We start from the raw sequence: 47837 nt of genomic DNA on the forward strand, positions 1-47837 counted from the left end.
AGAATTTGGCCTGCAATACCACACTGGAATGCGTGGAAGACGGTAACCGGGGGCGCTTCAAGGCTCTGGGCATTCGGACGATAATACGGCCGGTGCGAACCTACCCGGAAATTATGGTGCGCTCGGTGGTGGCGCCCGGGTCAGAAAAGGTTCTGGAGGATATGTTCAACTATGAGCACGACCACCCGCACCGTTACGACCTGAAGCTGGACGATCTGAATTGGGCCGACATCGTCAGTGCATTGATACGTCATGACATCGGAACCGCTCTGGCCTACATCGATAACGACAATGAAATTATCTGTCACCCCTCAACCCATGACGAAATTGAGGGGAGCGGCCTGATCGTACTGGTAAAATCGACAGACACACCGGGCGTAGAAGTGGTTCAGGAAGCCTTGGACCGGTACCGGGATTTCCTGGCTCGGTGGCATGAGAGTAATGGCAAACGAGATGACCGCCAGGCCGACATGCCATAGTTTTCTTCCTTACCCACTCGCGATGGCCAGCTGCAATCGTCCGAGCATTGGCTCGCTAACGAGATCAGGAATGCGCTCGCCCCGTTCGAGAGCGGTTTCAACCGCCTGCAGCGATTCGCTTACACCTGCCTTTGCGGCTTTCGCCCTGACTTCGGTGAGATTCCAATGACTTATTGGACATGGTTGACCGATTAACCACGACTGGCTCAGCCCATGCAGGAACTCGTTCACCGACAGGACTTCATTGCCGGGCTGCCCCGGAAAGTCTGGTTCGTGTAGTCCAGCCAGGTAATAGCCCTGTTCCGCTTTACTCACCAGATTCAGAAAGACTGGAACCTGCTCGGCCAGCTTTTTGGCCCAGGCGAGCAAGGCCGCCGAATCGCCAGCCTTGAGCTCCAGCTCCAGCTCATTCAGGGGCAACAGCCGGGTGCCACTCACGATCTGACCACGATCAATCGCAACTTCGATACTGGTGTTTCCATCCCGAACCATCACGACCTGGCGTTCGAAGTTGGTTTCGAATACCGGCTGAAGGTCGTCAAGATTAATGCTATCAGCCAAAGGCGTATCCGCCAGCATAACCAGATTCAGGTCTGTCGAATGCAAAGGCCACTCCCACTCCTGGCGCCGATGGGCTCCGCGGACAAAATCTCCCTGGGTTTTCAACGTCTGGATATAGCGGTCACCAGCCTGGCGCACGCGCAGGGCTGCTCGTTGCCGATTGAGGGCTGCATCCGGCGTGTCGTAATAAATATTCACCAGGGTCTTCACCGGCCCAAGACTCGCCTCCGGCTGACTAAGCAGCCAGGCCAAAGCCCGCTCTAAAGCCTCGTCTGTCAGCGTCAGTTTGATCTCCAACTCTTCTGCCATATCTGCGCCCCCAGTCTTCTCGATCATTTCAGAATACATAAAAAAACCGGCGACCCGAAGGTCACCGGTTTTCGACTAAATCTGAACTAGCTGGTTAGCTGATCAGAAGTAGTAAACAGCACCGAGAGCGGCTACTGAAGCTTCGCTCTCGTCAGCAACGCCGTATGCATTGTCGTCACCGCCACCGAAGTAGCCTTCCACGTATACATACATGTGGTCAGATACGTTGTGCAGCGCTTGAACGGTAATGGTGTCATTGTCGACGCCGTCGTTGTCCGCCGCAAAGGCTTCGTACGACAGTGCGAACTGGTTAGCACCCAGGGAGTAAACGCCCTGAACACCGTACACATCGCCTACGTCCTTGCGGGTCTGGAATTCACCAGTCAGGGTCAGAGCGTCCAGAGCAACAGAAGCTCGAACACCGTAGGTGTTTTCATTGTTTACGTCAGCGTCGTCGCTAGAGTATTCGGTAGTGCCGTCGTTGGAGTCCATCGCAACCGCCAGCTCCAGGTTATCAACTGCGTAGATCGCAGCCAGCTGGTACGGGTAGGACTTGCCACCGGTAGTGCTGTCGCCATTAACCTGGACGGCCGCGCCCAGAGTCAGGCCACCAAAGGACGGAGAGGCGTACTGGATCAAGTCGCCTTCACCAGTGTCATAGCTTCCGCCGATGCTCAGGTCAGCTGCTTCATAGAAGTTAGCGATGGTGTCGATGGCGCGCTCGTAAGTAGAGTCATCAGAGCCGATCCATACTTGGCCGAAGCTGTCACCCTTAACACCGATGTAAGCCTCGTCAATGTTTGCACCTGTCGAATCTTTCTCGTCAGCCCCAAAACCGTCAAGCTCCAGCTTGAAGAAACCAGTAACTCCCGGAGCAATCGCGTGGTCGTGGGCTACACCAAGAGTACTGCCGTTGTCGCGGTGATCAATTCCGTCTGCGCCGCCTTTCACGTCGCTGTAAACCAGCGCGTACTGGATATTACCGTATACAGACGGCATGGAATCCATCTTGGCTGCCAGCTCGGAGGCAGACATATCACCGTCTGCGGCGAAGGCTGCGCCAGAGAAGGTCGCGGCTGCAATAGCGGATGCGATGAGTGTTTTTTTCATTTTGCGTCTTCCTTTTTGAGTTAACTCAGGTTTTAGCGACGGGTTCTTGTCCCGATTTTGTAAGGCAATACCAGTCTTCGCTGGATAGGCCCGATTCTGTATTACCCCCATGTCAGTTTCATGACATCCAGGATAACTTTTCTTCTAGTTATTAAGATCCGCTTCCCAGCAGATCTTTTCAGCTCAGTTACTTACAGGTCTTTATTAAAGTCCTGCATGATGAACCTGTTTTAATACAAGCCACCTGTTTTTGCAAACTTTCAGCGTTGCATTTTTAGCTCGTTTTGCACCAGAAAGGCAAGTGTTTATGCGATCCAGCACTCAGCAGCCAACTAATATTCCTTTAACAATATCGGGGCCAAAACTTATTTACCCCTTAAAAATCATACCCTTAAACTTTACAAGTCTGTAACAAACCCTTTTATCCTCAGATGAGGCGAGACTAGGCGCACCATTCAAATACACCTTATTCCTATCCGCCTCATAATGGTGCAGCGAACCATTCTTACCAAAGCGTTACTCATCCCTTAACCTGCAGCATGAAAGTTACCGGGCCGTCATTGATAAGCTGAACTTTCATATCCGCACCGAACCTACCCTCAGCTACGCGCTCGCTGCCAAGCTCAGCCTGTGCAGTCATGATAAACGTGCGATAGAGCGTTTCTGCCACATCAGGAGCAGCCGCACTGGAGAAGCCGGGGCGCGTGCCCGAGGCCGTGTCGGCAGCAAGAGTAAATTGGGGGACGACAAGAAGCTCGCCACCGGTATCCAGCAGACTCCGGTTCATGCGGCCCTGGTCATCGGGAAACACTCGATAGGTCAGTATCTTTCGGCACAATTCCCTGGCCTGTGCATCCCCATCGCCGCGTTCAACGCCTAACAACAGAAGCAGGCCCTTACTGATGGCGCCAACCTGTTGATTGCTCACGGCGACACTGGCTTCCGATACTCGCTGGATGAGCCCTTTCATGCACTTCTCTGGGTATTGTTAAACGGAGGAACGTCGAATGGCTACTGAGTCTATCGGCGGGATTAACGATTCGCAACCATCAAAAAGTACGACTAGCTCGCACTTTCTCCAGATTTGGCGACCACCTCTTCAACCCCTCGGATCAGGGCATCAACGATGGCGGGTTCAGAGGCAGAATGCCCGGCGTCCCGGATAATCCGAAGCTCTGCTCCGGGCCAGGCCTTGCTGAGCGCGAGCGCGTTATCCAGCGGACAGACCATGTCATAGCGCCCATGGATGATAATGCCCGGAATGTCGGCCAATTTATGGGCATCCCGTACAATCTGATCCGGCTCCAGAAAGGCCTTGTTCATGAAATAATGGCACTCTATGCGTGCCAGGGCGATGGCAACGTGCGGATGCCCAAAATGCTCCACTACCCTCGGATTGGGATGCAAGGTAGCGCAGCGCCCTTCCCAGACAGACCAGGCCTTGGCTGCCTGAATTTGTTCCAATTCGTTAGCGCTGGTTAGTCTTTTGTAATAGGCCGCAACCATGTCGCCCCGTTCTTCGACGGGTATCTGGGTTTCAAAATCCTGCCAGTAGTCCGGAAACACCCGGCTGGCGCCATCCTGATAAAACCATTGAACGTCGCGAGGACGGCACAGGAAGATGCCCCGCAGCACCAGCCCGAAAACTCGCTCCGGATGGGTCTGCGCATACACCAGGCTAAGGGTAGAACCCCAACTACCGCCGAACAGCAGCCACTTATCGACACCCAAAAAGGAGCGCACCGTTTCCATATCGTCGATGAGCTTGTCCGTGCTATTACCCTCAAGCTCAGCCAAGGGTGAGGAGCGCCCTGCCCCGCGCTGATCCATCAGGATGATGCGGAACCGCTCGGCGTCGAAGAAGCGTCGGTGGTAGTCCTCACAGCCACCACCGGGCCCGCCGTGAACCACCAGCACCGGGATGCCCTCCGGGTTCCCGCTTTCTTCCACATACAGCTCATGGGGTGGATCCACCGCAATGCGGTGCTGGGCATTGGGCTTGATGTCGGGATAGAGGGTGAGCATGACGCGATCCGGCAAAGGGTTTAACCGGAGTTTAGCTGATATGAACAAAAAAGGGGCGGATCAAACCTGATCCGCCCCTTTGAAATTCCTATTGGAATTTACTTCTTCTTGGCGCGCTTGCGTTCGTTCTCCGTCAACAACTTCTTACGCAGGCGGATGGACTTGGGCGTCACCTCTACCAGCTCGTCGTCATCGATGAATTCAAGCGCCTGCTCAAGGGTGAACTTGATCGGCGGCACCAGGCCAATAACCTCGTCCTTGCCAGAAGCACGCATGTTGTCGAGCTTCTTGCCTTTGGTCGGGTTCATGACCATGTCGTTGTCACGGCTGTGAATGCCGCACAGCTGACCTTCGTAGATTTCCTGCCCTGGATCCAGGAACAGCTTACCGCGGCTCTGCAGGGTTTCCAGCGAGTAAGTCAGCGCCGTACCGGTTGCCATGGACACCAGAACACCGTTTTGGCGGCTGGTGACGTCACCGACCTTGATCGGGCCGTAATGGCTGAAGGTGGACGTCAGGATACCGGTGCCTGAAGTCATGGTCAGGAAGGTGTTACGGAAGCCAATCAGACCACGGGCCGGGATGGTGTAATCAAGACGCATGCGCCCTTTACCGTCCGGAACCATGTTGGTCAGGTCGCCCTTACGCAGACCCATCTGCTCCATGACAGGACCCTGGTGCTGCTCTTCAATGTCGACGATGACATTCTCATACGGCTCCTGCTTCACGCCGTCAACCTCGCGAATGACAACTTCCGGACGGCCAACCGCCAGCTCGAAGTTCTCACGACGCATGTTCTCGATCAGAACCGACAGGTGCAGCTCGCCACGACCGGACACTTTAAACTTGTCGGCAGACTCGCCTTCTTCCACTCGCAGAGCTACGTTGTGCAACAGCTCTTTTTCCAGACGCTCTTTAATGTTGCGGCTGGTCACGTACTTACCTTCTTTACCTGCGAAGGGCGAGTCGTTGACCTGGAAGGTCATGGAAACAGTCGGCTCGTCTACGGTCAGTGCCGGCAACGCTTCAACCTGAGACTGGTCACACAGGGTATCGGAGATAAACAGCTCATCCATACCGCTGACGCAAACAATGTCGCCCGCCTGGGCTTCATCGACTTCGACGCGCTGCAATCCGGAGTGCCCCATGATCTTGAGGATACGCCCGTTACGCTTCTTGCCGTCGGCGCCGATGGCGGTTACCGGGGAGTTGGTCTTGATCTTGCCCCGCGCGATGCGGCCGATACCGATAACACCCAGGAAGCTGTTGTAGTCCAGCTGGGAGATCTGCATCTGGAACGGGCCGTCCAGGTCAACGTTGGGCGCAGGCACATGATCGACGATGGCCTGGAATACGGCATCCATGTTGTCGTCCAGGTTCTCATGATCCATACCGGCGATGCCGTTGAGAGCGCTGGCGTAAACAATCGGGAAGTCCAACTGTTCGTCAGTGGCACCAAGGGCATCAAACAGGTCGAACACCTGATCCACTACCCAATCCGGACGCGCGCCCGGACGGTCGATCTTGTTCACGATAACAATAGGACGCAGGCCGGCTGCGAACGCTTTCTGAGTTACAAAGCGGGTTTGCGGCATCGGGCCATCGATAGAATCGACCACCAGCAACACGCAATCCACCATGCTCATTACCCGCTCTACTTCGCCGCCAAAATCGGCGTGCCCCGGGGTGTCGACGATGTTGATATCGTACTCATTCCATTTCAGGGCCGTGTTCTTGGCCAGAATGGTGATACCACGCTCTTTTTCCTGGTCGTTAGAATCCATAACGCGCTCGTTTTCGAGCTCTTTGCGATCCAACGTGCCGGATTGGCGCAGCAGTTTGTCAACGAGGGTCGTCTTGCCATGGTCGACGTGCGCGATGATGGCGATATTACGAAGCTTTTCAATCACAACTATAATCCTGCGGCATGCTTTCTTTGACCTGAGAGGGTCTTAAGGAGGTAAAACCTCTCACATGCCGTCTCAAATCCGTAAAGTGAACCCATTTTCCGATACCGGGCGGCATCGGCGCGTCCCAGCCAGCTAAAAAGGACCGGGAGCAAATGAGGCGGCGGGCAGTATATCGAAAAGTCCACACTGATTATATGCAGATAAACGACTATATCTGCGCCACGCACCTGCACCACAAATGATCATGGCCGCCCCATAACGCACTATCCTGGTGCAATTACCGGAAGAGCTTGCGCCAGAACAAAGCTCTGCCATACCCATAAAAGTGCTGCAGGCCGCACCACTGTGCGTTTCTGGCGCACGCCCCAAAAATTGGCAAGCGCCTTGCTTTGTCCAAGTCAGCCAAATTTTCAGGTAAGTGGCTGGGGCTTTTGCTAAGCTGCAATGCCTGAATAAAAGATCGGATATCAGTCACACTGAACGATCCGGCAAAACGAACACGTATTTGCCCGCCAACGCGGGATAACTAACGGAGCATGCACAATGTCCAAGACAATTGATCTGATCAAAGAACACGAAGTGAAGTGGGTAGACATGCGCTTCACCGACAGCCGCGGTAAAGAGCAGCACGTGACCCTGCCTGCCTCAGAGGTGGACGAGGACTTCTTCGCAGACGGCAAGATGTTCGACGGTTCTTCAATCTCCGGCTGGAAAGGCATCAACGAATCCGACATGATTCTGATGCCAGACGATTCCAGCTCCGTCCTGGACCCGTTCACCGAAGAAACCACTCTCAACATCACCTGTGACATCGTTGAGCCTTCAACCATGCAGGGTTATGAGCGTGATCCGCGTTCCGTTGCCCGTCGTGCTGAAGAGTACCTGAAGTCTACCGGCATCGCCGACGGCGCCCTGTTCGGCCCGGAGCCGGAGTTCTTCGTATTTGACTCGGTCAAGTGGGAAGTAGACATGAAAGGTGCTGGCTACTCCATCCACTCCGAAGAAGCTGCCTGGGTTTCTGGCGAAGATTTCGACCGCAACAACATCGGTCACCGCCCGGGTGTCAAAGGTGGTTACTTCCCGGTTCCGCCGGTCGACAGCCTGCACGACCTGCGTGGCGCTATGTGTGCCGCCATGGAGTCCATGGGTCTGGACATCGAAGTTCACCACCACGAAGTGGGTACAGCTGGCCAGTGCGAAATCGGTGTTGGCGCCAACACGCTGACCAAGAAAGCTGACGAAGTTCAAATCCTGAAGTACTGCGTACACAACGTGGCCCACGCTTACGGCAAAACCGCCACCTTCATGCCGAAGCCGGTAGTGGGTGATAACGGTTCTGGCATGCACGTTCACATGTCCCTGAGCAAAGACGGCAAAAACCTGTTTGCCGGCGACAGCTACGCGGGCCTGAGCGAAGCGGCTCTGTACTACATCGGTGGTGTTATCAAGCACGCCAAGGCCATCAACGCCTTCACCAACAGCTCCACCAACTCTTACAAGCGTCTGGTTCCGGGCTTCGAAGCTCCGGTTATGCTGGCCTACTCTGCCCGTAACCGCTCTGCTTCCATCCGTATCCCGTACGTGAACAGCCCGAAAGCACGTCGTATCGAAGTACGCTTCCCGGACGCCTCTGCCAACCCGTACCTGGCCTTCGCGGCCCTGATGATGGCTGGCCTGGACGGCATCCAGAACAAGATCCACCCGGGCGATGCCATGGACAAGGATCTGTACGACCTGCCGAAGGAAGAAGCACTGAACATTCCGGTTGTTGCCGAAACTCTGGCCGAAGCACTGGATTGCCTGGAAGCAGACCACGAGTTCCTGACCCGTGGCGGCGTCTTCACTGAAGACATGATCCAAGGCTACGTGGACCTGAAGCGTGGTGAAGTAGAGCGCCTGAACATGACCACACACCCGGTCGAGTTCGAGCTGTACTACTCTTGCTAAGCAGTCCGCTGCGCTAGAACAAACCGAACCCTCCGGTTTGTGACGAAGCCCCGCCCAGTGCGGGGCTTTTTTATGGCCTGATTAAAGGTGTCTGCCGTTCTTAACGATATGTAACTAACAACCTGCCTCAGGGGCGTTGAAATGACGTCGGGGGCCGCAGATAATCGAATAAAACATCAACACAGGTGTGCTTATGAAACCAAGGACCGGACTATTCGCCGCAGCCCTGATCCTGCTGACTGGCCCCGCGGTCGCAGAGGTTTACCGAAACGTGGATGCCGATGGCAACGTCACCTTCTCCGACGAGCCATCAAAGGGCTCCGAAGCCGTAGAGGTCAAGCCAGTCACCACCGTTACCCTACCCAAGCCCCAGAACGTGCGCGAAACCGACAAGCTGCGTGAGGAAGTCAAACGTGAAGGTTCGGTGTATGAAAGCGTCGGCTTCGCCTACCCCGAAAACAATCAGGCCTTCCACAGCGGCAGCGGCGACATCCAGTTTGAAGTCCGCAGCACTCCGGGCCTTCAGGCCGGCCACAAGTACGAGGTGACCCTGGACGGACAACCGGTAGGCCAGAGTACTTCAGGTTCGGTGAGCGTCCGTAATGTGTTCCGTGGCACTCACGATGCCCGCGCACACATCGTGGATGAAAACGGTGTTCAGGTGAAAACTGGGCCGGCCATCAGCTTTACCGTTCACCGCCCTTCCGTCGCCAACTAAACCCCTCGCACTATTTTGGTGCGCACGCACCACAAACACGCCATACTCTGACCAGCAACAGGGCGTCACTGCCCCGCTGGTCATCAGTTTTCTTCCACAAACGCACCAGCTTACGGCATGTTTTGGCGCTGATTGACGCCCATGCCCGCAGTTTGCCCACTCTTTTTAGCCTGACCTTCAAAGTGGTTCGCTTCTTGCAAACTTTAGAAGGTCACCACACTTACAATGTCGAACCAACGGGATTACACATGGCATTGCCCACGGCCACCACTCACGGCTACAAGAGCATTCTCGATAGCCTCACCACGGCAATCCTGGTGCTGGAAGGCAACCTGAGGATTCGTTACTTCAATCCGGCCGCCGAAAGCCTGTTCGAAACCAGCATGACCCGAAGCCAGGGCCAGTTATTCGACGACATCCTGATCGATTCTGAAGATGCCCTGAAAACCCTGCATGCCGCCGCTGAGAATGGCCAGTCCTACACCCGGCGCGAGGCCGAATTCGTTCTGGCCAGCGGATCGCGGTTAACGGTGGATTATTCAGTAACCCCCGTCAGCCTGGACCCCGTTGAGTTGTTGATTGAAATTCAGCCCCGGGACCGCCTGCTTCGGATCAGCCGGGAAGAAGACATCATTTCGCAGCAGGAAACCACCCGGATTCTGGTGCGCGGCATGGCCCACGAGATCAAAAACCCTCTGGGCGGCATCCGGGGCGCGGCGCAATTGCTCGACCGCGAACTCAATGACGAAGACCAGCGCGAATACACCCGTGTCATCATCGACGAGGCCGATCGCCTGCGCAGCCTGGTCGACCGCATGCTAGGCCCGAACAAGGCCCTGAAGCTGGCAGAAACCAACGTGCACGAGGTGCTGGAACGGGTTGGCACCTTGCTGGAAGCAGAAAGCAAAGGTCGCCTTTTGTTCCGCCGGGACTACGACCCCAGCATTCCGGAATTCTCAGGCGACAAGGAACAGCTTATTCAAGCATTCCTGAACATCGCTAGGAATGCCATGGAAGCGGCCTTCGAGAACCAGACCGGTCACCGGAATGAGGCGCCGCCCACCATCACATTCCGAACCCGTGCCCTGCGCCAGTTCACCATTGGCAATCGGCGCCATCGCCTAGTCTGCCGGGTCGACGTGATCGATAACGGGCCCGGCATTCCACCGGATCTATTGCAAAACATCTTCTACCCGATGATCAGTGGCCGAGCCAGTGGCACCGGCCTTGGGCTATCCATCACCCAAAGCATCATCGGGCAACATCGCGGTCTGGTCGAGTGCGAAAGCGAGCCCGGCCGAACCGACTTCATCATCTTCCTGCCTCTGGAGGAAACCCCATGAGCCAACCGGCAAACGTCTGGATCATAGACGACGATCGCAGTATTCGCTGGGTGCTGGAGCGCGCCCTTAACCAGGCCGGTTTACAGCCCCGGGTTTTCGAGAGTGGCGAGAGCATCATGATGCGTCTCGAACACGAACAACCAGACGCCATCATCAGTGATATCCGGATGCCCGGTGTGGATGGCATTACCCTGTTATCCCAGATCGTTGAGGCCCATCCTGATCTGCCGGTGATCATCATGACCGCGCATTCGGATCTTGAGAGTGCGGTGACCAGTTACCAGACCGGCGCTTTCGAGTACCTGCCCAAGCCGTTCGACGTGGATGACGCGGTTGCGCTGGCCAAACGGGCCGTAGCGCACAGCCATGAGAAAAAGGCCAGTGCCGAACCCCTCACCGAAAGTGCGCAGCGCAATACCGAGATCATCGGCGAAGCCCCGGCTATGCAGGAAGTCTTTCGCGCCATTGGTCGGCTGTCACACTCCAACATCACCGTGCTGATCAACGGTGAGAGCGGTACCGGTAAAGAGCTGGTGGCCCAGGCGCTGCACAATCACAGCCCGCGCGCCAAGCACCCTTTTATTGCCCTGAACATGGCGGCCATCCCGAAAGACCTGATTGAATCCGAGCTGTTCGGGCACGAAAAAGGCGCATTCACCGGAGCCGGCGCCGCGCGCCAGGGCCGGTTTGAGCAATCCAACGGCGGCACCCTGTTCCTGGACGAAATTGGCGACATGCCCGCCGACACCCAGACCCGCCTGTTGCGAGTACTCGCGGATGGCGAATTCTACCGGGTTGGCGGCACCACACCCATCAAAGTGGACGTGCGCATCATCGCCGCCACGCACCAGGATCTGGAGAAGCTGGTTCAGGCCGGTTCCTTCCGGGAGGACCTGTTTCACCGCTTGAACGTTATCCGGGTGCATCTGCCCAAGTTGGCGGAACGGCGTGAAGACATTCCCCGGTTGATGCAACATTTCTTGAAGCGGGCGGCCAAGGAACTGGCGGTAGAGTCCAAAATCCTCCGCCCAGACGCCGAGGAATACCTCACCACCCTGCCCTGGCCTGGCAACGTCCGCCAGCTGGAAAACACCTGTCGCTGGCTGACCGTGATGGCCAGCGGCCGCGAGATCCACATCGATGACCTGCCGCCAGAACTGCTTCATCAGGCGGAAACGCCCACCGTGGGCACCACCTGGCAGGAAGGCCTGCGCAACTGGGCCGAACAGGAACTGAAGCGCGGCAAGAAAGGTATTCTGGACAGTGCGATACCCGAATTCGAGAAGATCATGATCGAAACCGCCCTGAAGCACACCGGTGGCCGCCGCCGGGATGCCTCGGTGCTGCTAGGCTGGGGGCGCAATACCCTGACGCGGAAGATCAATGAACTGGGGCTGGACCACCCCGAGGGAGATGACGATTGAGCCACCGGGCTCGTTTGCCAGGGGCAGTCTGAGAAGGCTGCCCCTTTTTTATTCCTTATTTCGGAGGGTGGTGGCTTTCCAGCCTAGCGCTCCTGCCAGTAGATAACTCGGTCGTGCCCCCGGTAGACGCCGAACGTGGCAATGGCTGAGGGGGTTTCAAGGGCCCCATCGCCATCGAAATCGCCCCGGAGCCAGAGCGGCACGGCGAAGGTTGCGCCCACGTTTCCAGTGTTTCCCTGCCCCGGGGCCATCAGTATAAGCCCACTACCAGATCGAGGCTCCCCCGATGCTAAAGTGTCAGCCCGAGAGTCAACCGAGGAGCTGCCACCGGACAGGCCAGACTCGTCTAATACCACGCCCGCTCCGGTGTTATAGGCCCAGCAGCTGTCAGCTTCGTTAGGCACGAAAGCCGTTCCCGTGAAATATTCGGCATTGAAAGGGACAACCAGATTGGAAATTTCCGGACCGTAAGCGTTCTCAAGGTTGAGCCTGCCATAGCGAATCTCGAATCCGAAAGTGGGCGTGAGGTCGACCGGTGTTTGAGGTGCGGCAGAAACCATGTCTGAATCCACCAGGGCAGTCAGTGCAATGGAGTAGTCCGGGGAAAACGGGGCTACTTTCGAATCCACAGTTTTATCAAAAGCCAGGGTATCTGAGGCTGAAAAGACGTACCGTAACTGCCCATTCCCCAGATTTAAGAAAGTCATCGGCGACAGCGTCGCAGAAACCGGGAATGGACTCCCATCGGCATCAGTTGCAGAGCTGTCTGCGGCCGCGGGCACTCTGATGAGATCAAGGTCATTGAGCTTCATGAAGTCACCCAGGGTGTAGTTAGTCGCAACTCCACCGGAAGCCGTCCGCGCTTCGGCTGTAACGATCGGCGCAAAGCCGCTTGCCCAGCCCAGTTCCTGACCGGTATATGCAAAATCAACCAAGCCAGCGGTACAGAACGGCTTAACCATACCCCGCTCCGAGACCGTGATTTCGAATCGAGCCGGAACAAAGCGGCCGACATGATCGAGTCGGGTGCCCACCACGTCCTCGGTTCCCAAGTAACCCGATCCCGACGCCAGGCGCGGCGTCAACGCGATAATGCCAACCTCAGGCCAGTTGAAGTTCCCACAGGCCGAACCCGCTGCCGCTGGGCTGGCGTCACAGTCTTGGCCGAAGGCACCAAAAGCGCCGGCAACAGGAGGATTGTCACCGCCGGCTGGAGCCACCAGCGATGCGTCAAGGCGAACCGATTCAGGCGTGGATTCTTGGCCAAAGTTGGGGGTCAGGTCGCCAACAGCATTGAGTGCGGAGACCGTCATCTCAAAGGCCTCACCGGCGGCCGTCAACACGCCGCCACTGGCGTTGGTGGCCTCAGGGTTGCCTGGCACTTCAAGGCGGAAGCGATCCGGGCGGGTGATGAACTCGGTATTGCCCACCATCAGCAGGCCCGCGTCGCCATTGGCACCGCTTCCCTCGTAGCGGGCATTCAGGGCTAGCCGGCCAACATCGGGGTAGGCCAGGTCGAAAGTTGCAATGCCGTTTCTATCAAACTGTAGCGCCGTCGCAGTGCCCGAACTGGTTTGTGCAATCGGCACGGAATCCACGCTGACCGATGCGTTGCCCGTCGCGGGATCGGCGTAATTCGACCAGAGACCGACCTCGCGGGTCTCATCCGAGAAACCGGGCACACACCGCTGGCTGTTGTCATCCTTGCGAACGGCGGCAATTGTTCCCGGCGTCGTAACCGCCGCGGTGTGGTCCGGCACGTTAAGGACGAAGCCGGAGTCAAAGAAGGTCATATCACAGGTTTCGGCGCCACCGGTAAAGCAGCGCGTTGGGTTAGCTGCCGACGCCGCCTGCGCATCAAGCGTCACCGAACCGGGGGTGGTGTACTGCAAGCTGACGTCCGCAGTTTCAGTGAAGGTGACCGGATTGGGCGTCCAGTCAGCCACCGGTGACGTGAAGTCCACCGTTACCGGATCGCTGAATAAGCTGTTACAACTGGCATCGGCACAGGCCGTCACCGTCACTTCAGCCGGCGAACAGGTAATTCCATTGCCCGGATGACTCAAGCGGATGTGGTCCGGGCCAGCGCTGCAGGGGAAAGTTTGCAACCGTTTCTGATCGATTTTGTCCGCAGTCAGTACTACCCCGTAAATACGGAACTCGTCGATGCGCCCCCGCCAACGCTGGCTTTTTGCGCCCTCGCCGATGCTGAGCCTGTCAACAAAGTCGATCGTGCCGTTCGGGCGGGAGCCATCGTTGGGCCGAACGCCGGATACGCTCAGCTCCGTGCCGTCGAGAAATACCTTAATGTCACCTCCACTGCGCCAGGTCATGGCGACGTGCTGCCACTGGTTCTGCTTCAGCACTCCGCCGGTAGTTTCCACCTGCAGACATTCCCGACCCGGATCGCAATCCGAACTAGCAACGCTGGCTTTGAGGACCTGGTTCTGCCCGCCGTACGCCCCGTTTCGATCAAACCGCATCCCCAATCGGTTGTCCCGGCCGTTGGGATTAGCGGTGAAAAAGATGCCCCGGTCGTTGCCGGGCTGATCGGTGTTGTACACCCAGGCCATGATAGTGACTTCCCGAAGGCCATTGAGATAGTCGCCAGCATCAGCGTCCGTTAAACGATCGTTATTGCCATCAAACTCTCCGTACCGGCAGGTTCCTGGGTTGCCCGCGAGGGCTGGATCAGTCTGCCCTGTCGTCGCGCCTCCCTGAGCGGTGGCGTCACGACCATTGCCGCTACTGTCGACGACCTCTCCCGGACTCCCAGACCAGCCGGATTGTTCCATGCGGTAAGTCACCAGTGCCGCGGGCAGAACAATGCCTACGCCAATCTGGCTCTCAAACGTGCCATAGCGGTCGCCATTGTTATCCTGAGAGTCGGTCAGTTCCAGATAAAAACGCCGCGATTCCGTCGCCCCGGAAGTCAGCGTCGGCACAATCACTTCAGCGCTGAGGGCGCCTGCCGGAATGGTGACTGAGTCGTTGGTTGCAGAGAAGTCGGTTCCAGCAACAGCAGTGTCGTCCCGGGTCCGGTAGGTGACCGTTAGGTCGCGAGATGCCGACACGGCGAGCGTGACCGTGAACACGGCGTCGTCACCCTGGAAAGCGGTGGCGCTGTCAACACTGACCGCGGGGCCGTCAACATCGCTGTCATTCGTCGTATTTTCAGTATTTTTATCTGAGTTGCCAGGTGCTCCGCCCCACGGACCCGTTCCGTCCGGGCTGCGAGCCAAGGTTTTTGTATTGGAACCGGCCGCTTCCCAGTCGTAGGCCGGGGTACAGTTTGTATCTTGCTGATCGTTAAAGTTATCAACCGAAAGGTAATCGATAGTTTCATCATTGGCGTCTCTGAGAAGGACATCCATGCCATCTTTCAGGTTGATCAGGTCTTTACTGGCAATGAGTGATTTTGGTGTGGTAATCCATGGGGCGTTGCTGTCGTCCATGCTAGAGACCGGAATATCGCCGGTGCAGCCGCCTTTGTTGCCAGCCGAGCAGGCACTCAGTGTCCAGCCGTTGTAATCTGACGCTTCAATGCTGGATGACAGAATTTTGATTTCAATAAATCGGGTCTTATTGCCGTTTTTATGCACTTCGTTAATGGTTGCCAAGCCATGGAAGTCCTCGGAACAGACTGCCAGTACAGCCCCTGAAAACGGAAGTGCCAGACAAAAAACGAACAATCTCTGCCAGCGAACCAATCCTCTGAAAAGATCGCGAAAATTCCGCATTATCTAGCCCTCACTTCAATGGTCCTGGTGGCCGCATCAGGGCTACCGGTACCGCAACTGCCCTGACTGATGAGAACGTAAACCGTATCGTTGCTGCCGTTTCCCTGAATATCTGCGACCAATATTTCGCAACTGACTTGAGCCTCGCATCCGGCCAGGCCTGGAGAAGTAAATGCCAGCGGGCTTTGAACCGCACCACAGCTGTCGCTTTCTAGAGCATCCCGCAATCCTACCTGAGCACCACTTTCCGCTGCATAAAACGCCCTCTGGGACTGAATTTGAAGGCTCACGGATTGTCCCGTGCTGTCCTGAATTTGCGCTATGCCAACCACGATCAATGCCAATACCGTGATAACGAAGATTGCCACCGGCAAGCCAGCGCCTTGCTGCAAATGGAGCATATGGTTAGGGTACATTTCGGATCTGTACCTCTTGGTCGACTGTAGTGGTTTCTCCCGTAGTGGGATCGTTCAACTCAAAGGCAAAACGAACCACTGCGCCTCGCTGCAGTGAGGGTGGAACGAATGAGAATCGAACGGAATTTGACGTGATGTTAGCCGCAACCACCTCTCGGTTAGGGTAAGAGGACGGTAGGCCGGTCGCAATCGCGCTATTGATTCCGTAGTTGCGGTACCGGTACAAAAAACTACCGTCCTGACAGACGGTTACCGGCTCATCGACTATAAAGAACCGGCGCTGCGGCGAACCTCCGTTAAAACGGTGTGGGGAGTCGAGATCTACCGTTACCAAAGGCGACCCAGTCGGCATGGTCGCATTGCCAGAAATGGGACCCGGGTTGCTTGGGTTATAGAGATTGCCAGAGTAACCGTATACCACCACGCGGCCTTCCGCCGTAGTCCCCCCGGGCAAAGGCACGGCTTGGAAACTGTCCGGATTGGCTCCGTTCGGCAGGTCTCGGTAAACCGAGGCTGCCTGTATAGGAAACCACTCCAGACAACGGTTATCGCCCGACACCCGAATAGAAGTCGGCAGGGCCTCCCGAATCTCCCGACTTATCTGCTCGGAAATTACTACGCCTTTGAGAGCCCTCTGCTGTCGAGAACTGACATCAATAGCTCCCTGAGTGGACAGGCTCACAAACCTCACAGACACCGTCGCGACGATCCCCAACAGGACGATCACCATGATCAGTTCAATCAGCGTGAAGCCGCGCGCCCGCGTCATCAGAAATTCGCCCGATAGGCAGACATAATGAAGCTCTGATCACCCGGCGCCTGAATATTTAGTTCGATGCGCTTCGCTTGTGAGGTAGGTAACCCAACGTCCGCCCCAGCACAAGCAACCGTCACGAAAACCGAAAACCCGCTATAACCATTCAGCACTGATTCGGCGCTGCGGGGTGGCGAATCAGTTAATCCGTTGTAGTCATCAACGTCGTTAAAATTACCGCGATTTTCGCCCGCTTCTGCACCGATGTTGCAGCTGCCGCTGTACTTCGGCGTGCCACCCTGAGGCGTGTTGTTGTCGTATTTCTTGGTGAGAATTTCGTCCATGTACAGCTGTGCCAGTTCGACCACCCGAGTTTGATTAAGAGGGTCGGCACTGCGTCCGGCGACCAGTGAGAATGCCCCCACTACTCCCGCAATAGCCACGCTAATGATCACGATGGTGATGACCAGCTCCACCAGGGTTGCGCCACGCTGCTCGCTCACTAGGCTCACTGGCAAGCTCCGGCATAGACCGCACCGCGAGAACTCAGGCAGGTTTGAAAAGTAGACTCGCCAGAAAATGTAAGGCTGAGATTAGCGCCGGACGTAGGCACACCATTGGCATTAAAGGTCAATGTCAGGGGCAAACCACCAGCAACCGACAGAGAGGTCCCGGCTCGGGATAACTCGAAAACTCTGGGGTTAGTAGTAGCTGGACCGACTGTGAAGCGGAAAATATCGGGTGTCTGCTCAATGGCGAGAGCACTGGCTGGGTTCCCTGCCAACGCTGCCTGTTGAGCGAGCAGCGTTGCAGAGGCCAGTTGCTGGTTTGCCAAAAAAGGAGAAAAGGCAGAGCGACTAGCTAACAGTCCAACCCCAAGGGTTGAGAGCACTCCAATGAGCACCAAAACCATCACGAGTTCCACGAGAGTAAAACCGGGTGATCGCTGGCGCTCCATTTGATTCAGCTCCCCCTTTCTTGAGCTTAACCATTAACAGCTAACGTCGGAGACTACTGGCGCTCCACCAGATGCCGCTTCAGTGTAGGAAAAACTGCATGCTCCCTGAGCAAAGTCAGCTACACCGTCACTTGTATCACCGCCATTTCCATATTCAGAAGATAGCTGGGCTGCATCTGCAATAGCTGCCGCAGAAGCATACCCATTGGCGATCACAATCTCCTCATTTTCGAGAGTTACAACGGTATCACCTGATGCATTGGTCGTGGCCTGCCCTGCCAAAAATGCTGATCGCACGATAGCGGACGCCGATTTTACCGCGCCCTGGGCGCCGGCCACCGACGCTCGCTCTGCATCACCACTCAAATCTGCAAACCGTGGCAAAGCAAACGCCGCCAAAATCCCTAGAATCACAATCACCATCACCAGCTCAATGAGGGTGAAACCTTTCTCTTTCTTCGATTGAATTGCTGCCATAGCGTTCATGGTACTGCTCCGTCTTTCAGTGTTGAGTGCGTTAAATCAGTTTATGGTTGTTGTGATTTCGCCTGTGTTGGCGTCGTATTCGATGTTGCTTCCCTGCCCGTCCAACTGGTAGGTGAATACACAATCACCAGCCGCGACGGTTATCAGGTAATCCGGGTTATTGGCGGGCACCGCCGATACAGTCGGCGCATTTGATTGCAACAGGCCTGCCCAGATTTCCTGACATTTTGTAGCATCCATGGTGGCACTGGTGTCGTCTGAGGCAACCGACGTGGCCCAGCCATCAGCGCTTACGTCCACCAATCCGTTACCAAAACCTTGGACATCTGTTTGAGCAGTGGTGAATCCATTGGATACCCACTGGGTCTTTGCCAGCGCGACACCGGCAGCCAAAGCCCCCGATGTCGCCCGGATGCTGGATTGGTGCGCCTGCTCTGAAAGCTGTGCAAAACGAGGCAGAGCAAACGCTGCCAGAATCGCGAGGATGGCGATTACCACCACCAGTTCAATGAGCGTGAAGCCACTGTGTTTTTTTATTAATTGTGCCTGCATCCTGATGCTCCATCGCACTGTTTTCTGAATATCAGCGTTGCACTTGCAACACTGGCTCACCGGTGTCCGGTTTAACCATCTCTAGTGACAAACCGCTGGCTCGCTCCTCAGAGTTCCTGCTGGCATCTCTTGGAAGGCCAACGTGTTCAAGTGCCACACGCCACGCAGCCGGAGCAGAAGGACCAAACTGTCGCCCTAATAGGGTTATCGGCCGATTCGGTCGATAAATCAACCACCCTTTGGGGTGATTTATTGTTTCTTTTTGTACACTTACCCAAAAACACCAGTGTCCTGGCAGTGGATAGCTACCTTCACAGCGCCCCAGATAGCGGCCCCATTGCTGCTTCAGCCACTCAAACGGATTGCCGCCAGCCCTCTCGTCAAAGCCCTGCGGACGCTCAAGCATTGCCTCTGCGCTCTTAATCAGAACTGCGGCCCTGAGCTGGCTAAGCACACTGTCGACGGCGATCTGCTCCACCTTGCCGGCCCTGCGGTCGAGGGCTCCAAGCACCCACCACCACAAGAGCGCCATAACGATCAGGGCAACCACAAGCCGGAACCGTCGACGGATGGCCTGATCAGTTGCAGCGTCAGCGGCCCTCACCAATCCTAGCCCCGCCCCATCGCAGCGGCTCCCAGGTCCCAGATCGGCAAAAATACGCCCAGCGCAAGGATCAGCACCAGCACGCCCATGGCCACGATGAGGATCGGCTCGATGGATTCCGCCAGCCGCTTCAGCCCGTAATCCACGTCTTCGTCGTAAAAATCGGCGACGTTGTTGAGCATGTCATCCACGGAGCCTGTTTCTTCCCCCACGGCAATCATCTGCAGGATCAGGGGCGTGAACATGCCACTTTGGCGAGCGGTACGCAACAGGCTTTCGCCGCGTTCGATCCCCATCCGCATCTCTTTGATGTGCTTGGATATCCAGGCATTGTCGGTGGCGTCCGCCACGACGGTCAGCGCGGTGGTTACCGGCATGCCCGCCGCCAGCATGGACGCAAAATTACGCGCAAACCGGCTTAAGGTTATGAGCTCCAGCAGCGGCCCGATGATGGGCATTCGCAGCTTACACCGGTCCCAGGTCAACTCGCCCTGCTCGGTGCGCCTCCACTGTCTTAGCAGCAGGCCGCCAGCGGCCACCGCAAACAGCATCACGTACCAGTAGCCAATCAGAAAATTCGAGGTGCCTACCAACACCTGGGTCAGGAACGGCAGATCTGCGCCCAGTTTGTTGAACACCGAGGCGAACTTGGGGATAACCAGAAAATTCACTACCATCAGCGCGGCCAGCAAGGCGACCACCACAAATGTGGGATAACGCAGAGCCTGCTTGAGCCGGCGTTTGGTGTCCCGTTCCAGCTCCAGGATCTCCGACAACCGCTTGAAGGCATCGTCCAGCATGCCGGTGTTTTCACCGACGTGAATCATGGAGATGAACAACTCCGAAAATACCTCCGGGTGCGCCTGCATGGCCGTCGCCATGGTGGTGCCGCCCTCAAGCCGTGAGGTTACGTCTCCCAGTACTTCCGCCAGCACCGGTGACCGGGTGGTATCTGCCAGCCCCCGCATGGTACGGATGAGTGGTATACCGGCTTTGGTGAGGGCATACATCTGACGGCAAAAAACGATCAGCTCATCCAGAGTCACCTTCTTCCGGAACAGCGGCACGTTGTTCAGCCGGTCGACCAAGGACGCTTGCTCTTGTTGCTCGCGAATGGTGAGCGGGGTAATGCCCCGACGCATCAATTCCGAGGCCGCGGCATCCGCATTGGCGGCCACCAGCGACCCCTGCTGCAGAATTCCCCGATCGTCCTTGCCCCGGTAGCTGAACTGCATCAGGCAGTGCTCCCCTCAGGCTCACCCAAGAGCGGCACTTCAGCGGTGTCTTCAAAGTCACTTTCCGAGGTTGCCGCCACGCGGGCCACCTCTTCCAAGGTGGTTACCCCTTGCAGCGCGTAATCCATGGCGCAGTGGCCAAGCGGACGGTAAAGCTCGCCCTGGCGAGCCGCCCGGGTGAACCCCGAAACGTCCTGGCGCCGCAAGGCGTCAAGCATGCTTTCGTTCATTTCCAGCAACTCATAGACGCCGACACGGCCTTTATAGCCGGTATTGCTGCACTGATAACATCCGCGCCCATGAACAAAACCGGCCTCCCGATCCAGGGGGTCGAGATCAAAGCTATCCAGCCAGATCTGTTCCTGATCGGTGGGCTGATAGGTCTCGGAACAGTTCTCACAGATCCGCCGCACCAGGCGCTGGGCAACCACGCCCAGCAGCGAGCTGGCGACCAGGAACGGTTGCGCCCCCATATCAATCAGGCGCATGGCGCTGCTGATGGAGTCGTTGGTGTGCAGGGTGGAGAGCACCAGGTGACCGGTCATGGCGGCCCGGAGCCCGATGTCCACCGTTTCCTGGTCACGCATCTCGCCCACCAGAATCACATCGGGATCCTGACGCAGCGCAGAACGCAGAACGCCGGCAAATTCCAAGCCGATTTTCGGGTTCACCTGCACCTGGGTAATTCGCGGCAACCGGTATTCCACCGGGTCTTCGGCAGTGATGATCTTTACTTCCGGCCGGTTCAGTTCACTCAGAGCGCCGTACAGGGTGGTGGTCTTGCCGCTACCGGTTGGCCCGGTCACCAGAATCATGCCGTGGGGCTTGTGGATCATGCGCCGGAACCGCTCCATCAGCTCCGCCGGCATGCCGGTGGCATCCAGGTTCAGCATGCCCTGGCTCTGATCCAGCAGTCGCATCACCACCGATTCTCCATACTGGACCGGCATGGTGGAGATCCGCACGTCGATGCTTCGTCCTTTCACCCGAATATTGAATCGGCCATCCTGGGGCAGTCGCTTTTCCGAGATGTTAAGCCCGGCCATCAGTTTCAGACGCAGGACCAGCGCGGCGTTGACGCGCTTTTCCTTCATCACCTGCTCCTGGAGGACGCCATCGACCCGCTGACGAATCCGAACCACGGTTTCATCGGGCTCGATATGAATATCGGAACTGCGGGCCTGCACCGCATCTTCGAACAACGTTTGCAGCAGCTTAACCACTGGCGCTTCGGTGCTTTCGGACTCAGCGGACAAGTCGGCCAGGTCAAAAGCATCATCGCCCAGCTCGTCTTCCAGCTCTTCCGCCAGCGAGGCAATTTCCTCGGTACGACGGTAAACCAGATCGATGGTACTGAGCAGTTCACTCTCCCGCACCACCGCCTGCCTGATTGGCTGTTTGAGAATTCGAACCAGCTCGTCGTAGGCGAAAATGTCGAGGGGATCGGCCATGCCAACCAGCAGGTCGCCACTCTGCTCCGCCAGCACAATGCTGCGGAAACGTCGTGCCATGGCTTCCGGCAGTTTTTTCACTAGCTCATTATCGAATTGATAGTGCCGCAGCTGAACAAAGGGAACCTCAAGCTGCCGGGACAGGATGTTGAGCAGGTTATCTTCATCCACGTAGCCCAAATCAATCAGGGTACGGCCAAGCTTGCGCCCGGTATTCTTCTGTTCCCGCAGGGCCGTCATCAGCTGCTGTTCAGTGATGACATCGTTCTGGACCAGCAGGTCACCTATGCGGATTTTTTTCTTGTGCTCCGTCATCTCTATCCTGCCTGCAATAGTGTCATACGGTTACGAACATAGTCCGCCAGCGACTGCGACAAACCAGGTAGCTGGGCCGCCTGCGTGTACGCCTTCAAGGCACCAGCAGTCTGGCCCCCGGCTTCAAGGGCTATAGCAAGACCGACCCACCAGGTTGGCTGGCTGTCGTCTACGGCAATCAATGCTGACCAGTGCCGTGCCGCTTCAACGTTCTCGCCGGCTTGCTGCGTCAGGGTGGCCAGCGTAATCCGGTACTCAATGTTGTCAGCCACCGGCGGAACATCCTGGGACAGGGTAGTCACGGCTTCATTCAAGCGGCCCATCGACAGTAATGCCCGGGCTCTCAGTAAACGTAACTCAGGGTAGCCCTGGGCTTCCTCGCCGGAGACCCAGGGCAGCGCCCACCCTGGAGAATCCTGCAGCAACATGGCCCGAGCGTAGACGCCTCGACTCACCGGTGCCACCTGATTAGAGGCCACGTCCGCCAGCATCTGTTCAGCCGCTCTCGATTCACCCGCTCGCAGCAACCGGGCAATTTCCCGGCTCACCCGCAGATCGATGGTCTCCGCAGTCTCGCGAACCTGTTTGACCGCCGGCGCCCGACCCTGAGCCTGAGCCTCTGCAGATTCGAGCTCGGGCTTCGGCGTCGCTTCAGCCGGCTGTGAGGCTACCTTGGCAGGTTCCTGAGGCTGGCGCTTTGTCTCAATTTTATTGGATGGCGCACGTGGCTGTGGCACTGGCTGCGTTAACACCGGCGCAGTGTCGGCAATTTCAGCCTCGGTTTGTGGCTCTGGCGAGGTAGCGTCGGGCTCGGGCTCGGGCGCGTGGCCCGATTCAGATTCTGCTGTCGACGCAGGGTCGCTCGGCTGCTCCGTCACTTCCGGTACGGCCGCCGGGGCTGGTGCTGCCGTGCGTTCTGTCACCTGGATCTCGGCTACCGGTGTACGGAAGAAATAGCCATACACAACGACGACCACAAGAATAACCAGCAACACCGCCATAACCGGAACCAACCAGCGACGAGCGGCCGGCTGCCGATTTACCTGGCCAGTGTAGGCGGTCGAAACCTCCGGGCGGCCCTGGCGCTGTTCGGCGGCTCGCAGAGCATCATTGAGCAGACTCATAGCCACCTCGCCAACAAACCGGGATACCGGACGCTTTCCGTGTCACGAATCGCCCGGGCCACGTGCCGACGATTCACCTGCCGATCACCCACGCCCCAAGCGGACAGCATGGCCTTATGCGCCAGTATGTTCACCAACCTGGGAATGCCTCCGGATGAGCGGGTAATCAGACGCAACGCCGCAGCCGAGAACAGGTCACCACCGTTATAGCCCGCCTGAGACACGCGGTGGCGCAGGTACTGGGCCACCGACTGTCGATCCAGCGGGGCTAGCCGGTAGTGGAAAGTAATGCGCTGGCGCAACTGGCGCAGGCTGTCTTTCTGCAGCAGGGCATCCAGCTCGGGTTGCCCGAACAGAACGATTTGCAGCAGCCGTACGCTCTCGGTCTCAAGATTGGTCAGCAGCCGAAGGGCCTCAATGGTGGCCTCCGGCATGGCCTGGGCTTCGTCTATGACCAGTACCACCTGTTTCTGTCCCATCGCCAGGCCAATCAGCTTTTCATTCAGGGCTTTCAGGATCTGATGAGTGTTGGCACAGGCCGAGACATCCACTCCCAACTCCTCAGCGACCGCTTCGTACAGGGTATCGGGGTCCAAGTGCGGATTCGGGATGTAGGCGGTATGAGCTTTCTGTTCCAGCTCATTCAGCAGCATTCGGCACAGCAGGGTTTTGCCGGTGCCAACTTCGCCGGTGATCTTGATAAAACCTTCGCGCTCGCTCAACGCCACCAACAGCAATTCCAGCGCGTCACTATGGCTTGGCGCCCGCAAAAAATAGCGGGTGTTGGGCGTCAATGCGAACGGTGCTTCCTGCAGTCCGAAATGGGCTTCGTACATGCTAGCGACGGGCTTTCTCCGGTTCTGGGGTAACAGATTTCGACGATTGCAGCAGCTCGCGGAGCACATTCATACGCTCACGGCTGGCCGCAATGTCCGCGGTAACTCGAGCAGGTTCTGAAACAACCGGGCGCAGCAGGATAACCAGTTCGCTTTTGCGGGACTGGAACCGGCGCTGCTTGAACAGCTCACCCACGACAGGAATGTCGCTGAAGAACGGCACCGCCGAGTTGGTGTCTTCACTGCTGTTCTGGATAAGGCCGCCAATGACCACGATTTGGCCGCTCTCGGCGCGGATTACACTGTCGGTTTCCCGCACGGTGCTGATTGCCAATGGCAAGGTAACATCGCGCTCACCAATGGTGATCACTTTGTTCTGGTCATCCACTTCGCTCACCGAGGGGTGAACGTGCAGGGTGATGCTGCCGGATTCGGAAATCTGCGGCGTGACATCCAGGGAAATACCAGAGAAGAACGGCGTCAGCTCTACCGAAGTGGAAGTGCTGTCGGCCCCGGTCACGGCGGAGTTGTCATCATCAAAGTCGATATCGGTGACGAAGAACTCGTCGGTGCCGACCTTGATCACCGCTTTCTGGTTATTGACCGTGGAGATCCTTGGGCTGGAGAGAATCTGCACATTGCCCTGCTCACCCAGCAACTCGATGAGTGCGGTGAAGTCTCCGGCGCGAACGCTCGCCGAGAACAGGCCACCGATGTCTGAAGTCCGGATAACCTGCCCGCTCAACGCCTGGGCAGTAAAATCTTCGGGCAGGCCATCGGAGGCGGTAACACTGGAAGCGCTTTGCAAGTCAGACCAGTTGATGCCCTGCTGGTAGCCCTCGTTGAGAATGATCTCGAGGATCTTCGCCTCAAGCACCACCTGGCGCTGCATGATCAGTTCAGTACGGCGAAGGTATTCTTCCACCAGCCGCAAATCGTCGGCACCGGCACGAACCATCACCAGGCCGGCTCCGGGATTAACGATCACCTGGCTATCGTCGTCACGACCGATAATCATGCTCAAAGCCTGATCAATGTCGGACCAGAAGTCCGATTCCGTTGCCGTGGAGATGGTGGTACCCACCAGGTTACGAGTCTCGTTGCCGCCGTTATCGCCGACACCGTTGGAGGCATTTCCGTTACCGCTTTGCGTTCCGCTCACCTGACCGGAGCTGACACGGGTTTCTGAGCCACCTTTGCGTTTGAAGTGCAGGTAGTCGATCGGGAACATCCGGGTTTGAATCCGGTCGCCATTCACTTTGTACAACCGACCACTGCGCTGAATATCCAGGCCGTAGAGGTCGGCAGCAATGTCCATGACCTCGGGTACCGTCACATCCCGCAGTCGCAGATCAATGACCGCTTCGACCCCCGGATAAACCACCACGTTGTAACGGGTGCCATCTACCAGGGATTCGAAGAAACTGCCTGCCGGAATGCCGCTGGCATTCACATCAAACCGCTCGTCCAGATCCTGGCCCTGAGACAAGGGCGGCAACAGAGCCGCACTGACCTCGGCGGGCAGAGCTGCGGCCTTGTTGTCGGCGACATCCGCGGCTACCGACTGCCGCTCGGCCTCAGCCAGACTGCGCTGAATGTCATCGGCTACATCGGTCGACGTCGCGTTGGAGGTGCGCATGAGCGGATTGTTACTGCACGCCGTCAGGGTCGCTGCGATCAGCAGGACAGCCATTGGTCTCATCGAAGTCATGATTTTCCGTTCATTGGTCATTGGGTTCTGCGTACCTGCGGTAGCTTGTCGAGATACAGCGTGCGAGCGCGCCCACGGTCGATTACCTCAACCCGATCCCGATGGATTCTGCGCACACGGATGCCATCGAAAGACTGGCCCTCGGCGCGGGGCTCGCCATTAATAACGGCAACCCGACGCTCCGCGCCTACCAGAATAGACTGCAGGGCAAGGTCGGCCAGGGGCGCGGATTTTGCCGGTGCGTCATTAAAGCCAGGTGGCCGGGTTGGATCCTGGAGTGCAGAGGCAGGCGCCGCCAATCCAAAGCCGCAACCTAACAGCATCAGGGCTAACCACAGCCGACTGCCCACGTTCGATCGAATCATGTCACACCCCCAACCAGGCTGGCTCAAGACTGAGTGTCCGAACCCGGATAATGGCCTCACCCGCTGGCCAGTTTTCGGCATCGTATTCGAACACCACCCAACCAAGCCGGTTATCCAGGCCCTCGAGACGTTTGAGGTACGCCAGTACGTCCAGGTAGCTGCCCAGAATGCTGAGCTCCACATCATGAGCGTACAGCAGCGGGCCACCTTGCTTTTCCCGTTCGGCGGCTGTCGCCTTCGCATCTGCCCCTTCGGCCCCTGGGCCGTAAACCGGCGTCGGCGTCTTTAATTCGAATGTCTGAAGTTCCAACGATGCCTGCGCCGCCAGCATGTCTTTAAGCAGAGACACCATCGCCCTGGGCGCAATCAGTTTGCCGGTGGTGTCGGCAATCTGGCGATCCAGCCGGGCCAATCGCTTCTGCCGTGCGTCGAGTTGGTCTCTCAATGTCTCGGACGGGTCCGAGGCCAGCTGATTGGTCAGGCCCTGCTGCTGAGCCAACAGGCTGTCCCTGCTGGCAGCTAAAGTGCCAAGGCGGGATTCAAGCCGGTCCTGCTGGTTCATGGCCGGGGTAATGGCAAGCTCCCAGCCGATAAACAGCACCAACACCAGCAGGGTGACGGTGATCAGTACCCGTTCCCGTATCGGCCGCTCGTTGAACAAATCGGCACCGGTTTGCAAAGAATCGCGCCAGGAAGTCGCCATCAGTTGTTCTCCCCTGCCCGTTCCGTGGCCACGTGAAATTCGATCCACCGGCCCTCTTCGGGCCGCGTCAGCCGAAAGGCACCAAATGTCTGGCCGGTAAAGACTGGCTCGTTTCCAAGATTCTCGAGATAGGTTGGCACCAACGCTCCCGAACGCGCCCGACCTTCGATAGTCACCAGCGACGGCTGGGCATCGAGCCGGATGCCGGTCAACCAGACATCCTTCGGGATTTGCCGGGCCAGCGCCGCCATTTGTGGCGAGAACCGTCCGCCATCATTCAGGATCAGGCCTTCCACTCTCTCGAGCAGTTTTTGACGACGGGCCAGAGTTTCGGTAACTCGATCCAGCGCGTCCTGGATTTCTGGTGCGGGTTGCCGGGCACTGACACTCTCTGACAGTTGGACCACATTCTGCTCCAGAGTTTGTGTCTGCGACTCCAGCGCGCTTACCCGCGCTTCAAGTTCGCTGTTCTGATAGCGGATAACCGCTAAACCAACTCCAAGCGCAACCACCAAAACGGCCACCAGAGCTACCAGGGCGCCGGCCTGCAGGATTTCCTTCCGGGGCCTTAGCTCCTGGGTGTACAAATTCACCTGCTGGGTCATGACAGCACCCCCGATTGTTTCGAGAGACTGACACTCCAGGCAGGAAGACAGCGGCTATCAACCGGCCGCTCAACCCCCAGCGCCGCCCAGTCGAGCATTTCAACACCGGCCGCGACGTAGGAAGACACCATGGACGCCAGGGGCAGCGCACTGTCGCGAGCCACCAGCCTGATCATCGCCGGCGGCACCTGCCCCAACTGACTTTCGTAATAATCCAGGGATCGCTGCATTTCCAGCGCCAGCGACTGCACCGCGTTTTCCTGGCGGCCAGCGTCGCGCAGATCTTCTGCGGCGACATCAAGACGACGGGACAAGTACAGGGTGTCTTCGCGGCACACCACCATCTGGCCATAACTTTCCCGCAGGTGGACCAGTGCAGCACCACGCTGGTTGTTATCCAGTTGGCTAACCAGGTTGCGCAGCGCAAGCTCGGCAATATCCACGCACTCCAGGTGCAGGCCAGAGCCATTCACCAGGGCAACCAGTTCGCTGACCAGGGACTTTCGCGCGGCAACCACATTGACCAATTCTCCGCGGCCGCGGGAGGCATCTTCAGGGAAAGGAAAAACATCGGAGACCGCATCGGTCGGACTAAAATCCAGCAGGTCTTTCAGCTTCCATCGCAGGGCGTCACTCAACTCGGATTCGTCGATGCCATCCGGGCGATCCATCTGGAACACCTGGTACTGGTCCAGCGGCAACACCAGGGTAGTGTTCGCGCCGGTCCAGCCGCGCTTACCAACCAGGCCCTGTAACACCTGTGCCCGCTTGGCCGGCCGACAATCTTCGAAACCAAATCCAGGAATAGCCGTGCCAGAAGCTTCAGCCCAGGCAATGCCGTCAGGTCGAATTTCAAGACCGACGCGCAGGTGGCCATTGGTGCCACTGAATTTATCGGTGATCTTTTTAAGAATGGAGCGTTTTTTCATGGAGGTCTTTCAGGTAGATGCTGGGCCACACGCCGACCCTAATTTATTATTTTTCTGGGAGTAATAGCACTGCTTGTTACATTAAATGACATCATAAATTAGAAACCGAACCTAACTCCACGTTTATGGTGCAATTTCACGTGTTTTTGCACCTCTTTAACAAAAAGGCCTCCGTAAACGGAGGCCTCTACAACCCTTCTTAGAAGGGGATGTCGTCATCAAAGTCGTCCACCGGCTCAGGCATGCTTCCCTGAGAAGGCTGGTTATAGCCACCCGACTGCTGCTGTGGCGGCGGGTTGTTGTTCTGCTGTGGCGCCGGCGCGTTGTAATTGGACTGCTGCGGACGCCCCGCGGGTGCACCCTGGTTCATGCCGCCTTCACCGCGGCTGTCCAGCATCTGCATCTGGCCATTGATGTCCACCACCACTTCTGTGGTGTAAACATCCTGACCTTCTTTGTTCTGCCACTTGCGGGTTTGCAGCTTGCCTTCGATGTAGACCTTGGAACCTTTGCGCAGGTACTGGCCGGCCACTTCGGCCACTTTTCCGAACAGCACAATACGGTGCCACTCGGTTTTTGGCACCATTTGGCCGGTCTGACGATCCTTGTAGCTCTCGTCAGTGGCAAGGTTCAGGTTGACCACCGCATTGCCGTTCGGGGTATAACGGGTATCAGGATCCTGACCAAGGTTCCCGATTAGAATGACTTTGTTTACGCCTCGTGCCATGTTCCGCTCCTGACTCTGTTTTCAGGGACGACCCGCGCTCCTTGCAGGTCTCCAAATTTCAAGATTTGCTACCGTGCCGAACAAAGGAAAAGTCCGCCAGTAACGCTTCATCAAAGTGCCGCCGATCCACCTTAAGGTAGGCGGTTGCAGCACCCTCAACAATGACCACATCCTGGACACCGGGAAGCCGGCGCAGGCTGTCGTCGATTTCGTCATACTCACCAGCTACAGCCTGCTGCAACTGTAACACGAAACTGGAGGTGTATCCCGGCGATGGCATGGTCAGGGCAACCAGGAACCAGATCCCCAGAACTGCGACCATAAACCAGAGCACGCCGTTGAGCCCGAACTGCTCCAGCAGCACACCACCCAGAGCCCCACCCAGAAAGGCGCCCATAAACTGAGAGGTGGAATAGACCCCCATCGCAGTGCCCTTGCTGGCCGCCGGCGCCTCCTTACTGATCAGCGACGGCAAACTTGCCTCCAGCAGGTTGAATGCCATAAAGAAGAAAAACAGCAAGCCCCACGCCGCCGCCAATCCTACCGCGACACTGGCCAGGCCCGCGGTCGCCAGCATCAGCAGAGCGATGGCACCGCAAAGCACCGGCTTCATCTTGCGCTTCTTTTCACCAATGATGATGAACGGCACCATGGCGAAGAATGACGTCACCATCACACTGAGGTAAAACCACCAGTGGGAGCGACTGGCCAGCCCCAGGCTGTCCTGAAGGATAGAGGGAAACGCGAGGAACAGAGCTGTCAGCACCAGGTGAAGCGCGAATATCCCAAAATCCAGACGCAGCAGACGGCGATCCGACAGTACTTTGCCCAGCATCTCCCGGGCCGGGTGAGTATCGGCACTGATTCGATGCTGATGCGGCGTTGGCACCACCCGATGGACCACCACAAGGGCGATAGCCGCAAGTGCAGCGGTGACATAGAAAATGCCCGACAGCCCCCAGACCGAACCGATCAAAGGCCCCAACACCAGCGACACCGAAAACGACAAACCGATCGAAATCCCGACCGTCGCCATCGCCTTGGTTCGCTCTTCTTCCCGGGTAAGGTCACTCAGCAGCGCCATCAGCACACTGGCAATCGCTCCGGCGCCTTGAAGAATCCGACCAGCGATCACAACGTATATGGAGTCGGTGGAAGCGGCCAGCAGACTACCTGCGGCGAACAGCACCAGCCCGATGTAGATCATTCGCTTGCGGCCAACCCGATCGGACAGCATGCCGAAGGGAATCTGTAGCAGTGCCTGGCTCAAGCCATAGGCGCCAATGGCAAAACCCAGCAGCGCCGGGGTGGCGCCATCCAGATCATTACCCAGCAACATGAACACAGGCATGACCATAAACAGGCCGAGCATCCGCATTGCATAGACAGACGCCAGGGCTGAAACCGATCGTTTTTCCAGCGCGTTCATTGAAGCACTACCTCAGCTGGGGTTGAGAAGCAGATGGCCGCAAAAGCGGCAGGCCTTCGCAGGCGGCGCATTGTATCAGAAGGTAGCCGATCACGGCACAGCCACCCGGTCGGCCAAACATCCGGTTTCTTCGCCGCAGCCACTCGAACGCGGTATAATTTTCGTTTTTATTTGAGCGAGGTACTATGGACCACATCCAGATCAAAGGGGCACGCACCCACAACCTGAAGAATATCGACCTCGATATGCCTCGGGACAAACTGATTGTGGTCACCGGCCTGTCCGGCTCCGGCAAATCATCCCTGGCCTTCGATACCCTTTACGCCGAGGGTCAGCGCCGGTACGTGGAATCCCTGTCGACCTACGCACGCCAATTTCTTTCGATGATGGAAAAGCCCGACGTCGACCACATCGAGGGCCTGTCGCCGGCGATTTCCATTGAACAGAAATCGACATCGCACAACCCCCGCTCAACCGTCGGTACCATCACCGAAATCTACGATTATCTCCGTCTGCTGTTTGCCCGCGCCGGAGAGCCGCGCTGCCCGGACCATGACCAGCCATTAGAAGCCCAAACCATCAGCCAGATGGTGGACCAGGTATTGGCCATGCCCGAAGACAGCAAGCTGATGATCTTGGCGCCCGTGATTCGAGATCGCAAAGGCGAACACCAGCAGGTCATCGATACCATGAAGAGCCAGGGCTTTATCCGCCTGCGCGTCGACGGCACCGTGTACGACATCGACGACATCCCGGCCCTGGACAAGAAGCGCAAACACCAGATTGATGTGGTGGTTGATCGGTTCAAGGTTAAACCCGGCCTGGAACAGCGCTTGGCAGAAAGTTTCGAGACCACCCTGGAACTGGCCGATGGCATTGCGCTGGTGGCGCCCATGACTGGCGAAGGTGAAGAACACACCTTTTCGGCGCGGTACGCGTGTACGCAGTGCGGTTATTCCCTCAGCGAACTCGAACCACGGATCTTTTCATTCAACAATCCTGCCGGCGCCTGCCCTACCTGCGACGGCCTGGGCGTTAAGCAGTTCTTTGATCCGGAAAAGATCATCCAACACCCCGAAGCCACTCTGGCCGCCGGTGCCATCAAAGGCTGGGATCGCCGGGCCGTTTACTATTTCCAGATGCTCGGCAGTGTTGCCGACCATTACGGCATGGACCTGGAAACGCCCTGGATCGAACTGCCCTCAGAGTTCCAGGACGTTCTCCTGAACGGCTCTGGCACCGAGGACATCCCCTTCCGGTACGTGAACTCCCGTGGTCACATCATGGAAAAGGCGCACCCGTTTGAAGGCATTCTGCCCAACCTTGAGCGCCGCTACCGGGAAACCGAATCCCAGAGCATGCGCGAAGAACTGGCCCGCAACCTGAGCACCCAGCCCTGCAAGGCCTGCCATGGATCACGGTTGCGTCGCAGTGCCCGCCACGTGTTTATCGAAAAACGGAACCTGCCCGAGGTAACCCGGCTGCCGGTCGGCGAGGCCCATCATTACTTTGAGCACCTGGCCCTGCCCGGCCGCAAGGGTGAGATCGCAGAAAAGATCCTGAAAGAAGTGCGCCAGCGCCTCCAGTTCCTGGTCAATGTTGGTTTGGAATACCTGACCCTGGAGCGAAGCGCCGATACCCTCTCGGGCGGCGAGGCCCAGCGTATCCGCCTGGCCAGCCAGATTGGTGCCGGCCTGGTCGGTGTCATGTACATTCTGGACGAACCGTCCATTGGCCTGCATCAGCGCGACAATGATCGCCTGCTTGCCACGCTTACCCATCTTCGGGATCTCGGCAACACGGTGATCGTAGTCGAGCACGACGAAGACGCCATTCGGGCCGCCGATCACGTCATTGATATCGGTCCCGGCGCCGGCATCCACGGCGGCAAGATCATTGCCCAAGGCACGCCACAGCAGATTATCGACCACCCCGACTCGCTGACCGGGCAATACCTGAATGGCACGCGCGAGATTGCGGTGCCCAAGACCCGCAACAAAGGCAACGGCAAATCGCTCACCTTGACCGGTGCCACAGGCAACAACCTCCAGGATGTCACGTTGAACCTGCCACTGGGCATCATGACCTGCGTTACCGGTGTCTCCGGTTCTGGCAAGTCGACCCTGATCAACAGCACCCTGTATCCGGTCTCGGCCGCCAAACTGAACAAGGCCACCAGCCTAAGCCACGCGCCCTACCGATCACTCAAGGGCCTGGACCATTTGGACAAGGTCATTGATATTGACCAGAGCCCAATAGGCCGAACACCGCGCTCCAATCCGGCCACCTACACCGGACTGTTCACCCCCATTCGTGAGCTGTTCGCCGGCACCCAGGAGGCTCGCTCCCGGGGCTATAAGCCGGGGCGCTTCTCGTTCAACGTCAAAGGGGGGCGGTGTGAGGCCTGCCAGGGCGACGGTGTCATCAAGGTGGAGATGCACTTCCTGCCGGACGTGTATGTGCCCTGCGATGTCTGCAAAGGCAAGCGCTATAACCGGGAAACCCTGGAAGTTCGGTACAAGGGCAAAAACATTCACGAAGTCCTGGAGATGACCGTCGAGGAAGGCCGGGAATTTTTCGATGCGGTGCCCTTTCTGGCCCGCAAACTTCAGACCCTGATGGATGTCGGCCTCTCGTACATTCGCTTGGGCCAGAGCGCCGTCACCCTCTCCGGCGGTGAAGCCCAGCGGGTCAAACTCGCAAAAGAACTGTCCAAGCGAGACACTGGCCAGACCCTATACATTCTGGACGAACCAACCACCGGCCTGCACTTCTATGACATCCAGCAATTGCTGCACGTTCTGGAACGCCTGCGCGACCACGGCAATACCATTGTAGTGATCGAGCACAACCTGGACGTCATCAAGACGGCAGACTGGATTATCGACCTGGGACCGGAGGGCGGCTCTGGTGGCGGCCAGATCATCGCCGAAGGTACACCGGAAGACGTGGCGGAGAATCCCGACTCACACACCGGCAAGTACCTCAAATCCATGCTGAGCAAGTAACCGGCGGGCGGGTAAAGCCCGCCCACCAGCCAGACACAAAAAAACCGGGAACCTTTCGGAACCCGGTTTTTTTTATTGGCCGAAGCCGAGGAACTTACTCCTCGCCTTCGTCCACTTCTTCCGCTTCGATATCCAGCGGACGACCGACCAGTTCAACAAATGCCATCGGGGCATTGTCACCAGCACGGAAACCGCACTTCAGGATACGAAGGTAACCACCCGGACGCTCGTTGTAACGAGGGCCAAGCTCATCAAACAGCTTGGCTACCGCTGCATCGTCACGCAGGCGAGAAAACGCCAGACGACGATTCGCGACCGAATCATTCTTTGAAAGCGTGATCAAAGGCTCAGCTACTCGACGAAGCTCTTTGGCTTTCGGCAGCGTTGTTTTGATCAGCTCGTGTTCAACCAGTGACGCAGTCATGTTACGGAACATGGCCTTGCGATGCGCACTGGTCCTACTGAACTTACGACCACTCTTACGATGACGCATTGCTCTTATTCCTTACCTTAAACTAATCGGCGATTAACCGCCCAACACCCGGTCGTCGCCACGAAGGCTAGCCGGCGGCCAGTTATCAAGACGCATGCCCAATGACAGACCACGAGACGCCAAAACGTCTTTGATCTCGGTCAGCGACTTTTTACCAAGGTTAGGCGTCTTCAACAGCTCAACTTCAGTGCGCTGGATCAGATCGCCGATGTAGTAAATATTCTCAGCCTTCAAGCAGTTAGCTGAACGCACTGTCAATTCCAGATCATCAACCGGACGCAACAGGATCGGATCAATTTCTTCCTCTTCCTCTACACGCTCTGGCTCTTTTTCATGATCGAAATCAACAAACACCGCCAGTTGCTGCTGGAGGATGGTCGCGGCCCGGCGAATTGCTTCTTCCGGATCGATCGTCCCATTGGTCTCCAGATCAATCACCAGCTTGTCCAGGTCAGTCCGCTGCTCTACCCGTGCACTTTCCACGGAGTAAGCCACACGACGGACCGGGCTGAAAGTTGCATCCAGCTGCAGGCGTCCAATGGCGCGAGTTTCGTCCTCGTCGAGACCACGCTGGTCTGCCGGCTCATAGCCGCGACCGCGGTTAACACGGAGACGCATGTTCACTTCACCATTTTCGCTCAGGTGACAGATCACGTGCTCCGGGTTGGCGATCTCAACATCATGGTCGAGCTTGATATCACCGGCGGTGACAACGCCCGGGCCTTTCTTGCTGAGCGTGAGCTCGGCATCGTCCCGACCGTTCATTTTCACGGCGACGCCCTTGAGATTCAGAAGAATCTCGATGACGTCTTCCTGGACACCCTCAATGGCGCTGTACTCGTGCAAGACGCCATCGATCTGCGCTTCAGTTACAGCGCAGCCCGGCATCGAGGACAAGAGAATACGGCGCAGCGCGCTGCCCAGGGTGTGCCCAAAACCTCTTTCCAGAGGCTCGAGCGTCACCTTGGCACGCGTGGCGCTGGATTCTTTCACGTCAATGGTACGAGGTGTCAATAACTCATGTACTGAACGCTGCATAGACGCCCCTATCTGCTATCGTTGCTAACTGGGCTTTACTTAGAGTAAAGCTCGACGATGAGGTTCTCGTTGATGTCGGCCGGCAGCTCAGTACGCTCAGGCACTGACTTGTAAACGCCGGACATCTTGTTGGCGTCGACCTCTACCCAGCTCACCGGTGCACGACTTGCAGACAGATCCAGCGCGCCTTTTACGCGAAGCTGGTTCTTGGCCTTTTCGCGCACGCTCACAACGTCACCCGGCTTGACCTGGTAGGAAGCAATGTTCACTACCTTGTCGTTCACCAGGATCGCTTTGTGAGAAACGAGCTGACGGGATTCGGCACGGGTAGAACCAAAGCCCATGCGATATACAACGTTATCCAGACGGCCTTCCAGAAGCTGCAGCAGGTTTTCACCAGTTGCACCTTTGATTCGGGCTGCCTCTTTGTAGTAATTACGGAACTGCTTCTCAAGCACGCCGTAGATACGACGAACTTTCTGTTTTTCACGAAGCTGAACGCCGTACTCGGACAGACGACCGCGACGCGCGCCGTGCATACCCGGCGGAGTCTCGATGTTGCACTTGGAATCGAGCGCGCGAACACCGCTCTTTAGAAAAAGATCTGTCCCTTCACGACGAGACAGCTTGCACTTCGGGCCTATATAACGAGCCATATTTCACTGTCTCCTGTGTTAGACGCGGCGCTTTTTGGGCGGACGACAGCCGTTATGGGGAATCGGCGTCACATCTGTGATGTTGGTGATCTTGTAGCCGCACGCGTTGAGCGCACGAACTGCAGATTCACGTCCGGGCCCAGGACCCTTAACCTCTACGTCCAGGTTTTTAAGGCCGTATTCAGCAGCCGCGTTACCGGCTCTTTCAGCTGCTACCTGCGCAGCAAAAGGTGTACTCTTGCGTGACCCACGGAAACCGGAACCACCAGAGGTAGCCCAGGACAGGACGTTGCCCTGACGGTCAGAAATGGTCACGATAGTGTTGTTGAAGGACGCGTGAATGTGCGCGACGCCATCAACAACCGTCTTTTTCACCTTTTTACGGGTACGTGTACCTGGCTTTGCCATGTTTGCCTACCTGTTACTTACGAATAGGTTTGCGTGGACCTTTACGGGTGCGAGCGTTGGTCTTGGTGCGCTGGCCACGGACCGGAAGGCCATGACGATGACGCAGACCACGGTGACATCCGAGATCCTTCAAACGCTTGATGTTCATCTGTACTTCACGACGCAGATCGCCTTCGACAGACACCTTGCCCACTTCAGTACGAAGTGATTCAAGCTGCTCGTCGCTCAGGTCTTTGACCTTGACGTCCGGCTTAACGCCGGTTGCATCGCAAAGCTTCTGGGCTGTTGTCTTGCCAACACCAAAGATGTATGTCAGCGAGATAACAGCATGTTTGTTATCGGGTATATTGACACCGGCTATACGTGCCATCCAAATTACTCCGCGTTCAAAGCTTTGCTGTGTGAATTTTCCGCCACAAAAAGGGCGCGAAATAATAGCGCCTGACTCCTGTCGAAGTCAAGCGCCAGTATTCCGAACCCCTTTGCGTTATCAGGTTTTGTCCCGAAGGATTAACCCTGACGCTGCTTGTGGCGAGGCTCCGAGCAAATGACTCGTACTGAGCCATTGCGACGAATTACTTTGCAGTTACGGCAAATTTTCTTTACCGAAGCGCGTACTTTCATTGTCGACTCCAGTTTTCAAGGGGAACAGCTTAGCCGTTCCGACCATAGCCCTTGAGATTGGACTTCTTCATCAGCGATTCATACTGATGAGACATCAGGTGTGACTGTACCTGCGCCATGAAATCCATCACCACGACTACCACAATCAGCAGTGAGGTGCCGCCCAGATAGAACGGTACATTCCCGGCCACCATCAGAAACTGTGGGAACAGGGACACTGCTGCAATGTACATTGCACCGAACAGCGTTAGGCGAGTCAGCACACCATCAATGTACTTGGCTGTCTGATCGCCCGGACGAATGCCCGGAATAAACGCTCCAGAGCGCTTGAGGTTATCCGCAACTTCTTTCGGATTGTACATCAACGCTGTATAGAAGAAGCAGAAGAACACAACTGCTGCTGCGAACAGGATGATATACAACGGCTGGCTGGGCGCCAACGCCTGAGAAACATCGCTGAGCCATTCCATGCCCTCGCCCTGGCCAAACCACTGCCCGATCGACGCCGGGAACAGCAGAATGGATGAAGCAAAGATCGGCGGAATAACCCCGGCCATGTTCACCTTAAGTGGCAGATGGCTGGATTGCTGTGCAAACACACGGCGACCCTGCTGACGCTTGGCGTAGTTGATGGTCAGACGACGCTGACCACGCTCCATGAACACCACGAAGCCGATGACGGCTACCGCGAGGACACCAATTCCCAGTACCACCAGGAGACTCATCTCGCCATTTCTGGCTTGCTCAAGAGTCTGACCAATGGCGCCAGGCAAGCCGGCCACAATGCCCGCGAAAATCAGCAGGGAAATCCCGTTGCCAACACCGCGCTCAGTGATCTGCTCACCCAGCCACATCATGAAGACTGCACCACTCACGAAGGAAACAACTGCCACGAAGTGGAAGCTGAAGCTGTCGTTAAAGGTCACGCCTTGTGATGCCAGACCGACAGAAATACCAGCGCCCTGAACCAGGGCGAGGATAACCGTACCATACCGCGTATATTGACTGATTTTACGACGACCAGCCTCGCCTTCTTTTTTCAGCTGCTCAAGCTGCGGACTCACCGCAGTCATGAGCTGCATGATAATCGAAGCCGAAATGTACGGCATGATACCGAGAGCGAAGATACTCATGCGCTCAAGCGCACCACCAGAAAACATGTTGAACATGCTCAGGATCGTGCCCTGATTCTGCTCAAACAGTGCCGCCAAACGGTCGGGGTTGATCCCCGGCACCGGAATATGGGCACCGATCCGGTACACCAACAATGCCAGGAAGACAAACCAGAGCCGCGATCGCAGCTCTGCCAGTCCTTTACCCGCGCCCGCAGGCAATGATGCTGTCTTGGCCATTTAGTCCTCGACTCGCCTTAGTCTTCGACTTTACCACCCGCGGCGGCAATTGCCTCGCGTGCGCCTTTGGTTACCCGAAGGCCCTTAACGGTTACTGCACGGCTCAGTTCGCCGGACAGGATAACCTTGGCTTCGCGAATCTCTTCGCGAATGATATCCGCCTTTTTAAGAGCTTCCAGATCCACCACATCGCCTTCGACCTTCGCCAGTTCATTCAGGCGAATTTCGGCAACGTAGCGCTGCTGACGAGAGGTAAAACCAAACTTCGGCAGACGACGAGCCAGAGGCTGCTGACCACCCTCGAAACCAGGAGCTACGCTGCCACCTGAACGGGCCTTCAGACCCTTGTGACCGCGACCACCGGTTTTACCGAGACCGCTACCGATACCACGACCAACCCGCTTAGGAGCCTGACGTGAACCGGGTTCCGGACTAAGTTCGTTCAGACGCATCTTAGTTCTCCTCAACCCGAACCAGGTAATCTACCCGGTTGATCATGCCGCGGATGGAAGGTGTATCTTCCAATTCCACGGTGTGACCGATTTTACGAAGACCCAGGCCCTTCACACATGCTTTGTGCTTAGGCTGGCAGCCGATTGGGCTGCGGGTCAGAGTTACTTTGATCGTTTTTGCGTTCGCCATGACTTCAACCCAGAATCTCTTCCACGGTCTTACCGCGCTTGGCTGCGATATCTTCAGGCGCTTGCGTTGCCTGGAGACCCTTGATGGTGGAACGTACCACGTTGACCGGGTTGGTAGACCCGTAACACTTGGACAGTACGTTCTGAACACCTGCCACTTCCAGTACAGCGCGCATCGCGCCGCCGGCGATGATGCCGGTACCTTCGGAAGCCGGCTGCATGTAGACCTTGGAGCCGCCATGCTGTGCCTTCACCGCGTACTGCAGAGTAGTACCGTCCAGCGGGACATCAACCATGTTTTTACGCGCAGCTTCCATAGCCTTCTGGATAGCGACCGGCACTTCACGTGCCTTGCCACGACCAAAACCAACGCGACCTTTACCATCACCCACTACAGTCAGTGCGGTGAAGGCGAAAATACGGCCACCCTTTACTACTTTGGCGACACGATTGACCTGAACCAGCTTTTCCTGGAGCTCAGGCGCCTTCTGTTCGTTAACGCTCATCTTCTCCACCTCTTAGAATTGCAAGCCAGCTTCACGGGCTGCGTCGGCCAGAGCCTGAATACGGCCGTGATAACGGTAACCGGAGCGGTCAAAAGCGACCTGCTCAACACCTGCTGCCTTGGCACGCTCAGCGATCAGCTGACCGACCTTCTTTGCAGCGTCCACGTTACCGGTTGCACCCTGGCGCAGTTCCTTATCCAACGTGGAGGCAGAAGCCAGCACCTTGCTGCCATCTGCAGTCGTAACCTGGGCGTACATGTGACGCGGTGTGCGATGAACGCACAGGCGATTGGTACCCAGTTCACGGATCTTCATGCGCACTTTGCGTGCGCGACGCAATCTTTCGTTATTCGCGCTCATAGTCCCGCCTTATTTCTTCTTGGCTTCTTTGCGTCTGACCTGCTCATCCGCATATCGAACACCCTTGCCCTTATAAGGCTCGGGCGGACGGAACGCGCGGACATCAGCAGCGACCTGGCCAACCTGTTGCTTGTCGATACCGCGGATAACTACTTCCGTATTGGACGGAGTTTCTGCGGTAATCCCCTCGGGCAGCTCATATTCAACCGGGTGTGAAAAACCCAGTGTCAGATTGAGCTTCTTACCTTGCGCCTGGGCACGGTAACCTACGCCCGTCAGCTGGAGCTTGCGCTCAAAGCCTGTGGATACACCGGTCACCATGTTGTTGACCAGTGCACGAGTAGTACCAGCAAGAGCGCGGGACTGTTTAGCACCATCGCGGGCAACAAAGCGCAGTACATTTTCGTCCTGCGTTACTTCGACCGCCTGGTGAATGGTGAATTCAAGTGCTCCCTTGGAGCCCTTTACACTAATTTCCTGTCCGTTCAGCTTAACCTCAACACCGGAAGGCAGCACGACAGGATTATTGGCAACCCTGGACATGTGTATCTCCTAGAATACGGTGCAGATGACTTCGCCACCCACGCCAGCAGCTCGTGCGGCGCGGTCTGTCATAACACCCTTGGACGTTGAGACAATCGCGACTCCCAAACCACCGGATACCTTCGGCAGTTCCCCAGCGCCGTTGTACTGGCGCAGACTCGGACGGCTGACCCGCTTGATCTCTTCAATAACCGGCTTGCCGCCGAAGTATTTCAGAGTGATCGTCAGCTCGGGCTTCGCGTCGGCTGAAACGGAAAAGTCTTCCACGTAACCTTCGTCCTTAAGGACCTGGGCTACGGAGATCTTCATCTTTGAAGACGGCATCGTAACATCTGTCTTAGACGCCATCTGTGCATTACGAATACGAGTAAACATATCCGCAAGCGTGTCTTGCATACTCATTGGTATGAGGCTCCTGATCTTTTTAGTTGTGCAGCGGCGTGCCGCACCGCTTACCAACAGGCACCTGACCGAAGTCAGGGTGCCTATCTTACCAGCTTGCCTTAGTCAGGCCCGGAACGTCACCGCGCATGCCGTATTCACGGAGTTTAATCCGTGAAAGCTCGAACTTGCGGAGAACGCCGTGGGGACGACCAGTCACCTGGCAACGATTCCGAAGACGCGAGGGGCTTGCATCGCGAGGAAGCTGTTGCAGCTTCATCTGTGCGTCCCAACGGTCATCATCGCTGGTATTCGGGTTCTTGATAATCGCCTTGAGCTCAGCACGCTTCGCTGCAAACTTCGCAACGGTTTGTTCGCGCTTCAGCTCACGGTTTTTCATGGAAACCTTAGCCATTACACTCGTTCCTTTATTTCTTGAACGGAAAGCCGAAGGCTTTCAGCAGTTCACGACCTTCATCGTCGGTACCGGCAGTAGTGGTAATGGTGATGTCCAGACCACGGATCTTGTCGACTTTGTCGTACTCGATCTCAGGGAAAATGATCTGCTCACGCACACCCATGCTGTAGTTACCACGACCGTCGAACGACTTGGGATTCAGACCACGGAAGTCACGAATGCGGGGAACCGCAATGTGAACCAGGCGATCAAAGAAGTCCCACATACGCTCGCCGCGCAGAGTAACCTTGCAACCGATCGGCCAACCTTCACGGATTTTAAAACCCGCAACGGATTTACGTGCCTTGGTAACAACAACTTTTTGACCTGCCAGGCGCTCTAGATCCGCCACGGCATTCTCAATCAGCTTCTTGTCACCAACCGCTTCGCCGACACCCATGTTAAGGGTGATCTTTTCGATACGCGGCACCTGCATGATGTTCTTGTAGCTGAACTCTTTCTGCAGGGCGGGTACCACTTCCTTACTGTACTGCTCTTTCATGTTAAGCATCGTAACCACCACCGCTTACTGGTTATCGACAGCTTCGTTCGTGGACTTGAAGATCCGCACTTTAGCGCCGTCTTCCTTGGTCTGGAAGCCAACACGATCGGCTTTGCCGGTCTGCGGATTAAAAATAGCCACGTTGGAAGCCTGGATAGGTGCTTCTTTTTCGACGATGCCACCTGGGGTGCCCAGCATCGGGTTAGGTTTGGTGTGCTTCTTGATCATGTTGATCCCAGAAACAAGCACTCGACCATCGTCCTGAACTTTCAGAACTTTACCACGTTTGCCTTTATCTTTCCCCGTGGTGACGATTACTTCGTCATCTCGTTTGATCTTTTTCATAACCGGCCTCTGGTCCTTTAAAGTACTTCGGGTGCCAGTGAAATAATTTTCATGAACTTCTCATTACGCAGCTCACGGGTAACCGGTCCGAAGATACGGGTACCAATAGGAGCGTCCTGAGGGTTCAGAAGTACCGCCGCGTTTCCGTCGAAACGGATCAGCGAACCGTCGGGACGGCGAACACCCTTACGAGTGCGCACCACCACAGCCTTCAGGACCTGGCCTTTCTTCACTTTACCGCGGGGGATGGCTTCCTTAACGGTTACCTTGATGATATCCCCTACGCTGGCATAACGCCGATGTGAACCGCCCAGGACCTTAATGCACATCACCTGACGCGCACCGCTGTTATCCGCGACTTCAAGCATTGTTTGAGTCTGAATCATGGTTGTTCTCCGGCGTTACACCTTGGATGCACGTTCGGTGACTTCCACCAGGGCCCAGCTCTTGGTCTTAGAGACCGGACGGGTTTCCTGGATGGTCACAGTGTCACCGACGTTACACTGATTACTCTCATCGTGAGCGTGAATCTTGGTTGAGCGCTTCATGTACTTACCGTACAGAGGGTGCTTCACCTGACGCTCGACCAGAACGACGATGGACTTCTCCATCTTGTTGCTCACGACCTTGCCGCTCAGAGTTCTGGCAGTTTGGGTAGCTTCAGTCATGTCACTGTCCTGCCTTTTCATTCAATACTGTTTTCACGCGAGCGATCTCACGTTTCACCTTGCCGAGAAGGTGAGACTGATTCAGCTGACCTGTCGCCTTACGCATGCGCAGGTTGAACTGCTCCTTCAGGAGGTCGATCAGCTCTTTGTTCAGCTCCTCGACTGACTTTTCACGCAGCTCTGTTGCTTTCATCACATCACCGTCCTCGTTACAAAGGTGGTCTGTACCGGCAGTTTGGCCGCAGCGAGAGTGAAGGCATCACGAGCGATTTCCTCAGATACACCTTCCATCTCGTAGAGCATGCGGCCTGGCTGAATTTCAGCGACCCAATACTCGACAGAACCCTTACCTTTACCCATTCGTACCTCCAGCGGCTTACCAGTGATCGGCTTGTCCGGGAATACCCGGATCCAGATCTTCCCGCCACGCTTAATGCGACGAGTCATGGTACGACGCGCTGCCTCAATCTGGCGCGCAGTTATACGCCCACGACTGGTAGCTTTCAATCCGTATTCACCGAAGCTCACCTTGTTAGCGCGGTGAGCAAGACCGGTGTTACGGCCTTTCATTACCTTGCGAAATTTGGTGCGTTTTGGTTGCAGCATAAGAGTGCCCCTTTACTTAGAACCTTTCTTCCCAGAGGCTTTCTTGTCAGCACGGACCTGCTCCATACCACCAAGAATCTCACCTTTGAAGATCCATACCTTGACGCCGATTACGCCGTAAGTGGTATGCGCTTCGTAGGTTGCGTAATCAATATCTGCACGCAGTGTGTGCAGAGGTACACGACCTTCGCGATACCACTCGGAACGCGCAATTTCAGCACCCCCGAGACGACCGCCAACCTGGATCTTGATACCCTTGGCGCCTTGACGCATGGCGTTCTGAACCGCGCGCTTCATAGCACGACGGAACATCACACGACGCTCCAGCTGACCGGCAACGTTTTGCGCTACCAGGCGGGCATCCAGGTCCGGCTTGCGGACTTCTTCGATGTTGATGTGCACAGGCACACCCATCATGTCGCTGACTTCGCGACGCAGACGATCAACATCTTCACCCTTCTTACCGATAACAATACCGGGACGGGCAGTATGGATCGTGATACGGGCGTTCTGAGCAGGGCGCTCGATCACAATCTTGCTGACAGACGCCTTAACCAGACGCTTGTCGAGGAATTCACGAACCTGAATGTCGTTCAACAGGTTGTTCGCGTATTCCTGTTTTTCGGCATACCAAACTGAGTTGTGCTCTTTGATCACACCCAGGCGAATGCCGGTTGGATTTACTTTATGACCCATCTGAGCATCTCCTACTTGTCGGCGACCTTGACGGTGATATGGCAGGTGCGCTTGAAAATCCGGTCAGCGCGCCCCTTGGCTCGAGCTTTGATTCGCTTGAGCGTCGGACCCTCATCCACCATTACGGTGGAAACCCGCAGTTCGTCAACGTCCAGACCTTCGTTGTGCTCAGCGTTAGCGATGGCAGACTCAAGAGCTTTCTTGAGTACAACCGCCGCCTTCTTTGGGCTGAAAGTCAGAATGTTCAGGGCATCCTCAACCGCCTTGCCGCGTACTTGGTCAGCGACAAGACGTGCTTTCTGAGCTGAGAGGTTAGCGCCCTTATACTTGGCTGCTACTTCCATTTCTATTCCCTCACAATCAGCGTTTAGCTTTCTTGTCGGCCGCATGACCACGATAAGTACGCGTTGCCGCGAACTCACCCAGCTTATGTCCAACCATATCTTCGGTGACATAAACCGGCACGTGCTGCTTGCCGTTGTGGACTGCAATGGTCAGGCCTACCATCTCCGGAAATACTGTCGACCGGCGCGACCAGGTCTTGATCGGTCGCTTGTCGTTAGCTTCCAGAGCTGCCTCGACCTTCTTCAACAGATGCAGGTCTATAAAAGGACCTTTCTTTAAAGAACGTGGCACAGCAATTACCTCTATGTAGTCGTTTACTTGGCCGAACGACGACGTACTATCATTTTATCAGTACGCTTGTTCTTACGAGTCTTATGCCCTTTGGTCGGAACACCCCACGGAGTAACCGGGTGACGTCCGCCAGAGGTACGCCCTTCACCACCACCATGCGGGTGGTCAACTGGGTTCATAGCAACACCACGTACTGTTGGGCGTTTGCCGCGCCAACGTGATGCACCCGCTTTACCAAGCTGCTTGAGACTGTGCTCGCTGTTGGATACTTCACCCAACGTTGCGCGGCAATCTACAAGCACCTTTCGCATTTCACCTGAGCGCAGGCGGATGGTGGCATATGCACCTTCACGCGCTACCAGCTGTACGGATGCGCCCGCAGAGCGAGCCAGCTGAGCACCTTTGCCAGGCTTGAGTTCAACGCAGTGGATTACAGAACCGACCGGAATATTCCGGAGCGGCAACGTGCTACCCACTTTAATCGGCGCGTCGATACCGGAGCGCACAGGATCACCGATCTGCATACCTTTGGGAGCGATAATGTAACGACGCTCGCCATCGGCGTACTTAACCAGTGCAATGTGCGCAGAGCGGTTAGGATCGTATTCCAGGCGCTCAATGACCGCCGGGATACCATCTTTGGTCCGCTTAAAATCAATTACACGGTAGTGCTTCTTATGACCACCACCGGTGTGACGTGTGGTAATGCGACCCGCATTATTACGTCCACCCGTCTTATTCTTTCTTTCTACCAACGGCTCGTAAGGGCGCCCTGTGTGCAGATCCGGGTTGTAAAGCTTTACAACGTGACGGCGTCCGGCAGATGTTGGTTTGGTTTTGACGATCGGCATATTACGACCCCTTTACCTTATTCCACATCCAGAAAATCGATGTCCTGACCTTCAGCCAGCTTTACGTAAGCCTTACGAATGTCATTACGCTTGCCGAACCCGCGGATAGTACGCTTGAGCTTACCCTTACGGTTCAGAACCTGAACACCTTCGACGGTGACGTTGAACAGTTGCTCAACGGCTTTCTTGATCTCGGGCTTGGTTGCGTCCGGGGCTACCCGAAACACTACCTGGCCGTGCTCGGCCACCAGAGAAGCTTTCTCAGATACGTGCGGTCCAAGCAGGACCTTATAAATACGCTCCTGATTCATCCCAGCATCTCCTCGATCTTCTTCAGAGCAGGCACAGTGATCACGACGCTGTCGTGAGCAACCAGGCTAACCGGATCAAGACCTGCGATATCACGAACATCAACGTGCGGGATGTTGCGTGAAGCAAGGTGCAGGTTCTGCTCAACGCTTTCAGACAGGATCAGCGCATTGCTTACACCGAGATCCTTCAGCTTAGCGGTGAACGCCTTGGTCTTCGGGCTGTCGACATTCAACTCGTCAACAACTACCAGACGCTCTTGACGAACCAGCTCAGAAAAAATAGAACGCATTGCTGCGCGGTACATCTTCCGGTTTACCTTCTGCTCAAAACCGCGAGGCTTGGCTGCAAAGGTAACACCACCGGCGCGCCAGATTGGGCTGCGGATCGTACCGGCACGGGCACGACCAGTGCCCTTCTGACGCCATGGCTTCTTACCACCACCGCTGACTTCAGAACGCGTCTTTTGAGCCTTGGTACCTTGGCGGCCAGCTGCCATGTAAGCAGTAACAACCTGGTGCACCAGCGACTCGTTAAAATCTTTGGCAAATGCAGCGTCGGAAACAGAAATCCCCTTGCCGCTACCTGTAATAGTCAATTCCATCGCACCGCTCCTCAGGCTTTAACTGCAGGCTTGATGACAACGTCGCCGCCAGTAGCACCGGGGACGGCACCACTCACCAGCAGCAGGTTGCGCTCGGCGTCGACACGGACAATTTTCAGGTTCTGCACAGTTACCTGCGCGTTACCCATCTGGCCCGCCATCTTCTTGCCTTTGAATACCTTACCCGGAGTCTGGTTCTGACCAATGGAGCCCGGAGCACGGTGAGAGAGGGAGTTACCGTGGGTAGCGTCTTGCATGGAGAAGTTCCAACGCTTTACGCCGCCCTGAAAACCCTTACCTTTGGACCGACCGATGGCGTCAACCACCTGACCGTCTTCAAAGATTGAAGCTGTGATCTCACCGCCGGCAGCCAGGCCTTCACCCTCGCCTTCAGCCAGACGGAATTCCCACATACCACGACCGGCTTCAACGCCCGCCTTAGCATAGTGACCAGCTTCACTCTTGGTTACACGTGAGGAACGACGGGTGCCTACAGTGACCTGAACGGCACGATAGCCATCGCTTTCAAGAGTTTTAAGTTGGGTAATCCGGTTAGGTTCAACCTCGATTACCGTTACGGGCAGTGCCTGCCCATCTTCCGTAAAAATACGGGTCATACCGGCCTTACGACCGACAACACCAATTGCCATGTTTCACCTCTTAAGTGTACGGGGCTCGCACCCTCTATGGCCTTATGACAGTTACACAGACTAATACCTGGCGGTATTAGCCGAGGCTGATCTGAACGTCTACACCTGCTGCCAGGTCCAACTTCATCAAAGCATCTACTGTCTTTTCCGTCGGCTCAACGATGTCGAGCAAACGCTTATGCGTACGAATTTCATACTGATCGCGCGCGTCTTTGTTGACGTGCGGAGAAATCAGAATGGTGTACTTTTCCTTCCGCGTCGGCAGAGGGATAGGTCCACGCACCTGAGCGCCGGTCCGCTTCGCGGTGTCGACGATCTCCTGTGTGGACTGGTCGATCAGGCGATAATCAAACGCCTTCAACCGAATTCGAATTTTTTGGCTTTGCATGATGCACCAAACTCCACTCGTAGCAGCTACTTGTTAGCCGACCTTCAAAAAAAGGAGCCGCATTGTATGCATAATACCCAACCCTGTCAACAGGCATCCTGTTTGACCGGGTCAGGCACGAGCATTGCGACTGAAACAGAAAAAGGGGCTGAATAATTCAGCCCCTTTTTCCTGATCACACGAGCGACTTACTCGATGATCTTGGCGACCACGCCGGCGCCAACGGTACGACCACCTTCGCGAATCGCGAAGCGCAGGCCATCTTCCATGGCGATCGGAGCGATCAGGGTAACGCTCATCTTCACGTTGTCACCCGGCATAACCATTTCCACGCCTTCCGGCAGTTCAC

58 protein-coding genes (1 of these 58 only partly in view) are annotated in these 47837 nt (G+C 56.5%); 6 read left to right on the forward strand and 52 right to left on the reverse strand.

Going from position 1 to position 47837, the window contains the following annotated elements:
- Positions 1–479, forward strand: the end of a protein-coding gene (locus FGO67_RS16300; protein ID WP_203301737.1) for a potassium channel family protein. 682 nt of this gene lie to the left of the window's left edge; the window shows 479 of its 1161 coding nt (coding positions 683–1161); its start codon lies beyond the left edge, outside the window; the stop codon is at positions 477–479.
- Positions 480–488: 9 nt separating this feature from the next.
- Here FGO67_RS16300 and FGO67_RS16305 read toward each other — a convergent pair whose 3' ends face one another.
- The 5 genes from FGO67_RS16305 to typA form a co-directional block, all read right to left on the reverse strand.
- Positions 489–1349: a CYTH domain-containing protein gene (locus FGO67_RS16305; protein WP_203301738.1), complete on the reverse strand. Its 861-nt coding sequence runs from the start codon at positions 1347–1349 to the stop codon at positions 489–491.
- A 102-nt stretch (positions 1350–1451) separates the two neighbouring features.
- Complete coding sequence (locus FGO67_RS16310; RefSeq protein ID WP_203301739.1) at positions 1452–2459, reverse strand: porin; 1008 nt, start codon at positions 2457–2459, stop codon at positions 1452–1454.
- A gap of 520 nt (positions 2460–2979) precedes the next feature.
- Positions 2980–3429, reverse strand: a complete 450-nt coding sequence (gene dtd, locus FGO67_RS16315; RefSeq protein WP_203301740.1) for a D-aminoacyl-tRNA deacylase — start codon at positions 3427–3429, stop codon at positions 2980–2982.
- A gap of 92 nt (positions 3430–3521) precedes the next feature.
- Positions 3522–4484 carry a prolyl aminopeptidase gene (gene pip, locus FGO67_RS16320; RefSeq protein WP_203301741.1) on the reverse strand — a complete coding sequence of 321 codons (963 nt, stop codon included), beginning with the start codon at positions 4482–4484 and terminating at the stop codon, positions 3522–3524.
- A gap of 98 nt (positions 4485–4582) precedes the next feature.
- Complete coding sequence (gene typA / locus FGO67_RS16325; RefSeq protein WP_338039587.1) at positions 4583–6394, reverse strand: translational GTPase TypA; 1812 nt, start codon at positions 6392–6394, stop codon at positions 4583–4585.
- Positions 6395–6937: 543 nt separating this feature from the next.
- Between typA and glnA the strand changes: the two genes are divergently transcribed.
- The 4 genes from glnA to ntrC all read left to right on the forward strand — a co-directional run bounded on the left by glnA (position 6938) and on the right by ntrC (position 11826).
- Entirely contained in the window at positions 6938–8341 is a 1404-nt protein-coding gene (gene glnA / locus FGO67_RS16330) for a glutamate--ammonia ligase (RefSeq protein ID WP_138441870.1), read from the forward strand.
- A 193-nt stretch (positions 8342–8534) separates the two neighbouring features.
- Complete coding sequence (locus FGO67_RS16335) at positions 8535–9059, forward strand: DUF4124 domain-containing protein (RefSeq protein ID WP_203301742.1); 525 nt, start codon at positions 8535–8537, stop codon at positions 9057–9059.
- 248 nt (positions 9060–9307) lie between these two features.
- A complete protein-coding gene (glnL, locus tag FGO67_RS16340) occupies positions 9308–10402 on the forward strand; it encodes a nitrogen regulation protein NR(II) (protein ID WP_275297964.1) in 1095 nt (364 codons plus the stop codon).
- Positions 10399–11826, forward strand: coding sequence for a nitrogen regulation protein NR(I) (ntrC, locus tag FGO67_RS16345; RefSeq protein ID WP_203301743.1), 1428 nt, complete (start codon positions 10399–10401; stop codon positions 11824–11826). Before glnL ends, ntrC begins: the two co-directional genes overlap by 4 nt.
- 83 nt (positions 11827–11909) lie before the next feature.
- Here ntrC and FGO67_RS16350 read toward each other — a convergent pair whose 3' ends face one another.
- The 18 genes from FGO67_RS16350 to FGO67_RS16435 form a co-directional block, all read right to left on the reverse strand.
- Positions 11910–15446 (reverse strand): DUF6701 domain-containing protein, encoded by a 3537-nt coding sequence (locus FGO67_RS16350; protein WP_203301744.1) that lies wholly within the window; start codon positions 15444–15446, stop codon positions 11910–11912.
- Positions 15447–15565: 119 nt separating this feature from the next.
- Positions 15566–15982, reverse strand: a complete 417-nt coding sequence (locus FGO67_RS16355) for a hypothetical protein (RefSeq protein ID WP_203301745.1) — start codon at positions 15980–15982, stop codon at positions 15566–15568.
- Positions 15972–16751: a type II secretion system protein gene (locus tag FGO67_RS16360; RefSeq protein WP_203301746.1), complete on the reverse strand. Its 780-nt coding sequence runs from the start codon at positions 16749–16751 to the stop codon at positions 15972–15974. Before FGO67_RS16360 ends, FGO67_RS16355 begins: the two co-directional genes overlap by 11 nt.
- Complete coding sequence (locus tag FGO67_RS16365; protein WP_338039588.1) at positions 16751–17248, reverse strand: prepilin-type N-terminal cleavage/methylation domain-containing protein; 498 nt, start codon at positions 17246–17248, stop codon at positions 16751–16753. Before FGO67_RS16365 ends, FGO67_RS16360 begins: the two co-directional genes overlap by 1 nt.
- On the reverse strand, positions 17245–17694 hold the full coding sequence (locus FGO67_RS16370; protein ID WP_203301747.1) for a prepilin-type N-terminal cleavage/methylation domain-containing protein: 450 nt from the start codon (positions 17692–17694) through the stop codon (positions 17245–17247). Before FGO67_RS16370 ends, FGO67_RS16365 begins: the two co-directional genes overlap by 4 nt.
- Before the next feature lie 33 nt (positions 17695–17727).
- A complete protein-coding gene (locus FGO67_RS17260) occupies positions 17728–18180 on the reverse strand; it encodes a type II secretion system protein (RefSeq protein ID WP_203301748.1) in 453 nt (150 codons plus the stop codon).
- A 36-nt stretch (positions 18181–18216) separates the two neighbouring features.
- Positions 18217–18732: a prepilin-type N-terminal cleavage/methylation domain-containing protein gene (locus FGO67_RS16380; RefSeq protein WP_238942529.1), complete on the reverse strand. Its 516-nt coding sequence runs from the start codon at positions 18730–18732 to the stop codon at positions 18217–18219.
- Positions 18733–19341: 609 nt separating this feature from the next.
- The gene (locus FGO67_RS16385) at positions 19342–20571 is read right to left on the reverse strand and encodes a type II secretion system F family protein (protein WP_203301749.1); all 1230 of its coding nucleotides are present in this window, start codon (positions 20569–20571) and stop codon (positions 19342–19344) included.
- Entirely contained in the window at positions 20571–22337 is a 1767-nt protein-coding gene (locus FGO67_RS16390) for a GspE/PulE family protein (RefSeq protein WP_203301750.1), read from the reverse strand. The genes FGO67_RS16385 and FGO67_RS16390 overlap by 1 nt, the downstream gene beginning before the upstream one ends.
- Before the next feature lie 2 nt (positions 22338–22339).
- Positions 22340–23461 (reverse strand): superantigen-like protein SSL4, encoded by a 1122-nt coding sequence (locus FGO67_RS16395; RefSeq protein ID WP_203301751.1) that lies wholly within the window; start codon positions 23459–23461, stop codon positions 22340–22342.
- Positions 23458–24297, reverse strand: a complete 840-nt coding sequence (locus tag FGO67_RS16400) for an ExeA family protein (protein ID WP_203301752.1) — start codon at positions 24295–24297, stop codon at positions 23458–23460. The genes FGO67_RS16395 and FGO67_RS16400 overlap by 4 nt, the downstream gene beginning before the upstream one ends.
- A gap of 1 nt (position 24298) precedes the next feature.
- On the reverse strand, positions 24299–26008 hold the full coding sequence (gene mshL / locus FGO67_RS16405; RefSeq protein ID WP_203301753.1) for a pilus (MSHA type) biogenesis protein MshL: 1710 nt from the start codon (positions 26006–26008) through the stop codon (positions 24299–24301).
- A 17-nt stretch (positions 26009–26025) separates the two neighbouring features.
- Complete coding sequence (locus FGO67_RS16410) at positions 26026–26373, reverse strand: hypothetical protein (protein ID WP_238942530.1); 348 nt, start codon at positions 26371–26373, stop codon at positions 26026–26028.
- A gap of 1 nt (position 26374) precedes the next feature.
- Complete coding sequence (locus tag FGO67_RS16415) at positions 26375–27076, reverse strand: MSHA biogenesis protein MshJ (protein ID WP_203301754.1); 702 nt, start codon at positions 27074–27076, stop codon at positions 26375–26377.
- Positions 27076–27681, reverse strand: coding sequence for a PilN domain-containing protein (locus FGO67_RS16420; RefSeq protein ID WP_203301755.1), 606 nt, complete (start codon positions 27679–27681; stop codon positions 27076–27078). Before FGO67_RS16420 ends, FGO67_RS16415 begins: the two co-directional genes overlap by 1 nt.
- Positions 27678–28610 carry a type IV pilus biogenesis protein PilM gene (locus FGO67_RS16425; protein WP_238942531.1) on the reverse strand — a complete coding sequence of 311 codons (933 nt, stop codon included), beginning with the start codon at positions 28608–28610 and terminating at the stop codon, positions 27678–27680. The genes FGO67_RS16420 and FGO67_RS16425 overlap by 4 nt, the downstream gene beginning before the upstream one ends.
- 199 nt (positions 28611–28809) lie before the next feature.
- Positions 28810–29337: a single-stranded DNA-binding protein gene (gene ssb / locus FGO67_RS16430; RefSeq protein ID WP_203301756.1), complete on the reverse strand. Its 528-nt coding sequence runs from the start codon at positions 29335–29337 to the stop codon at positions 28810–28812.
- A gap of 58 nt (positions 29338–29395) precedes the next feature.
- Positions 29396–30766 (reverse strand): MFS transporter, encoded by a 1371-nt coding sequence (locus FGO67_RS16435; RefSeq protein ID WP_203301757.1) that lies wholly within the window; start codon positions 30764–30766, stop codon positions 29396–29398.
- A 185-nt stretch (positions 30767–30951) separates the two neighbouring features.
- Here FGO67_RS16435 and uvrA point away from each other — a divergent pair, with 185 nt between their 5' ends.
- On the forward strand, positions 30952–33774 hold the full coding sequence (uvrA, locus tag FGO67_RS16440) for an excinuclease ABC subunit UvrA (protein WP_203301758.1): 2823 nt from the start codon (positions 30952–30954) through the stop codon (positions 33772–33774).
- Positions 33775–33868: 94 nt separating this feature from the next.
- Here uvrA and rplQ read toward each other — a convergent pair whose 3' ends face one another.
- The 29 genes from rplQ to FGO67_RS16585 all read right to left on the reverse strand — a co-directional run.
- The gene (gene rplQ, locus FGO67_RS16445; protein ID WP_041341481.1) at positions 33869–34267 is read right to left on the reverse strand and encodes a 50S ribosomal protein L17; all 399 of its coding nucleotides are present in this window, start codon (positions 34265–34267) and stop codon (positions 33869–33871) included.
- 33 nt (positions 34268–34300) lie between these two features.
- The gene (locus tag FGO67_RS16450) at positions 34301–35305 is read right to left on the reverse strand and encodes a DNA-directed RNA polymerase subunit alpha (RefSeq protein ID WP_041341478.1); all 1005 of its coding nucleotides are present in this window, start codon (positions 35303–35305) and stop codon (positions 34301–34303) included.
- Positions 35306–35340: 35 nt separating this feature from the next.
- Complete coding sequence (gene rpsD / locus FGO67_RS16455; RefSeq protein ID WP_070970489.1) at positions 35341–35961, reverse strand: 30S ribosomal protein S4; 621 nt, start codon at positions 35959–35961, stop codon at positions 35341–35343.
- An 18-nt stretch (positions 35962–35979) separates the two neighbouring features.
- Positions 35980–36369 carry a 30S ribosomal protein S11 gene (rpsK, locus tag FGO67_RS16460; protein ID WP_007153992.1) on the reverse strand — a complete coding sequence of 130 codons (390 nt, stop codon included), beginning with the start codon at positions 36367–36369 and terminating at the stop codon, positions 35980–35982.
- Positions 36370–36382: 13 nt separating this feature from the next.
- Positions 36383–36739, reverse strand: coding sequence for a 30S ribosomal protein S13 (gene rpsM / locus FGO67_RS16465; protein ID WP_012139789.1), 357 nt, complete (start codon positions 36737–36739; stop codon positions 36383–36385).
- A 140-nt stretch (positions 36740–36879) separates the two neighbouring features.
- A complete protein-coding gene (gene rpmJ / locus FGO67_RS16470) occupies positions 36880–36993 on the reverse strand; it encodes a 50S ribosomal protein L36 (protein WP_008174902.1) in 114 nt (37 codons plus the stop codon).
- 29 nt (positions 36994–37022) lie between these two features.
- Positions 37023–38345 (reverse strand): preprotein translocase subunit SecY, encoded by a 1323-nt coding sequence (secY, locus tag FGO67_RS16475; RefSeq protein WP_041341470.1) that lies wholly within the window; start codon positions 38343–38345, stop codon positions 37023–37025.
- A 17-nt stretch (positions 38346–38362) separates the two neighbouring features.
- Positions 38363–38797, reverse strand: a complete 435-nt coding sequence (gene rplO, locus FGO67_RS16480) for a 50S ribosomal protein L15 (protein ID WP_041341467.1) — start codon at positions 38795–38797, stop codon at positions 38363–38365.
- A 1-nt stretch (position 38798) separates the two neighbouring features.
- Complete coding sequence (gene rpmD, locus FGO67_RS16485) at positions 38799–38987, reverse strand: 50S ribosomal protein L30 (RefSeq protein ID WP_203301759.1); 189 nt, start codon at positions 38985–38987, stop codon at positions 38799–38801.
- A 4-nt stretch (positions 38988–38991) separates the two neighbouring features.
- Complete coding sequence (rpsE, locus tag FGO67_RS16490) at positions 38992–39492, reverse strand: 30S ribosomal protein S5 (protein WP_041341461.1); 501 nt, start codon at positions 39490–39492, stop codon at positions 38992–38994.
- Between the two features lie 12 nt (positions 39493–39504).
- Positions 39505–39852 (reverse strand): 50S ribosomal protein L18, encoded by a 348-nt coding sequence (gene rplR / locus FGO67_RS16495; RefSeq protein ID WP_041341459.1) that lies wholly within the window; start codon positions 39850–39852, stop codon positions 39505–39507.
- 9 nt (positions 39853–39861) lie between these two features.
- Complete coding sequence (gene rplF, locus FGO67_RS16500) at positions 39862–40395, reverse strand: 50S ribosomal protein L6 (RefSeq protein ID WP_203301760.1); 534 nt, start codon at positions 40393–40395, stop codon at positions 39862–39864.
- Positions 40396–40404: 9 nt separating this feature from the next.
- Positions 40405–40797 (reverse strand): 30S ribosomal protein S8, encoded by a 393-nt coding sequence (gene rpsH / locus FGO67_RS16505; RefSeq protein WP_041341454.1) that lies wholly within the window; start codon positions 40795–40797, stop codon positions 40405–40407.
- Between the two features lie 88 nt (positions 40798–40885).
- Complete coding sequence (gene rpsN, locus FGO67_RS16510) at positions 40886–41191, reverse strand: 30S ribosomal protein S14 (protein ID WP_041341451.1); 306 nt, start codon at positions 41189–41191, stop codon at positions 40886–40888.
- Between the two features lie 13 nt (positions 41192–41204).
- Positions 41205–41744, reverse strand: coding sequence for a 50S ribosomal protein L5 (gene rplE / locus FGO67_RS16515; protein WP_041341448.1), 540 nt, complete (start codon positions 41742–41744; stop codon positions 41205–41207).
- A 15-nt stretch (positions 41745–41759) separates the two neighbouring features.
- Complete coding sequence (gene rplX, locus FGO67_RS16520; RefSeq protein ID WP_041341445.1) at positions 41760–42080, reverse strand: 50S ribosomal protein L24; 321 nt, start codon at positions 42078–42080, stop codon at positions 41760–41762.
- Between the two features lie 17 nt (positions 42081–42097).
- Entirely contained in the window at positions 42098–42466 is a 369-nt protein-coding gene (gene rplN / locus FGO67_RS16525) for a 50S ribosomal protein L14 (RefSeq protein ID WP_041341441.1), read from the reverse strand.
- 15 nt (positions 42467–42481) lie between these two features.
- Positions 42482–42748, reverse strand: a complete 267-nt coding sequence (rpsQ, locus tag FGO67_RS16530; protein ID WP_012139774.1) for a 30S ribosomal protein S17 — start codon at positions 42746–42748, stop codon at positions 42482–42484.
- 1 nt (position 42749) lies between these two features.
- On the reverse strand, positions 42750–42941 hold the full coding sequence (gene rpmC / locus FGO67_RS16535) for a 50S ribosomal protein L29 (protein WP_041341437.1): 192 nt from the start codon (positions 42939–42941) through the stop codon (positions 42750–42752).
- Positions 42941–43354: a 50S ribosomal protein L16 gene (gene rplP / locus FGO67_RS16540; protein WP_008174875.1), complete on the reverse strand. Its 414-nt coding sequence runs from the start codon at positions 43352–43354 to the stop codon at positions 42941–42943. Before rplP ends, rpmC begins: the two co-directional genes overlap by 1 nt.
- Before the next feature lie 12 nt (positions 43355–43366).
- Entirely contained in the window at positions 43367–44050 is a 684-nt protein-coding gene (gene rpsC, locus FGO67_RS16545) for a 30S ribosomal protein S3 (protein WP_127330396.1), read from the reverse strand.
- 11 nt (positions 44051–44061) lie between these two features.
- Complete coding sequence (gene rplV, locus FGO67_RS16550; protein ID WP_041341430.1) at positions 44062–44394, reverse strand: 50S ribosomal protein L22; 333 nt, start codon at positions 44392–44394, stop codon at positions 44062–44064.
- Positions 44395–44410: 16 nt separating this feature from the next.
- Positions 44411–44686: a 30S ribosomal protein S19 gene (gene rpsS / locus FGO67_RS16555; RefSeq protein WP_007154011.1), complete on the reverse strand. Its 276-nt coding sequence runs from the start codon at positions 44684–44686 to the stop codon at positions 44411–44413.
- Positions 44687–44709: 23 nt separating this feature from the next.
- Positions 44710–45537, reverse strand: coding sequence for a 50S ribosomal protein L2 (gene rplB / locus FGO67_RS16560; RefSeq protein ID WP_138441845.1), 828 nt, complete (start codon positions 45535–45537; stop codon positions 44710–44712).
- Positions 45538–45554: 17 nt separating this feature from the next.
- On the reverse strand, positions 45555–45848 hold the full coding sequence (gene rplW, locus FGO67_RS16565) for a 50S ribosomal protein L23 (protein WP_041341428.1): 294 nt from the start codon (positions 45846–45848) through the stop codon (positions 45555–45557).
- Positions 45845–46450 (reverse strand): 50S ribosomal protein L4, encoded by a 606-nt coding sequence (gene rplD, locus FGO67_RS16570; protein WP_041341426.1) that lies wholly within the window; start codon positions 46448–46450, stop codon positions 45845–45847. Before rplD ends, rplW begins: the two co-directional genes overlap by 4 nt.
- 11 nt (positions 46451–46461) lie before the next feature.
- The gene (rplC, locus tag FGO67_RS16575) at positions 46462–47100 is read right to left on the reverse strand and encodes a 50S ribosomal protein L3 (RefSeq protein WP_203301761.1); all 639 of its coding nucleotides are present in this window, start codon (positions 47098–47100) and stop codon (positions 46462–46464) included.
- Between the two features lie 76 nt (positions 47101–47176).
- Positions 47177–47488, reverse strand: coding sequence for a 30S ribosomal protein S10 (rpsJ, locus tag FGO67_RS16580; RefSeq protein ID WP_077529290.1), 312 nt, complete (start codon positions 47486–47488; stop codon positions 47177–47179).
- Positions 47489–47676: 188 nt separating this feature from the next.
- Positions 47677–47837: EF-Tu C-terminal domain-related protein (locus tag FGO67_RS16585; protein WP_476738614.1), on the reverse strand; the 161-nt coding region annotated here is incomplete at its 5' end.

The sequence above is a fragment of the Marinobacter sediminum genome, assembly GCF_016820575.1.
In the GTDB taxonomy this organism is placed as follows: Bacteria; Pseudomonadota; Gammaproteobacteria; order Pseudomonadales; family Oleiphilaceae; genus Marinobacter; species Marinobacter sediminum.

Bases quoted from the DNA above. Each gene is read 5' to 3' on its own strand.
- rpsC (WP_127330396.1), bottom strand. From the start codon at position 44,050: ATGGGTCATAAAGTAAATCCAACCGGCATTCGCCTGGGTGTGATCAAA.
- rplR (WP_041341459.1), bottom strand. From the start codon at position 39,852: ATGAGCGCGAATAACGAAAGATTGCGTCGCGCACGCAAAGTGCGCATG.
- uvrA (WP_203301758.1), top strand. From the start codon at position 30,952: ATGGACCACATCCAGATCAAAGGGGCACGCACCCACAACCTGAAGAAT.
- rpsK (WP_007153992.1), bottom strand. From the start codon at position 36,369: ATGGCAAAGCCAGGTACACGTACCCGTAAAAAGGTGAAAAAGACGGTT.
- FGO67_RS16305 (WP_203301738.1), bottom strand. From the start codon at position 1,349: ATGGCAGAAGAGTTGGAGATCAAACTGACGCTGACAGACGAGGCTTTA.
- rplW (WP_041341428.1), bottom strand. From the start codon at position 45,848: ATGAATCAGGAGCGTATTTATAAGGTCCTGCTTGGACCGCACGTATCT.
- rplC (WP_203301761.1), bottom strand. From the start codon at position 47,100: ATGGCAATTGGTGTTGTCGGTCGTAAGGCCGGTATGACCCGTATTTTT.
- rplB (WP_138441845.1), bottom strand. From the start codon at position 45,537: ATGCCGATCGTCAAAACCAAACCAACATCTGCCGGACGCCGTCACGTT.
- FGO67_RS16425 (WP_238942531.1), bottom strand. From the start codon at position 28,610: ATGAAAAAACGCTCCATTCTTAAAAAGATCACCGATAAATTCAGTGGC.
- rplP (WP_008174875.1), bottom strand. From the start codon at position 43,354: ATGCTGCAACCAAAACGCACCAAATTTCGCAAGGTAATGAAAGGCCGT.
- FGO67_RS16410 (WP_238942530.1), bottom strand. From the start codon at position 26,373: ATGATTCGATCGAACGTGGGCAGTCGGCTGTGGTTAGCCCTGATGCTG.
- rpmD (WP_203301759.1), bottom strand. From the start codon at position 38,987: ATGGCGAACGCAAAAACGATCAAAGTAACTCTGACCCGCAGCCCAATC.
- rpsJ (WP_077529290.1), bottom strand. From the start codon at position 47,488: ATGCAAAGCCAAAAAATTCGAATTCGGTTGAAGGCGTTTGATTATCGC.
- rplF (WP_203301760.1), bottom strand. From the start codon at position 40,395: ATGTCCAGGGTTGCCAATAATCCTGTCGTGCTGCCTTCCGGTGTTGAG.
- FGO67_RS17260 (WP_203301748.1), bottom strand. From the start codon at position 18,180: ATGAACGCTATGGCAGCAATTCAATCGAAGAAAGAGAAAGGTTTCACC.
- rplN (WP_041341441.1), bottom strand. From the start codon at position 42,466: ATGATTCAGACTCAAACAATGCTTGAAGTCGCGGATAACAGCGGTGCG.
- FGO67_RS16370 (WP_203301747.1), bottom strand. From the start codon at position 17,694: ATGGAGCGCCAGCGATCACCCGGTTTTACTCTCGTGGAACTCGTGATG.
- ntrC (WP_203301743.1), top strand. From the start codon at position 10,399: ATGAGCCAACCGGCAAACGTCTGGATCATAGACGACGATCGCAGTATT.
- rpsN (WP_041341451.1), bottom strand. From the start codon at position 41,191: ATGGCTAAGGTTTCCATGAAAAACCGTGAGCTGAAGCGCGAACAAACC.
- FGO67_RS16385 (WP_203301749.1), bottom strand. From the start codon at position 20,571: ATGCAGTTCAGCTACCGGGGCAAGGACGATCGGGGAATTCTGCAGCAG.
- rpsE (WP_041341461.1), bottom strand. From the start codon at position 39,492: ATGAGCGTTAACGAACAGAAGGCGCCTGAGCTCCAGGAAAAGCTGGTT.
- FGO67_RS16390 (WP_203301750.1), bottom strand. From the start codon at position 22,337: ATGACGGAGCACAAGAAAAAAATCCGCATAGGTGACCTGCTGGTCCAG.
- FGO67_RS16310 (WP_203301739.1), bottom strand. From the start codon at position 2,459: ATGAAAAAAACACTCATCGCATCCGCTATTGCAGCCGCGACCTTCTCT.
- ssb (WP_203301756.1), bottom strand. From the start codon at position 29,337: ATGGCACGAGGCGTAAACAAAGTCATTCTAATCGGGAACCTTGGTCAG.
- pip (WP_203301741.1), bottom strand. From the start codon at position 4,484: ATGCTCACCCTCTATCCCGACATCAAGCCCAATGCCCAGCACCGCATT.
- FGO67_RS16435 (WP_203301757.1), bottom strand. From the start codon at position 30,766: ATGAACGCGCTGGAAAAACGATCGGTTTCAGCCCTGGCGTCTGTCTAT.
- FGO67_RS16415 (WP_203301754.1), bottom strand. From the start codon at position 27,076: ATGGCGACTTCCTGGCGCGATTCTTTGCAAACCGGTGCCGATTTGTTC.
- FGO67_RS16395 (WP_203301751.1), bottom strand. From the start codon at position 23,461: ATGAGTCTGCTCAATGATGCTCTGCGAGCCGCCGAACAGCGCCAGGGC.
- rplD (WP_041341426.1), bottom strand. From the start codon at position 46,450: ATGGAATTGACTATTACAGGTAGCGGCAAGGGGATTTCTGTTTCCGAC.
- rpmJ (WP_008174902.1), bottom strand. From the start codon at position 36,993: ATGAAAGTACGCGCTTCGGTAAAGAAAATTTGCCGTAACTGCAAAGTA.
- dtd (WP_203301740.1), bottom strand. From the start codon at position 3,429: ATGAAAGGGCTCATCCAGCGAGTATCGGAAGCCAGTGTCGCCGTGAGC.
- FGO67_RS16360 (WP_203301746.1), bottom strand. From the start codon at position 16,751: ATGACGCGGGCGCGCGGCTTCACGCTGATTGAACTGATCATGGTGATC.
- rpsH (WP_041341454.1), bottom strand. From the start codon at position 40,797: ATGAGTATGCAAGACACGCTTGCGGATATGTTTACTCGTATTCGTAAT.
- rpsD (WP_070970489.1), bottom strand. From the start codon at position 35,961: ATGGCTCGTTATATAGGCCCGAAGTGCAAGCTGTCTCGTCGTGAAGGG.
- rplX (WP_041341445.1), bottom strand. From the start codon at position 42,080: ATGAAAAAGATCAAACGAGATGACGAAGTAATCGTCACCACGGGGAAA.
- mshL (WP_203301753.1), bottom strand. From the start codon at position 26,008: ATGACTTCGATGAGACCAATGGCTGTCCTGCTGATCGCAGCGACCCTG.
- FGO67_RS16355 (WP_203301745.1), bottom strand. From the start codon at position 15,982: ATGTACCCTAACCATATGCTCCATTTGCAGCAAGGCGCTGGCTTGCCG.
- rplO (WP_041341467.1), bottom strand. From the start codon at position 38,797: ATGCGTCTGAACGAACTTAGTCCGGAACCCGGTTCACGTCAGGCTCCT.
- glnA (WP_138441870.1), top strand. From the start codon at position 6,938: ATGTCCAAGACAATTGATCTGATCAAAGAACACGAAGTGAAGTGGGTA.
- FGO67_RS16400 (WP_203301752.1), bottom strand. From the start codon at position 24,297: ATGTACGAAGCCCATTTCGGACTGCAGGAAGCACCGTTCGCATTGACG.
- rplQ (WP_041341481.1), bottom strand. From the start codon at position 34,267: ATGCGTCATCGTAAGAGTGGTCGTAAGTTCAGTAGGACCAGTGCGCAT.
- rpsQ (WP_012139774.1), bottom strand. From the start codon at position 42,748: ATGACTGAAGCTACCCAAACTGCCAGAACTCTGAGCGGCAAGGTCGTG.
- rplE (WP_041341448.1), bottom strand. From the start codon at position 41,744: ATGCTTAACATGAAAGAGCAGTACAGTAAGGAAGTGGTACCCGCCCTG.
- glnL (WP_275297964.1), top strand. From the start codon at position 9,308: ATGGCATTGCCCACGGCCACCACTCACGGCTACAAGAGCATTCTCGAT.
- FGO67_RS16380 (WP_238942529.1), bottom strand. From the start codon at position 18,732: ATGCAGGCACAATTAATAAAAAAACACAGTGGCTTCACGCTCATTGAA.
- rplV (WP_041341430.1), bottom strand. From the start codon at position 44,394: ATGGAAGTAGCAGCCAAGTATAAGGGCGCTAACCTCTCAGCTCAGAAA.
- secY (WP_041341470.1), bottom strand. From the start codon at position 38,345: ATGGCCAAGACAGCATCATTGCCTGCGGGCGCGGGTAAAGGACTGGCA.
- FGO67_RS16420 (WP_203301755.1), bottom strand. From the start codon at position 27,681: ATGACCCAGCAGGTGAATTTGTACACCCAGGAGCTAAGGCCCCGGAAG.
- rpmC (WP_041341437.1), bottom strand. From the start codon at position 42,941: ATGAAAGCAACAGAGCTGCGTGAAAAGTCAGTCGAGGAGCTGAACAAA.
- FGO67_RS16335 (WP_203301742.1), top strand. From the start codon at position 8,535: ATGAAACCAAGGACCGGACTATTCGCCGCAGCCCTGATCCTGCTGACT.
- rpsM (WP_012139789.1), bottom strand. From the start codon at position 36,739: ATGGCACGTATAGCCGGTGTCAATATACCCGATAACAAACATGCTGTT.
- FGO67_RS16450 (WP_041341478.1), bottom strand. From the start codon at position 35,305: ATGCAGCGTTCAGTACATGAGTTATTGACACCTCGTACCATTGACGTG.